Below are 57,304 nucleotides of genomic sequence, written 5' to 3' on the forward strand. Positions count from 1 at the left end.
ACTTGAATAGCTGGTATGGCGAATAGCGAAACGGGCGTGCAACTTGCGCCTGTGGCACGCCGCGCAAGTTGCACGTTTTGCTTCTCGCCGACCCGCCGCTCCATCGTTGTGGCCAAGCGCTGATCGACATGTTCGAGTTCATTCACGTTTGTTGTTGTGATCTCGTTCTTCCCTCTTCCAGTCGATCAATGAAAGTGCAACTCTTCTAGCCAGCAGTGACGTCGGCATCACGGACGGTGGTGGTGGGGAATGCGTCCAGACGTTCTCGTCGGTCCTAGTGAATGGCTGATCGAGCAGTTCGGTGACAAGGTCGCGGATGAACTGTGGACCCGCGTACCGGAGGCACTGAGCACGGCGATCGACCGTGAGGTTCATGCTCATCCGGCCATGACCCAGACCATGGAACGGGTACTGGCGAATCCTCGGTGGCCTCTTCCCTACGAGGAACTCGTCCTCTTCCTGGGTACCCTGCCCGGCGCGGAGATCATCAGCGTGCCGCGCTCGGTCTACCAGTTGGTCCTGATCAACGGTCACGTCGTGGTGCCCTGGTGCTACGGCCAGTCCGCCCGGCTCTCGATGCGCGACGCGGAGGTGGGCCGATCGTTCGGTCGTCTCGCCCGCGAGTTGCTGCGCCGGTTCGGGCCGCCCTGGCGCCGTTCGCCGGTCGAGGCCCCGTTGCCGCTGGACGCGGTCGACGAGCGGGAGGTCGCCAAGATCTGCGCGGCGATCGCCCGGATCGCGCCGCAACCGGAGGTCGTCATCGCCGGCTTCGCGGGCGCGCCCAATCTGGGTCTGCTCCGCGCCTGCCTCGGCGAGATCAAGTCCACCGACAACGGCACCCTGAGCTGGAGCCACCTCGACGACCTGCCGCTCCCGCCGCCGGTGATCCCGCGCCCGCGTCGCATGCAGTTCCCCTGACCCTCCCGGCCCGGCGGGTCACCGCACCCACGGTGCCGGCCAGGCGTGTCACCGCTCTTACGGAGCCGGCCCAGCGGTCACCGCTCTCGCTGTTCCGGCCCGGCGGTCAGCGGCTCTCCGCGTCCCGGCGCGGCGGGTGCCGGCCGGGACCGGCCCGATCGCCGTCGTCACCACGGACCTATCCCAGCGAAAGGCGGGCCAGCCGCCGGCCCGCCCAACGCGAACCGGACCGGCCGGAAGGCCGGTCCGGTTCTCCGTGTGGCGCCGTGCGGATCAGGTGGGCGGGACCAGGTAGGCGGTGGAGAACGGTTCGCGGCGGGCACGCATGTCGGCGTAGGTGGCGACCAGCAGCGGGGTGGTGAAGATTCCGATGACCAGGCCGGCGACGCTGGTGAAGAGGGTGGAGACGATCACCCCGGCAGCGCCGCCGACAGCGACTTCCACGGCACCGCCGATCAGGCCGAACACCAGGAGGCTGCCCAGACTGAGGGCGAGCATGGTGGCGATGCGGGAGACCGACGTGCCGAGGTCGGCGTGGAAGAGGGTGAAGCTGCGGCCGATTCCGGCGCCCCGTTCCAGGGTGGCGACGACCGGCAGGGTGATCAGTGCGGCGGCGACGTAGACGATCGGCAGCAGGCAGGCCAGGGCCGCGCCGAGGTAGACGAAGGCGGCGAGCGCTCCCCAGCCGATGACGGCCGGCGCACGGCGGACTCCGGCCCGGAAGGCGACCGCGATGCTGACGGGCCGGCCGGTGGCGGCGAGGACGACGAGCTGGATGCTGACGGCGACGGCGACCGCCGAGATCAGGCTCGCGACGATGCTGAGCGCGCCGAACTGGAGGACGGCGGGAAGGTATCCGCTGAGGTCCGGCATCCGGCCCGGGGAGGCCTCGATCGCGGCGGTCATCGCGTCGGATTCGTCGGCGAGGCGCAGGCCGGCGGGCAGGGTGAGGGCGGTCGTCGGGATCGCGGTGATCGCGTGGACGGTCAATACCTGTTTCCACGTCTGCCGGGCGAGGGTGATGCCGCGCTGCCACCAGCCCTCGTAGTTCGGACTGACCAGTGGATCGGCCGGTGTCGGGTAGTACGCCGGCGGGAGTGCCGGCGGCTGCCCGGGCCAGTAGTGCCCGTTACCGTCCATCTCCGCCCAACCTTGATTCACGTGCTTCCCCAGGACCGTCGTTGCAAGATCAGCGGCGACACCTTAGCGGTTCCGGAACCCCACGCGCCGCCCCGGAACATGGGGCGCACACAGGCCCTACACTCCGGAGATGGCCGACCAGCGGGAATCGCCCACCACGATCCGTGATCGGGCTGTGGCGGTCGCGGATTACCTGCTCGCGGTGCGGGCCCAGATGGAGCGGCCGGCCCGGACCGTGCCGTCGGACGCGCACTGGCTGAACTCTCTTCCCCGGCACCCCGACTGCCGGGTCGGCCCGGCGACCGACGATGCCTCCTGGCTGCGGGTGGGCCGTCCGGAACTGCCCGGTCCGGCGCCGGTGCCGGTGGCCCTGCGGCGGCGGCTGCGCGGTGAGGTGACGGCCGGTGAGGAGCCGCAGCTCGACGAGGCGGGTGCCGACTTCGAGACCTGGCGCGACGAGGTGTGGCGGCCGTGGTCGCTGGCCACGGCGGCGGCCGAGCAGACCCGTGAGCTGCACCGGCGGCTCTTCGACCGGATGCATCAGCTGGACATGGCGGCGGCCACCACCGAGCTGGTCTGGGGTCACGGCATCCTGGAGACGGTGATCGACGGCACGCGGATCCGCTACCCGCTGGTGGCGACGCCGGTCCTGATCGAGTATGACGCGGACCGCGCCCTGATCACGGTGTCCCCGGCCGGCCCGTCCCGCCTTCAGACCGAGGCGCTCGCCGGCCTGGACGACCGGCATCTGGCGCAACTGTCCGCGCTGACCGGCCCGGGTGGCGCGGTCGAGGTGGAGCTGTGGAACGACCCGGACCGCCGGGAGCTGTTCGAGCGTGCGCTGACCCGGCTGGGTTTCGACCGCACGGTGGTGGCGGCCGAGGACGAGAAGCCGTCGGCGGAGGCGTTCGTCCGGGATGTGGCCGTGCTGTTCGCCCGCCCGCGGCAGCGGCAGTTGCGCGGGTTCCTGGAGAACATGCGGAACCGCTTGACCAGCGGCAGTACCGGCGGAGGTGCGGGAGGCGGGGTCGGCGCGCTGGCCGCGGTGGTGGCGCACGAGCCGAGCCGCCTGCTGATGCCGGACGACACCCCGGAGACGTGGGAGCGGGTGGGGGAGCGGCTGCTCATGCCGCTGCCGACGAACGAGGCGCAGGAGTCGATCGCCCGCCGTCTGGCGCATCACCGCAACGTGGCCGTGCAGGGGCCGCCGGGCACCGGCAAGACCCACACGATCCGCAACCTGATCTGTCACCTGATGGCGAACGGCAAGCGGGTCCTGGTGGTGGCTCAGAAGGAGGAGCCGCTGCGGGTGCTGCGGGACGGGCTGCCGGAGGAGGTGCAGCCGCTGTGTCTTGCGGTGCTCGGCCGGACCACCGATCAGCTGGTGCAGCTGCAACTGGCGGCGCGTGAACTCTCCGACCGGGCGGCGACGCTCGACAAGGAGGCTGAGGAGCGCCGGGTGGACCGGCTGACCCGCAACCTGGAGGAGGCGGAGCGGGAGCTGGCCGCGGCGATGGCGGGACTGCGGCTGATCGCCGAGAGCGAGGCTCAGACGTACCAGATCGGTGGGGTTGCTCTTCTTCCCACCGAGGTCGGCGGGTGGCTGCGGGAGCGGGCCGCGGCGCACGGTGGCATCCCGGATCCGATCTCGGGTCCGCCGCCGTTGACCATCGAGGAGTTCGCCACGCTGCTGAAACTCGCCTCCCGGCTGTCGCCGGAGGACCGGGCGGCCGCGAAGCGGCCCCTTCCGGAGATCTCCGACCTTCCGGACACCGCGGAGGCGACCGCGGCGCGGGAGCGGATGGCCCGGACCGAGGCGAGTCTGTCACGGCTGGCGGACGAGGGCGTCGACATCGCGGCGGTACGGGCGGAGGGCCGTGCCGGCATGACCGATCTGCTGACCGAGGTCCGCGAGGCCGTGGCGTGGCTGCGGCGGCGTGAGGGCACCTGGACCGACCGGCTGGGCCGGCTGCTCGACGACCCGCACTGGCGCACCCTGTGGAACGACCAGGTGGTCGCCACCGAGAACCTGTTCGCCGAGCTGGCCACGCTGACCCGGGACGTGTCCGGGCATCGGATCACCATGTCGGAGCAGTTCCTGGCCGAGCCGAAACTGCTGCTCGCCCGGCTGTCCGAGATACATCAGCGGTTCGAGGGCGGTCGTGGACTGAACCGGATCCTCCAGGCCGGGCTGTACCGGCTGGCCGACGAGGTGCGGGTGGACGGCGAGCCGTTGCGTACGGCCGCCGACGTCGACCTGGCGCGGAAGGCGGTGCGCCGTGCCCAGGCCCGCCAACGGCTGGGCGAGGCCTGGTTCGAATGGGTGCAGCGGCTGGCCGTCCCGGAGCCGGCCACCGGCTGGGGTGATCCGGAGATCTGGGCGGGTGGCCTGCTCGCCGACGCGAAACAGTCCCTCGACTTCGACCTGAACCGGTGGCCGCCGCTGGCCCGGCGGATCGCGGTGCTGATGCCGCAGCGCGAGCTGGCGGTCGACGCGTCCCGCCTGGCCGGGGTGGCGGAGGTCCTGGAGGCCCTGGCCGAGGTGTTCGCCATGGAGCGGACGGTCGCCGGGGACCGGGCGGTCGCGGAGCGGGTGGCGGCGTGGCCGCACCTGGTCGAGGCGTGGCGGACGCTGGACGGCTGGGACGAGGCGATCGCCGAGATGCGCCGGCTGGTGTTGTTGCAGCCCGACGTGATGCGGTTCGACGCCGCGTACCGCCGGCTGGCGGTGGCCGCGCCGGAGTGGGCCGCGCAGATCGGCGGCGGCGAGCACCCGGTCGTCTCCGGCCAGGCCTGCCTGGAGGCCTGGGAGTGGCGGCGGGCGCAGACCTGGTTCGACGGGGTGGTCGGGGACGTCGACCCGGCGGTGCTGGCCCGCCGGGTGGAGCGGGCCCGGGACCGGATCCGGCGACTGACCGGCGAGCTGGTGGTGGCGTCGGCCTGGCTGGAGGTGTCCCGGGCGCTCGATGACCGGCGCCGCGCCGCGCTGGCCGACTGGACCACGGCGCTGCGCAAGATCGGCAAGGGCACCGGCCGGAGTGCGGCGACCTGGCAGGCGCATGCGCAGCGGGCGATGGAGTCCGCGGTCACCGCCGTGCCGGTCTGGGTCATGTCGGTGGACCGGGCGATCGAGCAGTTCGCCGGCGGGGCCCGGTTCGACGTGGTGATCGTGGACGAGGCGTCGCAGGCCGACCTGTTCGCGCTGCCGGTGCTGTCGCTCGCCGAGCGGGCCGTGGTGGTCGGCGACGACCAGCAGATCGGCCCGCAGCTGGGGTTCGTCGGATCGGTCGAGGGCCTGATCAAACGGCATCTGACCGGGGTGCCGTCGGCCGAGCACTTCGACCCGGAGTCGTCCCTCTACGACCACGCGGTCCGCCGTTCGCCGGAGCGGATCCTGCTGACCGAACACTTCCGGTCGGTACCGCAGATCATCGAGTTCTCGTCGCGTAACTACTACGACGGCAAGATCCGGCCGTTGCGGGCGGACCGGCCCGCGCTGCCGCCGATCCAGACCGTGTTCTGCGCGGACGGGGTGCGGCAGACGATCGCCGGATACGGGGACGTGAACCTGGAGGAGGCGACCGCGCTGGTCGAGCGGGTCACCAAGATCGTCGCCGATCCGCGGTACGACGGGCGGACGCTCGGCGTGATCAGCCTGTTGAGCAGTAGTGGACAGGCCAACTACCTGCTGGAGCAGTTGCACGAGGCGATCGGTGAGGACGAGATCCAGGCGCGACGGCTGCGGGTCGGTGACGCGTACACGTTCCAGGGTGACGAGCGCGACGTGGTGCTGGTGTCGATGGTGGTGTCCGAGAAGGATCCGCGGATCGCGGCGTTCACCAAGCGCGACTACCACCGGCGGATCAACGTGGCGGCGTCCCGGGCACGCGACCAGGTGTGGATCTTCCACTCGGTGCGGCCGGGTGCGCTTCTCGCCGACGACGCCCGGGGACGGCTCCTGTCGTACGCCATCGATCTGCCCTCGGAGGCCTCGGCGGCCGATCCGTCCGCGCACTGCGAGAGCGACTTCGAGCGTGAGGTTCTGAAGTTGCTGGTCAGCCGTGGTTTCCGGCCGATTCCGCAGTTCCGGATCGGCGGCTACCGGATCGATTTCGTGCTGAACGCGCCGGACGGGCGGCGGCTCGCGATCGAGTGCGACGGTGACACCTATCAGGGGCCGGAGCAGTGGGAGAGCGACATGCGCCGGCAGTCGGTGCTGGAGCGCGTGGGTAACTGTGTGTTCGTGCGGATCCGGGGCAGTGTCTTCGCCCGGGAGCCGGAGGTGGCGATGCGCCCGGTCTGGCAGCGCATCAGTGAGTTGGAGATCACTCCGGTGTAGCACTCACGCGGAGTGCATTGATGACTCCGTTGGGTGCATGTGGACGGTGGGAACCGGGTAGGGAAATGCGGAAGGTTCCACAGCAAATACTCGTAGTGACTGTCTGTCATGGAGTAAGCGAGGGTATTTCGACGTAAATGTAAGGGAACGAGGTCATCCATTCGGTTGTTTCGTTACTCTGGATGGGCGATAATTCCCTGCTCCTGGCCTTGCGTGCAGAGTCGTCAGAAGTTTGACGCTTGCGTCCACTGTTACTACGACCCGGTGACAGGTCGTAATAGGTAAGGGGTCCTGGGTGGCAGGGGAAGCGGCCGTGCGCAAGGGGGGAGGTGGCGGTATATGACGGTGCCCGAAGAACGGGAGCGCTGGACCGTCACGCCGTCGCACACCCTCCCGGAGCCACGCCAGCCGGCCGACGAGCGGGCGGTGGCCTGGTTCACGTACACCGCCGCCGGTGATCAGATCGTGTGGTCGCCGGCCTTCGCCGCGATGATCGGCCGGGCACCCACCGAGAAGGGCAAGACCCGGCAGATCCTGGCCCGCCACGTGCACCGCGACGACCACGCCAAGGCTCTCGGCGCCATCACCGAGGCCTGGACCAGCCAGACCACCGTGCACACCACAGTCCGGCTGATGCGCGCCGACGGCGGCTGGTTCGACATCGACTGCACCCTGGAGCCGATGGCCGGCCCGGACGGCGCGGTCCGCGGTATCCGCGGCATGGTCCGCGACGTCTCGGTCCGCGAGCGGGCCCGCCGCGAGTCGGCTCGCCTCACCCGGCGCGGCGAGACCGTGCAGGCCTCCCTGGTCGAGCCGGACCCGGCGACCGGCCTGCTGATCCGCGCCCGGTTCGCGGACGAGATCGACCGCGCGCTGCGCGGTGCCGGCGGTGCCCTTCTGGTGGTCCGGGTCCAGGCCGGTGACACCGCCGAGGGGGTACGCCCGGACCACAACGTCGAGCTGCTGCACCGCGCTGCCCGGCTGGTGGAGGAGAAGGCCCGCCCGGAGCACCTGATCGGCCGGGTCGGACCGAACGAGATCGGTGTCCTGTTCGCGCGGAGCACCTGGCGCTCCGCCCGCGAGCAGGCGCGCGACCTGATCGCCGCGCTCAGCGAGCAGTCCCACTGCTGGGGTGGCCTGGTCCGGTTCGAACGCGACGCCGAGGCGGGCAGCCACGGCCTGCTGATCGACGCCGAGCAGGCCTGGCGGCAGTCGCGGGAGGCGGACCGGTCGATCACCCTGGTCGCGCATCCGGTGCCGGTCCGTGATCGGCAGGGCTCCTACCGCAGCCGGGTCGCCGACGCGCTCGGCACCGACCGGTTCACCCTCTACTCGCAGCCGATCCTGGAGCTGCAGACGAACCGGGTGACCCGGCACGAGCTGCTGCTCCGGGTGCTCGACGAGGCCGACGGCCCGCAGTCGCCGATCCAGGTGCTGGACACCGCCGAGCGACTCGACGCGATCTTCGACATCGACCTGTGGGTGGTCGAGCGGGCCATGCGCCTCGCCGCCGAGCAGCCCGGCCTGTGCCTCCAGGTCAACCTCTCCGGCCGCTCGGTCGGCGATCCGCGGCTCACCAACGAGGTGGAGAAGCTGCTGGAGCGCTACCGGGTCGAACCGGCGCAGCTGACCTTCGAGATCACCGAGACGGCGCTGATCGGCAACCTCAGCGAGGCGCGACGGTTCGCCGACCGGGTCCGCGACCTCGGCTGCGGGCTGGCGCTCGACGACTTCGGCTCCGGGTACGCGTCGTTCCGCTACCTGCGGCTGTTCCCGATCGACCTCGTCAAGATCGACGGTGAGTACGTCGTGGACCTCGTCGACAATCCGCAGGACCAGGTGCTGGTACGCGCACTGGTGCAGGTCTGCCAGGCGTACGGGATCCACACCGTCGCCGAGTTCGTGCAGGACGAGGCGACCCTGCGGATGCTGCGCGAGCTGGGCGTCGACTACGTCCAGGGCTATCTGATCGGCCGGCCGTCGCCGGTCGAGCCGGGCGGGTTGCGCCAACCCTGACGTGGGTAACGTCGAAGGTCATGGAGCACTTCACGATTGCCACTGTCGCTGAGCAGAGCCCCGACTTCCGCCGCGTGCTCTGGACCGGAAAGCACACCCAACTCGTCATCATGACGATCCCGCCGGGCGGTGAGATCGGCGAGGAGGTCCACGAGGTGGACCAGATCCTGACCTTCGTCAGCGGTGTCGGCACCGCCGTGATCAGCGGTCAGACCCGCAAGGTCGCCCAGGGTGATCTGGTGGTCGTGCCCGCCGGTCGCAAGCACAACTTCCTCAACGAGGGGCCGAACCCGCTGGTCCTCTACACCGTCTACGGTCCGCCGGAGCACGCCGACGGTGCGGTGCACAAGACCAAGGAAGAGGCCGACGCGGCCGAGGAGGCGGGCAAGGACGAGCCGCCGACCGAGTGAATTAGTCACGACGCCGGAACCGGCCGAGGCCCCCCAGCCAGCCGGTTCCGGCGCCGTGTCGGGGTTAAAGTCCCCGGACAGCCTACCTGCCCAAGTTCACGGAAGTCGATCGAATCGATGGGCCATCCGTAACGCCTCGGCTGGATCCCGGCTGTCCGGCCACTACCGTAACGGCCGATCGCCACTAACCTGCCAGGATGGACGAGCCCCGCTGGTTGACCGAGGAGCAGCAGCACGCCTGGCGGCAGGTGGTGGAGGTGCTCGTCCGGGTCCCGGCCGCTTTGGAGGCGCAACTACAGCGCGACTCCGGTCTGACCCACATGGGCTATCTGGTGCTGATGACCCTCTCCGAGCGCCCGGACCGGCGCCTGGCGATGAGCAAGCTGGCCAAACGGGCCAGCGCCTCGCTCTCCCGGCTCTCCCACGTGGTGGCCCGCCTGGAGCAGAAGGGCTGGGTGCGCCGGGAACGGGACGCCGAGGACGGGCGGGTGCAGATCGCCGTCCTCACCGACGAGGGGCGGCGCAAGGTCGTCGAGTCGGCGCCCGGCCACGCCGAGGCGGTACAGCAGCTCATCTTCGACCGGCTGAGCCCGGCGCAGGTCCGGCAGTTGACCAGGGTCGCCGAGTCGCTGCTGGAGACCCCGCTGGAGGTCCGTTCCCGTCCCGTTTCCCGGTGAGATCTGCAAGGCTGTCCTGATCGGACCACCGACCGGTGAAAGGTGCGTGTACGGCATGAGCCAGCGGGTGCGGGGCGTGATCGCCCGGGAGAAGGGCAAACCGGTCGAGGTGACCACCATCGTGGTTCCCGACCCAGGACCGGGCGAGGCGGTCGTCAAGGTGCAGGCCTGCGGGGTCTGCCACACCGACCTGCACTATCGCGAGGGCGGGATCAACGACGAGTTCCCGTTCCTGCTCGGCCACGAGGCGGCCGGTGTGGTCGAGTCGGTCGGTGCCGGGGTGACCGACGTGGCACCCGGCGACTTCGTGGTGCTCAACTGGCGTGCCGTCTGCGGCAACTGCCGGGCCTGCAACAAGGGCAAGCCGTGGTATTGCTTCGCCACCCACAACGCGAAGCAGCGGATGACCCTGGAGGACGGCACCGAGCTGTCCCCGGCACTCGGCGTCGGCGCGTTCGTGGAGAAGACGCTGGTGCACGCCGGCCAGTGCACGAAGGTCGACCCGTCGGTCCGGCCCGCCGCGGTCGGCCTGCTCGGCTGCGGCGTGATGGCCGGCATCGGCGCGGCGATCAACACCGGCGGCGTGACCCGCGGCGACTCGGTCGCGGTGATCGGCTGCGGCGGTGTCGGCGACGGCGCGGTGGCGGGCGCGGCCCTGGCCGGCGCCACCACGATCATCGCGATCGACACCGACGACCGGAAACTGGAGTGGGCCCGCGGGTTCGGGGCGACCCACACGATCAACGCGCGCGAGGCCGACGTGGTCGAGGCGGTCAAGGCGCTCACCGGTGGCAACGGCGCCGACGTCGTGGTCGAGGCGGTCGGCCGCCCGGAGACGTACCGGCAGGCCTTCTACGCCCGCGACCTGGCCGGCACGGTGGTGCTGGTCGGCGTGCCCACCCCGGAGATGACCATCGAGCTGCCGCTGCTCGACGTCTTCGGCCGCGGTGGCGCGCTCAAATCCAGCTGGTACGGCGACTGCCTGCCCAGCCGCGACTTCCCCCTGCTCGTCGAGCTGTACAGGCAGGGCAGGCTCGACCTGGACGCGTTCGTCACCGAGGAGATCGCGCTGGACGAGGTCGAGCAGGCGTTCGGCAAGATGCACACCGGTGACGTGCTGCGCTCCGTGGTGATCTTCTGATCGCCCGGTAGTGGGCGCAGGCCGGCGTAAGACAGTCGGCCGGGTGGTCCCGACAGAGGGCGGCGGTCCGGGCGAGAGCCGGTGAACCGATGCCACCGCCGTCCTCCGGACCGACGTCCTCGACCCTCCTCAGGCTCGGATGCTTCGCCACAGGCGGCTCGCCCGGCCGGGCAGGTAGGGGGAGTCCAGGCGTTTCGCGACGACTCCCGGCAGGCCCTGCGCCTGAGCGGCCTCACACGCGAACTCGCCGCCGCCGGCGAAGAACGGGGGCGTCTGCCAGTGCGGGCCGGACAGCGCCAGGCCGTCCAGCAGCTCCCGCCGCTCGGCGTAACGGACCAGCTCCATCGTGGAGTGGCCCTCCAGCCACAGCAGGTCGTACACCAGGAACTGCACCGGCGTCCGCTCGGCCGCCCGTTTCGCCGCGGCGGCGTCCTTCGGCGCCTCGCGCCGGGCCAGCAGGCCCTGATCCGGACGGGTGCCGGCGAAGGCGACGATCTCACCGTCGAGCACGGCCTCGACCGGCGCGAGCGCCGGCCCGAGCGGCCTGACCTCCGGGAACCACCTGGTCACATCGGTTCCGGCGGCATCGGTGAGACGCAGTCTTCCCCCCGAGACGTACGCGAGGACGCGGCGCCCGCCCCACGCCATCTCGTATCCCCAGTCGGCGTCATCGGGCGGTAGCCCCGCCGACGGGGTCGCGAGCATCGGCGCCGTCGTCTCGGGCATCGGCTCCCAGCCCGGCTCGGGCGGATCCATCCGCCGGACCATCCAGTCGCGATCCTCGGTCCGGAAGAAGACGTAGCGCCCGTGGGTACGTTCCCCGTGGAAGGTGACGCCGATCTCGTCGTCGCGCCACTTGTCGGCCTCGTAGGTGCCCCGGTCGAAGATCGTCATACGGCCGCCGCCGTACTCGCCGGCCGGGATCTCGCCGGCGAACCGCAGATACTCCAGCGGGTGGTCCTCGGTGTGTTTGGCCAGGTGATTGCGGCCCTGATCGCGAGGGAGCCCGCGCGGCACGGCGAACGAGACGAGCACGCCGTCGCGTTCCAGCCGGACGTCCCAGTGCAGGCTGCGCGCGTGGTGCTGCTGGATGACGAACCGTTTCGTGTCCGTGGCCGGCGGACTGGCCGCCGGCACCGGCTCGGGGGTGCGCCGGGCGTCGCGCTTGCGCCGGTACTCGTCGAGGCGGTCGGTCATGTCTCGATTGTCTGCCCGGCCGCGGGGAGAAATACACCGGTGTAACTTGCCTCGGCACGCGACGTCAGCCGAAAGTGTCGTACCCCGGTGGTTTGCTGTCGGCATGAACCGCTCGCCGCGTTCCCTGCACCGTTTCTACGCCCGTCGCCGGGCCGTCGCCCTCGCCCGTGCGGGCCGTGCTTTCGCTGCTGTGACGGCCGAGGCGCCGGAGAATCCACAGGAGACCGTCCTCACCGCCTGCGCGCCCTGAGATTCGCCCAAATCGGACCCCGGCCTGATCGCGGGTGTTCCCCGCGACGGTTGCGGGGGGTAGTGTTCTGGCTCCCACGCGTATCCATCGACAAGAGAGCGTTGGTGTGATGAGCTTGCGCATCCTCGTGGTGGGCGCCGGTATCGCCGGCCTGGCGGCGGCCCGAGGGCTGCGCATCGCGGGCTTCCGGCCCGAGGTGGTGGAGGCGCTGCCCGCCACCGTGGTGCCCGGTGCCGGCATCTATCTTCCCGGTAACGCCTCCCGTGCGCTGCGGCTGCTCGGCCTCGACGTCCCGCTGCGCCCGCTCGGCGATCTGATCTTCCGGCAGGCCTTCCTCGACACCCGGGGCCGCGACCTCTTCGAGATGGACGCCGCCGGGCTGTGGGCGGGCGTCGGCGAGTCCCGCGCCCTGTCCCGCGCCGACCTCCAGCAGGTCCTGCTCACCGGGGTGGGCGGCGAGGTCCGCTTCGAGACCGAGGTGCGCGACGTGCAGATCGTCGACGGCGCCGCCAAGGTCGAGTTCGGCACCGGCGCGGTCACGGAGTATGACCTGGTCATCGGCGCGGACGGTCGGCGCTCGCTGATCCGCGACAAGGCCGGCCTCGGCGGCCCGGCCACCCCGACCGGCCAGATCGTCTACCGCTCGGTCGTCACCGGCGGCCCGCCGCTCACCGACTGGACCGCGGTGCTCGGCCGCCGCGCCGCCTTCGTCGCCATGCCGATGGGCGGCCGCCGGCTGTATTGCCATGCCGACGAGACCGCCCCCGACACGCCCAACCCGGAAGACCCGAAAGAGCGGCTGCGCGAGCTGTTCGGCTCGTGGGGCGGCCCGGTCCCGGCGATCCTCGACAAGATCGAGAAGGTGCAGGTCGCGCGGACCGACGAGGTCGTCCTGCGGTCCTGGTCGAACGGTCCGGTCGTGCTGGTCGGCGACGCGGCGCACGCCACCGCGCCGACACTCGCCCAGGGTGCGGCGATGTCCTTCGAGGACGGGTGGGTGCTCGGTCAGGAGCTGCGGACCGCGGCCGGTGACATCCCGGCGGCGCTGCGGGCCTATGAGGACCGCCGGCGACCCCGATGCACCGAGGTGCGCGAGCGGACCCGCGAGCGGGACCGGGCCCGCGACGTCCCGCCGTCCCTGCGCGACCCGATGCTGCGCCGCAGGGGCGCCCGCATCTTCGCCGATCATTACCGGGCCCTGGTGTCGCCGGTCTGACGTTTGGTCACCCCGCGACGGTCGGACCACCACGGGGGACTATTCTGCCACCGAGGTACGCCCGATCATCGGGGAAACCCGAGAGGGACGAACGAGACAACGGAGGCAATTCGTGACGACCGTTGCGCCGTCGCCGATCGCGAGCCGACCATACCCGGTGCGGCGGCAGGTCAAGGGTTCGGCGTTTGCTCGGATCCTGCGCACGACGGACGCGAAGCAGATCGGGATCATGTACATGATCACGGCCTTCGTGTTCTTCCTGCTGGGTGGCCTGATGGCGCTGCTGATGCGCGCCGAGCTGGCCCGGCCGGGCATGCAGCTGCTCTCACCCGAGCAGTACAACCAGCTGTTCACCATGCATGGCACGATCATGCTGCTGTTCTTCGCCACGCCGATCGTGTTCGCGTTCGGCAACTTCGTGGTGCCGATCCAGATCGGCGCGCCGGACGTGGCGTTCCCGCGGCTCAACTCGTTCGCCTACTGGCTCTACCTGTTCGGTGGTCTGATCACCATCGGCGGGTTCCTCACGCCGGGTGGTGCCGCCGACTTCGGCTGGTTCGCGTACACGCCGCTGAGCAACTCGCTGCACTCGCCGGGCGTCGGCGGGAACATGTGGGTGGTCGGCCTGGCCCTCTCCGGTCTCGGCACGATCCTCGGCTCGGTCAACCTGATCACCACGATCCTGACCCTGCGGGCCCCGGGCATGACCATGTTCCGGATGCCGATCATGACGTGGAACATGCTGGTCACCGCCCTGCTCGCGGTGATGGTCTTCCCGTTCCTGGCGGCGGCGCTCTTCGCTCTCGCCGCCGACCGTGTCCTCGGTGCCCACGTCTTCGACGTGGCGACCGGCGGCCCGATGCTCTGGCAGCACCTCTTCTGGTTCTTCGGCCACCCCGAGGTGTACATCATCGCCCTGCCGTTCTTCGGCATCATCACCGAGGTCATCCCGGTCTTCAGCCGCAAGCCGGTCTTCGGCTACAAGGGCCTGGTCGCCGCGACGCTGCTGATCGGCGCGCTGTCGATGTCGGTGTGGGCGCACCACATGTTCGCCACCGGCCAGGTGCTGCTGCCGTTCTTCAGCTTCCTGAGCTTCCTGATCGCGGTCCCGACCGGCATGAAGTTCTTCGTCTGGATCGGCACCATGTGGCGCGGCCAGATCAGTTTCGAGTCGCCGATGCTCTTCGCGATCGGCTTCCTGGTGACGTTCCTCTTCGGTGGTCTCTCCGGCGTCCTGCTGGCTTCCCCGCCGATCGACTTCCACGTCTCCGACTCGTACTTCGTGATCGCCCACTTCCACTACGTGCTCTTCGGCACGATCGTGTTCGCGGTGTTCGCCGGCATCTACTTCTGGTTCCCGAAGATGTTCGGCCGGATGCTCGACGAGAAGCTGGCGAAGATCCACTTCTGGCTCACGATGATCGGCTTCCACGGCACGTTCCTGGTGCAGCACTGGCTCGGCACCAAGGGCATGCCCCGCCGGTATGTCGACTACCTGCCGGCCGACAACTTCACCTTCCTGAACACGTTCTCCACGATCGGCTCGTTCATTCTCGGCCTGTCGACGCTGCCGTTCATCTACAACGTGTGGAAGTCGTACAAGGTCGGCAGGCTCGTCACCGTCGACGACCCCTGGGGCCACGGCAACTCCCTCGAGTGGGCCACCAGCAGCCCGCCCCCGCTCCGTAACTTCGACCGGATGCCGCGGATCCGCTCCGAGCGTCCCGCCTTCGACCTGAAGTTCCCGGAGCTGGCGGCCGGCCACTCGCTCGCCGGCCCACCCGAGGGTGGCGCCCGGCCGCTGACCGCGGAGTCCGACGGCGGCGCCACGTATCCCGAAGACGTGTCGACCGACCGCTGATCCACCGGAACGGCCCCGCTCCCTCATGGAGCGGGGCCGTTTTGTATGCGTCGCTCGTCACATGGTGTGCGTGACCAGCGGTTACGGTCAGCAACGGGTTGGCGTTGTGTCGTACCCCCACGGCAGGATGGGCGGTGGAGGTCAGGATCCAACATGTCGCTCACGCCTTACCGCGAAACACTCGCCCTGCCGAAGATCGTGTCGCTGCTGGTGGTCGCCACGCTCGCCCGCATTCCGATCGCGGCGGCGGCGGTGGTGCTCACCCTGCACGTCGTCGAAGGGCTTCACCTGTCCTACGGCGCGGCCGGGCTGGTCGGTGCGGCCATCACGATCGGCGGCTCCGTCGGCGCCCCGGTGATGGGCCGGCTCATCGACCGGTGGGGGTTGCGGCCGGTCCTCGTCCTGACCACCGTCGCCGAGGTCGTCTACTGGCTCGTGGCGCAGGCCCTGCCGTATTGGGTGCTGCTGCCCGTCGCCGCGGTCGGCGGTTTCCTGGCGCTGCCTGCGTTCTCGGTGGCCCGGCAGGCGATCGCCGCGCTCACCCCCGAGTCGCATCGACTGCCCGCCTTCGCACTCGACTCGATGACCACCGAGCTGTCGTTCATGGCCGGCCCGGCACTCGGCGTCCTGATCGTCACCACCGCCGGCTCCCGCTTCGCGATGTTCACCCTGGCGATCGGCATCCTCCTCGCCGGTATCGGCCTGTGGCTGCTCGACCCACCGGTCCGGGCCGCCCACGAGGCCCCCGTCTCCGGTGAGCGGGTGCCCCGGCGCAGCTGGCTCAAGCCCCGCTTCGTCGCGATCCTGGCCATCACGATGGCGGCCACCCTGGTCCTCTCCGGCACCGACGTCGCGGTCGTCGCCGTCCTCCGCGAGACCGGCCAGACCGAGTGGGCCGGCCTGGTCCTCTCCCTCTGGGCCCTCTTCTCCCTGCTCGGCGGTTTCGTCTACGGCATGATCAAGCGCGGCCTGCCGATGCTGCTGCTCTTCGCCCCGATGGCGGTCCTCACCATCCCCGTCGGCCTCGGCGGCGACCATTGGGCCCTGCTCGCCCTCCTGCTGATCCCCGCCGGCGCCCTGTGCGCCCCCACCATCACCGCCAGCACCGACGCCATCAGCCGCCTGATCCCGGCCGGCGCCCGCGGCGAGGCCATGGGCCTGCACAACTCGGCCCTCACCGTCGGCGTCGCCTGCGGCGCCCCACTGGCCGGCCTGGCCATCGACCATTGGGGCCCGGCTTGGGGATTCGTGGCCGTCGGGTCGGTCGGTGTCCTGGTCGCCCTGCTCGTCCTGCCCACCGAGATCCGCCACCGCCGCGACACCCGCCGGGTCCCTGGTCCTGACTCCACGCCGGTTCCCGCCGGTGGCCCAGCCGCCGCTTCCGCCGCCGCTTCCGATTCGGGTTCCGGCCCGGTCCCGGGTTCGACTGCCGGCCTGCCGGCGCCGTCGGTCGACATGGAAGCGCGGTAGGTCGTCACGGCGCGCCATTGGTTGACGCGGAGGCGCGGTCAGCGGCCACGGAGGCTCGGCCGTCACGGACGCGCCGTTGGCTGGCACGGAGGTGCCGTTGGCTGGCACGGAGGCGCGTTCAGCAGTCACGAAGTCGCGGTCAGCAGTCAGGGAGGCCCGGTCGGTCGCCGCGGAGGCGTCATAGGCCGAGTCGGGTTTCAATTCGAGGACGGCTCCTGGTTCGGGCTCCGATGCCTTCGGTGTCGGGAGTGTTGATGCGACCGTTGCTTCTGGCACGCGGCCGACAGTTTCCGGCTATGGCGCCGCATCGCCTGTTGTTGATCCGACGGTGGCCTCCGGAAGGTCGGACCGGAACGCTGACGCATAGCCATCGGAGTCGGTGCGTATTGCGACGGTATTGACCGATGAGCCTTCTTTCTGACGGTTTCTGGCTGTCATCGAGCACGAGTTGGTTGGTCCCGGCTTTCGTGGCCCGTGCTGCGGGCGATGGGGCAGGAGTTGGTTGGACCAGGGTTTCCTTCTAGTGCTGCGAGTGCTGGGGCAACAGCTGGGTTGCCTCCGCTCTCCTGACTGGTGGTGTCGCTGATGCTGGTGGGCGTGCCCGGGGCTGCGGTGGTGCCGGTGCCGGGTGCCTGTAGGGCCGGGTGTCCGTGGTGCAGGGTGTCCGTGGTGCCGGTGGACCGGCGGTACCGCATTTTGCCGTGCCGACTTGTTTTGCTGTGCTGACCTGATTTGTTGTGCTCGCCGGTTTTGCTGCACGTCGATGGCGATGAGGGCACGGCGCCGTGCCTGTCGGTTCGGTCGGCTGTGCCTATCGGTTCGCTGTTCCTGCCGGTTTCGGCCGCCTTTGACACGGCCGAGCCCGCCGGTTTCGGCAGGGATGATCGAATGTCGCAGCTCGGAGACGCTGGGCGGCGCTGGTGACGGTGTTCAGCGCACACAATCGCGGAACGTGGGCTCGGCCATACGTCATGGCCCGCACCAGCGCACACGATCCGCGGACCGTGTGCGTTCAACCCGGCTATTGCGATGGCAGCAGCCCACACAAGCGTGGTGTGTGCGCCCGTCGTCGCTCGCAGACCACTGGGGGCCCGGGGCGGTGCAGCGGTACCGAAACCGGGGGATCCTCTGCGCGGCGGTACCGGAGTCGGGTGGATTTCTTTCGGACGTGGTGCAGCGGTGCTGGAGCCGGGTGGATCTTCCTGCGGGCGGTGGTGCAGCGGTGCTAAAGCTGGGCGGATTTTATGCGGGCGGTGGTGCAGCGGTGCTGGAGCCGGGTGGAAGCGGGCGGTGGGGCGGCGGTACCGGCGCCGGCGGATTCTCGGTGGTGGTAGCCGCCGCATGTGTGCTGCTCGCCGTTGATCCCGGCCTGACGCCAAGTAGAAACGACGCCCTGACTCCGGAAGCGCTCCAGAGACGTCCGGGCATGGGATCTGCGGCCCGTACCCAGATCTTCGGGCTTCCACGATGACCGGAATCGACAAGATCGTAGGAGAGCGATGTAGGCCCTGACTTGGGAACCTTTCGGGCAGGGTCGTCAGGGTTGGTCCGATGCGGTGGATGTGTAGCCGAGTTCGGCCTGGTTCGACATGTGGCCGCTCTCAGGGTTGGTCGCCGGGCGGGGGAGACGCTGGTGTGATCCGGCTCGGGTCCGGGGCGGCCAGGCGGAGAAGGACCGGGCCCTCGCCGGGGCCGTACTTGGCGGTATACAGGGCCGTGACCCGCTCCAGGGTTTCCCGAGTGGCCGGGACCAGGGTCCAGTGGGTGGCGCCGTCGTCGGGGGTGGTGACCCGGTGGTCGGGGTGGAAGGCGTGCGGCAGGGCGGACGGATTGACGTTGACCCAGTGTTCGCCGTCGTGGACGACGTAGCGGAGTTCGTACTCGGAGGTGTCGTCGTGGACGGTGACGCGCAGCCGCATCCGGTAGTGGTCGGTGAGGGTTCGCAGGCCGACCCCGTTCCAACGGTTCTCGAAAGCTTCGAGGGCGAGTTCGCCCAGGTCACCGCGGACACGGACCTCACGCTGGGAACTCTCGCTGACCCTCCGGTCGCGGAAGATGCCGTACGTCAGCCAGTCGTCGACCCGGTAGAACGCGTGCGCGGGCCCCGTCGCGCTGATCCGCACCTGGAAGCCGGGGCGGTGCCGGGCGGGGAGTTCGGCGACGAAGTGGTCGAGTCGTTCGATGTTCTGCCGGATCGCCGTGATGGCGTCGGTGGGCGCGACCTGGCGGGCGCGTTCGGCGGCGTCGCGGGACGACGGGTCGGTCAGCATGATCCGGAAGCGGACGCCGCGGTCGAGGGCTCCCCGGACCGTTTCGGTGAAGCGTGCCCGGTGGGGGCCCTCCAGTAGCCCGGTCCAGTGTTTCCACAGGTCGACGCGGTCGTCGGCGGTTTCGATGCGCCCGATGACGGCCCGGTAGTCGAGCCGGTTGCGCCGCCGGACGGCGTTGCGGCTGAGGTAGAGGACGAGCGGTTGGAGGACCAGCACGGCGAGGGTGAGGTCGATCAGATTGGCGCCGATGCCGATCCGCAGCTCGTCAGCGAATCCGGTGGTGTGCCGCACCGGGTAGAGCAGCGCGAACGCGGCTACGAGCAGCAGCGCGCCGATCGCCGCGTACAGATAGGACAGCCGGTATCTACTGTCGGACAAGCGGCCCCGTCGCGCCATCGGCCCATGCTATCGACATCCACTGATGAAAGAGGGGGCCGCCGCCGGAAGCCGGAAGCCGGAAGCCGGAAGCCGGAAGCCGGGACCGGAAGCCGAGACCGGAAGCCGAGACCGGAAGCCGGAAGCCGAGACCGGAAGCCGAAGCCGAAGCCGCAACCGGAAGTCGGTGTCCGGGCCCGGTGAAGAGAGGGCGGCCGCCGGAAGCGGGCGTCCGGCTCAGCCTTGATCCAGGTGGAGGCGACCGGCAGAGGCGCTGAGCGGGGAGACGCCGGCCGCGTCGACCCGAGGCTGCGCGAGCACGACCTGTCTCGGACGCAGCCGGAGGGTCAGGCCGGCCGATGGGTGAGAGGTGTGTCCGGCGAGCCGCTGAGGCACCAGTCCCGGATCGAGGGCCACGGGCCGTACCCCGCGGCCATGTCGAGGTGGGCGGCGCCGTCCAGGATCGTGGTCGGGATGCCGAGTGGGACGCCGTAGTCGGCGGCGGCACCCGCCGGACAGTACGGGTCGTTGTCGGAGCACACGAGACGGGTGTGCCGGGCCGCGGCCCCGAGCTGTTCACCGGTGACGGGCGGCGGATGGAAGCCGGCGATCTCCGGGATGCCGGCGGCGACGTCCGGGCCGGGCGGGGCGACGAGCAGCACCCGGTCGACCGGCGCCGTCACCTGGCCGGTGGCGGCCGCGTGCAGCCAGAGCAGGCAGCCGAGGCTGTGGCAGACGACGGTCCGCTCGCCGGCGGGCAGCGCGCCCAGGTGGGTCCGCAACGCGGCCAGCCAGTCGGCGAGGACCGGCTGGTCGGGCTCGGGGAGCTGGGGATAGACGACATGGTGGCCGGCTGCGGCGAGTTCACCGGCGAGCCAGTGGTGCCAGTGGCCGGGTGGGCGCCTGTTCTGCCAGCCGTGCAGCAGCAGGAAGCTCATGGCGCGTCGAACTCCAGATACATCACGTGGAGACCGACCCGGCCGTGGACCGGGTGCTGGAAGGAGCGCGGAACGGTGCCGATCACCTCGAAGCCCTCGCGACGGTACAGCTCGACGGCGCTCGTGTTGGTCTCCACGACGGCGTTGAACTGCATGCCCGCATAACCCTGGCGGCGGGCCCAGTCGACGGCGAACCGGCACAGGGCCGTGCCCACGCCGCGGCCGCGTGCGGTGGCCGCCACCATGAAGCTGGCGGTGGAGACGTGCGCGCCCGGGCCGGGACGGTTGGTGCCCATCTTGGCGGTGCCCGCGACCTGCCCGTCCACGACGGCGACGACGGTCAGGCCGGGTGGCTGCTCGACCCACACGGCACGGGCCACCGGCTCGGGCATCGCCGGATCGAAGGGGAACGTCTCCTCGGCCGTGATCACGTCCTAAACGATGGCCCACACGGCGGGCCAGTCGGGCTCGGCGAACGGGCGGATCTCAGGCGTCAACGACGGGACTTCCGGTCGTCTCGATCGCGGCGGCGCGGAGCTGCTCGACGGCGGCGTCCGTGGTGGCACGGGCCACCCCGGCGGTCAGTTCGAGCAGCACGGTGGTGGCGAATCCCTCTTTCGCGGCATCGAGCGCAGTGGCTCGTACGCAATGGTCTGTGGCGATGCCGACCACCTCGACCTCGGTGACCCCGTTGGCCCGCAGCCACCCGGCGAGGGTTTCGCCGTTGTCCGTCGCGCCCTCGAAGCCGGAGTAGGCCGCCTGGTGTGCGCCCTTGTGGAAGATCGCCTCGATCCGCCCGGTGGTCAGCTCCGGGTGGAAGTCGGAGCCGGTGGAACCGGCGACGCAGTGGGTCGGCCAGGTGTCGACGAAGTCGGGGTGCTCGCTGAAGTGCGCGCCCGGGTCGATGTGGTAGTCCTTGGTGGCGACCACGTGGTCCCAGCGGTCGCCGGCCTTGTCGAGGACCAGCGAGATGCCCTTGGCCACGGCCGCGCCGCCGGCCACCGGCAGCGAGCCGCCCTCGCAGAAGTCGTTCTGCACGTCCACGATGATCAGTGCGCGTGACATGGATGCCCCCTAGGCGGTGGGAACGATGACGACCGGAATGGCGGGGTCGCCGGCGGAGAGCTTGAGGCCCTCCCACGGAATGGAGATCAGGTTCTGTCGGAGGTGATCGCGCGACTCGGCAAGCGTCGGCGTCTCGAGGATCTCGCCCCCGGCGACGTAGGTGCGCTGGAGCAGCCGGTCGTTGGGCTGGTGATCGGGCACGCACTGGGAGTAGATGATCTCCTCGGTGGCGGTGCCGGTGGGTTTGTGACGACGGATCGCGGTCTTGCGGCCGCCGACGGTCGCCTTGTTCTCCGAGCGCTTGACCACCGGGCGGCCCTCGACCTCGACGAGCTTGTAGACGAGGCTGGCGGTGGGGGCGCCGGAGCCGGTCACCACGGCGGTGCCGGCGCCGTAGATGTCGACCGGCTCGGCGGCGAGGGTGGCGATCGAATACTCGTCCATGTCGCCGGAGACGATGATCTTCGTCTCGGTCGCGCCGAGCGAATCGAGCAGCTCACGGGACTGTTGGGCGAGAACGGACAGGTCGCCCGAGTCGATGCGGACGGCCCGCAGGTCCGGCCCGGCGACCGCGATCGCGTTGCGGATGCCCTGGCTGATGTCGTACGTGTCGACGAGCAGCGTGGTGCTCTTGCCGAGCGCCGCCACCTGGGACGCGAACGCGGCCGGCTCGTCGTCGTGCAGCAGCGTGAACGCGTGCGCCGAGGTGCCGGTGGTGGGGATGCCGTAGGCGCGGCCCGCCGCGAGGTTCGACGTGGAGGCGAACCCGGCCAGATAGGCGGCCCGGGCGGCGGCGACCGCGGCGTGCTCGTGGGTGCGCCGGGAGCCCATCTCGATGATCGGCCGCCCACGGGCCGCGGTGACCATCCGGGCCGCGGCGGCCGCGATCGCGCAGTCGTGGTTGAGCACCGACAGGATCAGCGTCTCCAGCACCACACACTCGGCGAATCTGCCGGAGACGGTCAGGATCGGCGACCCGGGGAAGAACAGCTCGCCCTCGCTGTAGCCCTCGATCTCGCCGCTGAACCGGTAGTCGGCGAGCCACTGCGCGGCCGACTCGTCGACCACCCCGGCCGAGCGCAGGAACTCGATCTCACCCGGCTCGAACCGGAAGTCGCGGATCAGCTCGATCAGCCGCCCGGTGCCGGCGACCACGCCGTAGCGGCGCCCGGTGGGCAGCCGCCGGGCGAAGACCTCGAAGACGCAGCGCCGGTCGGCGGTGCCGTCGCGCAACGCGGCGCTGACCATGGTCAGCTCGTACTGATCGGTCATCAGGGCCGGCGCGATCGTCTCCACGGTCCCACCCTATTGCGCCCGCCGCCCCGCTGTCCTCCGTGGGGCTCGACGCGGCCGCTGACCAGCGGTTGGATGCCTGATTCACCGGTTCGCCGAATCCGGTGGCACCATGGTGGGCATGGCGTTGCCTCAGGTTGCTCCCGTCGAGACGCCGGAGATCCAGGAAGTACCGGCCGAGGACCGGCCGTGGGTGACCATCGTCTGGGACGACCCGGTCAACCTCATGTCGTATGTGACCTGGGTCTTCCAGAAGCTCTTCGGCTACAGCAAGGAAAAGGCCGAGAGGCTGATGATGGACGTGCACACGAAGGGGAAGGCGGTGGTCTCCATCGGCGCACGCGAGCGCATGGAGATGGACGCCAATCAACTGCACGGATACGGTCTCTGGGCCACGGTCGACCGGGGTTGACCGTTGGCGGGCCGGAGAAACAAATCGGCGATCGGGTGGGGTAAAGCACATGTTCCGACGCAGCGGTAGCCACTGTGTTGCCACGTTCGCGCACGATGAGGTGCGGGTCCTGCGCAAGGTGGCCGCTGAGGTGGTCGGTCTGCTGACCGACGGGATGGACCACACCGATCCGGTGGTCTCCCGCCTCTTCCCGGACATCTACCCCGATCGCCCGGAGGACTCGCAGGAGTTCCGTCTCTACACCGAGGGCGATCTGAAGACCAGCAAGATCGACCAGGCGGGCGCTATCCTCGCCGCCCTTCCGGACGAGGGCGAGGGGGAGGTACGGCTGGACGGCGAGGCCGCCGAGGCCTGGCTCCGTGCGATCAACGACGCCCGCCTCGCCATGGGCACCAGGCTGGAGATCAACTCCGACACCGATCTGGGTGACGAGCTGGACCGCGCGGTGCTCGACGATCCGGGGTCGAGCCGGGTCTTCCAGCTGTCGGTGTACGCGTATCTCGGCTACCTACAGGAGTCCCTGCTGAACGCGCTACCCGACATTCAATGATTGCGGGTGTGTGCACCGCCACCGGCCAGGTGGCGAAATGCCACGGTAATGTGAATGCCGTGCTGACCATCGACCGCGCGATCGTCGACGCGATCCTCGCCCACGCCCGCCGGGACCACCCGGACGAGGCCTGTGGCGTCGTCGCGGGCCCGATCGACAGTGACGTGCCCACCCGGCACATCCCGATGGACAACGCCGCGCGCTCGATGACGTTCTACGAGTTCGACTCGATGGAGCACCTGCGGGTCTGGCGCGAGATGGACGACCTCGACGAGGAGCCGGTGGTCATCTACCACTCGCACACCGCGACCGAGGCCTACCCGTCCCGCACCGACGTCTCGTTCGCCGGCGAGCCCAACGCGCACTACCTCCTGGTCTCGACCCGCGAGCCGGACTCCGAGGAGATTCGGTCGTTCCGTATCGTGGACGGCGTGGTGACCGAAGAAGAGGTCAACATCGTGGATGCGACGGTGAAGGCGTGATTTCCGCAGCAGTGCAGTCGTTCATGTTCGGGCAGAGCCCGGCGTCGGTCTTCTACGAGTGTCGCTGCCGCTAACGCGACCCGACCGGACCGACCCTCTCTCTCTTCCTTTCACGACGACTCCTCTAGGAGAAATTCAGCCATGGCCATCGAAGTTCGCATTCCCACCATCCTGCGTAGCTACACCGGCGGCGCCAAGATCGTCGAGGGCGCCGGTGACACTCTCACCGAGCTGATCGACGACCTGGACACCAGGCACAGCGGCCTCAAGGGCCGGCTGATCACCCCCGAGGGTGGCCTGCACCGGTTCGTCAACATCTACGTCAACGACGAGGACGTCCGTTTCCTCGGCGCGCTCGACGCCAAGGTCAAGGACGGCGACTCGATCACCATCCTCCCGGCCGTCGCCGGCGGCGCGCTCGGTTTCGCCGCGGCCGCCGCGCTGCTCGGCGGTCTGTAAGTTCGATGGCTCGTTACGAGAGCCTGCTGGACGCGTGCGGGGGCACGCCGCTGGTCGGCCTGCCCCGCCTCTCTCCGGCGGTGCCCGAGGGGGCGCCGCCGGTGCGGCTCTGGGCCAAGCTGGAGGACCGCAACCCGACCGGCAGCATCAAGGACCGTGCCGCGCTCTTCATGGTGCGCGAGGCCGAGGAGTCCGGGCACCTGCGCCCCGGTGACACCATCCTGGAGCCGACCAGCGGCAACACCGGTATCGCGCTGGCCATGGTGGCCAAGCTGAGGGGCTACCGGCTGGTCTGTGTGATGCCGGAGAACGTGTCCGCCGAACGCACCCAGATCCTCCGGATGTACGGCGCGGAGATCATCTTCTCGCCGGCGGCAGGCGGCTCGAACCAGGCCGTCGCCACCGCCAAGCAGATCGCCGCCGAGCACCCCGACTGGAAGATGCTCTTTCAGTACGGGAACCCGGCGAACGCCCGGGCGCATTACGAGACCACCGGCCCCGAACTGCTGCACGACCTGCCCACGATCACGCATTTCGTGGCCGGGCTGGGCACCACCGGCACGCTGATGGGCACCGGGCGGTTCCTTCGGGAGAAGGTCGACGGCATCCAGATCATCGCCGCCGAGCCGCGGTACGGCGAGCTGGTCTACGGGCTGCGCAACATCGACGAGGGTTACGTGCCGGAGCTGTACGACGCCTCGGTGCTGACCCGGCGGTTCTCGGTCGGCACGCGGGACGCGGTGTTGCGTACCCGTCAATTGATCGAGGTCGAAGGCATCTTCGCCGGTTTCTCCACCGGGGCGGTGCTGCACGCCGCCCTGGCCGTGGCGCACGAGGCGGTCCGCGCCGGCAACCGGGCGGACGTGGCCTTCGTGGTGCCCGACGCCGGCTGGAAATACCTGTCCACCGGCGCCTACGGCGGCACGCTCAACGAGGCCGAAGAGGCCCTCGAGGGTCAGCTCTGGGCCTAGCGGCTAGTAGGACACGGCGAGGTAGAGGTTCGCGGCCATCGGCGGCGCCGCGGCCAGCAGCAACATCCAGGGCAGAGCGCGCTGGTGGATGGCGAGGAACGCGGCCACCACCAGCGCCACGCTCAGCAGGGTGAGTGCGGCGAGCGCCGGTAGGTACCACACCGGTGCTCCGCTGACGACGGCCAGCACCGCGTAGAGGCCGACCGCGACACCGCACAGGCCGAGTCCCGCGCTGTAGACGGCGACCGCGAACATCCGTGCGGAGCCCGGTGGCGGGTCGTCCGGTGCCGGGAACCGGAAGATCACCGGCTCCTCGGGCGCGGACGGGCGGGGGGCGTCCACGGGCATCACGACCCGGGTGGTGGGGACCTGCTCGAGCGCGGTCACGTCGCCTCCATCCGATGATCTTCAAGGCACTCACCCTGAGCAACGCGAATGGATCACCGGACGTGACGGTGCAAACGTGATGAGCCTGGTCATCGTGGCTGCGATGTGCGTTGTCGATTTAGCGACAAATCGATCAGTTGTTAACGTCGAGCGCTGGTCGCGGCGTACGCTTCGCTCCGTGATTGACTGGTCTGACAAGTCCGGCTCGGCCAGGTTGAGGTCGGGCAGCGGCCGGTCGGGTGGGGCAACCCGTTGTGAGCCAGAGGGATCCGGATGCGACTAACCGTTCTCGGTTGTGCCGGCAGTTTCCCCGGCCCCGAGTCGGCGTGTTCGGCCTACCTCGTGGAAGCCGAAGGGTTCCGGCTCCTGATCGACTTCGGTTCCGGGTCGCTCTCCGCTCTCCAGCGGTACTCGGACATGCGTCGTGTCGACGCCATTCTCCTCACCCATCTGCACTGCGACCACATGCTCGACGCGTGCACCTACGTCGTGGTGCGCCGTTACGATCCGGCCGGCCCGCTGCCGGCGGTTCCGGTCTACGCCCCGCTGGGCGCGGCCGAGCGGATCGCCGCGGCCTACAGCACCGAGGGCGAGCCGGTCGACGACGTCTACACCTTCTACGGCCTGCAGCCCGGCACGTTCCCGATCGGCCCGCTGCAGGTCACCGTCGACCGCGTCAATCATCCCGTCGAGACGTACGGCGTGCGCATCGAGCACCAGGGCCGGGTGCTGGCGTACTCGTCGGACACCGCGCCCTGTGAGGCCCTGCTGCGCCTGGCCGCCGGCGCCGACCTGTTCCTCTGTGAGGCGAGTTACCAGGACGGTCTGGTCAACCCGCCTGACCTGCACCTGACCGGTGGCGAAGCGGGCGAGGCGGCGACGAAGGCCGACGTCGGCAGGCTCCTGTTGACTCATCTCGTTCCAGCTTGGGCCAGTGAGGCATCTATTGTGGAGGCGGCTACCGCCGCCTATGCGGGACCGGTCGAAGTGGTCCGCCCCGGCGCCAGATACGATCTCTGAGCCGGAGCGGGGGGTCAGGGACCGGCTGTCGTGACCTTGGAGTTGTTGCATGCGCATCGTTCGCCTGGCCAACTTCGTCACGGTTCATACCGGTGGCCTGCGGACCGCGCTGCGGCAGCTCGGCCGCGGCTATCAGAACGCCGGTCACGAGGCCGTCCTCGTCATTCCCGGCCGTCGCCACTCCGACAAGATGACCCGTCAGGGCCGCGTCATCACGCTGCCCAGCGCCCCGCTGCCGCGCACCGGTGGATACCGTGTGCTCGCCGGCCGCCGTGAGCTGGTCAAACTGCTGGACAGTCTGGAGCCGGACCGGATCGAGGTCTCCGACCGCACCACGCTGCGCTGGACCGGTAGCTGGGCCAGGCAGCGCGGGGTCCGGTCCATGATGGTCTCCCACGAGAGCCTGGCCGGCCTCCTCGGCGTCTGGGGAATGCCGAAACGCGACGCCCTCGCCGACCGGTTCAACCGGCGCACCGCCGAGGCGTTCGACACGATCGTATGCACGACCGCGTTCGCCGCCGAGGAGTTCCGCCGGATCGGGGTGCCCAACCTGGTCGAGGTGCCGCTCGGCGTCGACCTCGACCTCTTCCACCCCGGCCGGATGGACGTCTCGGTCCGGGCCCGTTATGCCCGGCCCGACGAGTTGCTGATGGTCTACTGCAGCCGGCTCTCCGCGGCCAAGCGGCCCGAGCTGGCCGTCGACACAGTGGCCTCGCTGCGCAACGGCAAGGTCCCGGCGGTCCTGGTGATGGCCGGTGACGGCACCCGGCGGACCGCGCTCGCCTATCGTGCCGCCCGGCTTCCGGTCCGGTTCGCCGGGCACATCTCTGAGCGCTCCGATGTCGCCGCGCTGCTGGCCAGCGCCGATGTGGTCCTGTCGCCGGGCCCGGTCGAGACGTTCGGGCTGGCCGCCCTGGAGGCGCTGGCGTGCGGGACGCCCGTGGTGGTGAATGAGCAGAGTGCTCTGCCCGAGGTGGTGGGCGACGCGGGCGTGGCCGTGCCCGGCACCGCCGACGCCTTCGCGGACGCGGTCAGCCGGATCATGGAGCGGCCGCGGGTGGAGCGCAGGGCCGCCGCACGGGCCCAGGCCGAGCAGTACGGGTGGCCGAAATCGGTCGACGGCTTCCTCCAGGCCCATGAGGCGAATCCGGCACCGGCGGCCGGTCTCATCAGGCCGGCGGTGCCGTCCGGGGCGTACCTCAACGGATTGCCCTCACCTCGGCGGGTCGGTTCCCCGGGCCGTGAATCCGGGGCGGACGAAGCGGGCGCCGCACGCTACGCATAAGGTACGTAGCATGGCGCGACCCGACGGCCGTACGGCCGACCAGCTGCGACCGGTGACGCTGACCCGGCGCTGGAGCATCCACCCCGAAGGTTCGGTGCTGGTGGAGTTCGGTAACACCCGGGTGCTGTGCACCGCGAGCGTCACCGAGGGGGTGCCCCGCTGGCGTAAGGGTTCCGGGCTCGGCTGGGTCACCGCGGAGTATGCGATGCTGCCCCGCGCCACGAACACCCGTGGCGACCGGGAGAGCGTCAAGGGCAAGGTCGGTGGCCGGACCCAGGAGATCTCCCGGCTGATCGGCCGGAGCCTGCGCGCCTGCATCGACCTCAAGGCGCTCGGCGAGAATTCGATCGTCCTCGACTGTGACGTGCTCCAGGCCGACGGCGGTACCCGTACGGCCGCGATCACCGGCGCGTACGTGGCGCTGCACGACGCGGTCACCTGGCTGGCCGACCGCAAGTCGCTCGCCGGCAAGGTGGAGAAAGTGCTGCACACCTCGATCCAGGCGATCAGCGTCGGCATGCTCGACGGTGAGGCCCGCCTCGACCTGAACTACGACGAGGACGTCACGGCCGAGGTCGACATGAATGTGGTCTGCACCGGCGCGGGTGACTTCGTCGAGGTGCAGGGGACGGGGGAGAACGGCGTGTTCCGTAGGGCGCAGTTGGACGCGATGCTCGATCTCGGTGTGCTCGGTTGCGCCGAGCTGGCCACTCTGCAGCAGAAGGCGCTCGCCGCGTGAGCGCAAGACTTCTGCTTGCCACCGGTAACAAAAAGAAGCTCGTCGAACTGCAGCGCATCCTCGATGTCGCGCTCGGTATGGCCCGGATCGAGCTGGTCGGTCTCGGTGACTTCCCCGGCTACCCCGACGTGCCGGAGACCGGCCTCACCTTCGGTGAGAACGCGCTGATCAAGGCCCGTGAGGGCGCCAAGCGCACCGGCCTGCCCACGGTCGCCGACGACTCCGGCATCGCGGTGAACGCACTGAACGGCATGCCCGGCGTGTTCAGCGCCCGCTGGTCCGGCACGACCGGCGACGGCAAGGACGACGCCAACCTCGATCTGCTGCTGGCACAGATCTCCGACGTGGCCGACGAGCACCGCGGCGGGGCGTTCGTCTGCGCCGCGGCCCTGGTCCTGCCGAACGGACGCGAGCACCTGGTGGAGGGCCGCCAGACCGGCCGGCTGTTGCGCAGCCGGCGCGGCGAGGGCGGTTTCGGTTACGACCCGATCTTCGTCGGGGACGGCCAGGACCGTACGAATGCTGAGCTCAGCCCCACCGAGAAGGACGCCATCAGCCACCGTGGCAAGGCGTTCCGCGAGCTGGCGAAGGTGATCGCCAAGGAGTTGCCCCGCTAGTCCCGCACCATCGTCAGGAGACGGTCCAAGACGTGTTCCTCACGTCCCAGGCCGTCGTGGGCGTACTCGTTGGTCACCCACGGCCGGAGGTTCCCGATCCGCGCCGCGGTGGCCAGCGACATGTCCCGGTCGACGTACATGTCGTCGAAGTAGACCGCGGCCGCCACCGGCACCTCGTTGGCGGCCAGCCGGTCGATGTCGTACAGCGGCGTCCAGTCGGCCTTCTCGGCCAGCCGGGACGCCGCGCCGGCGAGCGGGACCAGGGCCGGGTCCTCCCCGAACAGCCACGGGTAGATCATCTCCCCGGTGAACCGGACCGGTCCGCCGGCTGCCAGATCGAAGGCCGGGAACTCGGCACGCACCCGGTGCGCCGCCCACCCGGTGGCCGCCCCCTGACCGTAGATCGCCTCGTGCAGCACCGCGAACAACGGCTGCTCGGCGAAGGAGATCGCGGCGTCCACCCGGCGCAGGAACAGTTCCGACAGATCTCCGCCGACGAACGCCTCTTCGAGCAGGTGGTGCAGCAGGTCGAAGCGGGCGTTCGAACCCAGGTGGATGCCGAGCGTCTGGAACCGGCGCGGGGTGAGCCGGTCCCCGGCGGGCAGCCGGGCATCCTGTTCCCCCAGCGCGTCGACGACCCGCCGGGCGATCGCCTCGTCCTCCGGATACCGTGCGAAATACCGCTCGTTGTGCGCCAGCACCCGCGGATAGGCGGCCCGGTAGACGTCCTCCGCCGTCGCGGTCAGCCCCGGCAGGCCACCCGTGATGATCACCTCGCGGAGCCCGTGCGGCGCGAAGCTGAGGTACGTGACCGCGCAGAACCCGCCGAAACTCTGCCCCAGCACACTCCACGGCCGATCCCCGGCCAGATGGGCACGCAACAGCTCGGCGTCGGCCACGATGCTGTCCGCCCGGAAATGCGCCAGATGACCGGCCACATCCTCGACCCCGGCCAGCGTCTGCCGGGTCAGCGGGGTGCTGCGCCCGGTGCCCCGCTGGTCGAGCAGCACCACCCGGTAGTCACGTGCCGCCCGGCGCAGCCACACCGGCAGCTCCCGCGGCGACCGGTGCCCCGGACCACCCTGCAGATAGAGCAGGAACGGCCGGCTTTCCGCCGCGGACCCGGCCTCCCGCACCTCCCGCGCGAAGATCTCGATGCGCGGTCCGTCCGGCTCCGCATGATTCAGTGGTACGGCCAGAGTGTGCCCGGCGAAGACGAGCCCGGAGTGACGATGAATCATCCTCCGAGCCTGCCGTATCGACGGCGACCATCGGCACCCCGGTTCTGACCAGCCCGCAACTCGAAAGCCGGCCCGTCGCGAACCGAAAGAGAATCTCGCCGCGGATCGAAAGTCCAGCGCTCGCGAAACGTAACCGAAACCCGGTAGCGTGAGGGCCGTGAACCCCACTGACCTGCTCCCCAGACACGCCGAGCAGCTCATCGCGGCCGCCCTGGAGGACACCCGCGTGGTGCTGGTCAGCGGCGCCCGCCAGTGCGGCAAGAGCACCCTCGTCCGCCTGACCGCCGGCGATCGTGCCGCCGAACGCCGCGACCTCGACCGTGAGCAGGACCGGGCGGCGGCGCGGGCCGACCCGACCGGCTTCGTGGCCTTCGACGACCTGATGGTGATCGACGAGATCCAGCGCGTCCCCGACCTGCTGCTGGCGATCAAGGTGTCGGTCGACGAGGACCCCCGGCCCGGCCGCTTCCTGCTGACCGGATCGTCGAGCCTGTTCGGCCTGCGGGCCGCACCGGACGCGCTGCCCGGCCGGATGGAGACGGTCGAGTTGTGGCCGTTCTCGCAGGGCGAGATCGACGGCACCCCGGACGGTTTCATCGACACGGTCTTCCGGCTCGGCCCGGACCTGCGCCACGAGTCCACGGTGACCCGCGCCGACTACGCGAGCCGCATCGTGCGCGGCGGCCTCCCGGAGGCGGTCGCCCGGACCGACGCGCGCCGCCGCGGCCGGTTCCTGGACGGATACGTGCAGGCACTGATCGACCGGGACGTGCGTGAGCTGGCCCGCATCGAGCAGGCACCCCAGCTGCGGACACTGATCCGGCTGCTGGCCGCCCGGTCGGCGTCCCTGATCGTGCCCGGCGCCCTGGAGTCCGACCTGGGGCTGAGCCGCCCCACCATCGCCCGCTACATGCAGCTGCTCGAAGAGGTCTATCTGATCAAGCGGATCCCCGGCTGGTCGCGGAACCTGGGCAGCCGGGTCACCCGCGCACCGAAACTGGTCTTCGTCGACTCCGGCATCGCCGCCCAGCAACTGGCCGTCGACGCGCACGCGCTGTTGCGCCCGGGGCAGCCGTTCGGGCCGCTGCTGGAGGGCTTCGTCGTGGCCGAGCTGGCCCGGCAGGCCACCTGGTCGGACGAGATGGTCGACCTCTACCACTACCGCGACCAGAACAAGATCGAGGTGGACGTCATCCTCGAGAACCGGCAGCGCCAGGTCGTCGCCATCGAGGTCAAGGCCGCGTCCACGGTCCGCTCCGACGATTTCGCGGGCCTGCGCCGGATCGCCGACCGGCTCGGCGACGACCTGATCGCCGGCATCGTGCTCTACACCGGGACCAGCACGCTGCCGTTCGGTGACCGGATGCGCGCCGTCCCGATCAGTGCCCTCTGGGAGTCGGCTTGACCTTGCCCTTGGGGGAGGGCCCAGCATTTCGGTACCGGTCACGGTGGCCGGCATCCGATACCCGGTCACGGTGATCAGATCTGGTCGCGGTGGCCGGGACGGGGATTCGGGGTGAGGGGGACGTGTGCCTGAGCTGCTGACGATCGGTGTGTTCGCCCGGGCGGCCCGGCTGTCGCCGAAGGCGCTGCGGCTCTACGACGATCTCGGTCTGCTGCGGCCCGCCCAGGTCGACGACGACTCGGGCTACCGGCTCTACGCACCGGAGCAGCTCGACCAGGCCCGCCTGATCGCCTGGCTGCGCCGGCTCGGCATGCCGCTGGAGCGCATCCGGCAGATCGGTGAGCTGCCCACCCCGGAGCAGGCGGCGCAGATCGGCGCCTACTGGGAGCAGGTGCTCGCCGAGACCGCCGAGCGCGGCCGGCTCGCCACCTTCCTCGTCGACTATCTCTCCGGGAGGGGCAGCGCGATGGGCACACTGGGGATCCGCTACGCGGCACGTTCCGAGACCGGCCCGGTCCGTGACAGCAACGAGGACACCGCCTATGCGGGGCCGCGGCTGATGGCGGTAGCCGACGGGATGCGCGGCCCCGGCGGTGACCGGGCGAGCGCGGCGGCGGTCGACGCGCTGAAAACATTGGAGACCGCCACGGTCGCGGCCGACGACCTGCTCGGCTCACTCGCCGAGGCGGTGCGGGCGGCGGCCCGCTCGGTCGGCGAGATCGACGGCGACACGGCCACCACGCTGACCGCCCTCTACTGGTCCGGGTCACGACTGGCGCTCGTACACATCGGCGACACCCGCGCCTACCGGCTGCGTGACGGCGAGCTCAGCCTGATCACCGTCGACCACACGTATGTGCGGTCGCTCGTCGAACAGGGCCGGCTCACCGAGGCCGAGGCAGCCGTCCACCCACAGCGGTCACTGCTGGTCAAAGCCCTTACCGGTACGGGTGACGAAACCCCCGACCTGTCCCTGCACGAGGCCGCCGCCGGTGATCGCTATCTGCTCTGCTCCGACGGCCTCGCCACGACGGTGCCCGAGCCGGAGCTGCGGGCGGTGCTGGCCGGTCCGGGCGACCCACGGCAGATCCTCGACGACCTGTTCACCCGTGCCTACGCGGCCGGCGCCCATGACAACGTCGCCGCCGTCGTCGCCGACGTGGTGCCGGCGTGAGAGCGGCCCTCGCCGACCGCCGCCCGCTGCACGTTCCCGCCTTCCGCCGCTGGTGGGTGGCGTCCCTGGTCACCGCGGTCGGCGGCTCGTTCAGCGTGGTCGCCGTCCCCGCCCAGCTCTACGCGATGACCGGCACATCCGCGGCGCTCGGCGGCTCGGCGATCCTGTCCTTCGCCGGCCTGGTGATCGGCGCACTGACCGCGGGCACCCTGGCCGACCGCTGGGACCGCCGGGTGGTCCTGCTGGCCGCACAGTCCGGCCTCGCGGCCACCTATGCGGGCCTGTGGGTGCAGGCCTCTCTGGACGGCCCGCTGCCGATCCTGCTGGCGCTGGTGACCTGCCAGGGTCTGACCTTCGGCGCGATCTCCACCACCGCGGGCGCGGTCCTCCCACGCCTGCTGCCGGCCGAGCTGCTGGCCGCCGCGAACAGCTTGAACTCCCTGGTCCGCTACGGCGGCTGGATCCTGGGCCCACTCCTGGGCGGCCTGCTGATCCCGGTAGCGGGCCTGAACACCCTCTACCTCTGCGACGCCGCCGCCCTGCTGGCCGTCCTCTGGGCGGTGCTCCGCCTACCCCCTATGCCACCGACCGCACAGACGCCCCGGCCCGCGGCATCGACGCCCCGGCCTGCGGCATCGAGTGCATCTGGGGACGGTTCGGTGGAGCAGTCTCGGCCCGTCGCAGCAGCGGGCGGAAGTTTGGTGCAGTCCCGGCCCGCCGCAGCGGCGGGCGGGTCCCAGGACGGTTCGGTGGCGCAGTCCTGGCCCGCCGCAGCAGCGGTCGAATGTCGGGACGGTTCGGTGGCGCAGTCTCCGGTATCCGCGGCGGCGGGCGCATCGCGGGACGGTTCGGTGGTGCGGTCTCGACCATCCACGGCGGCGGGCGGGTCTCGTGACGGTTCGGTGGCGGGCGTAGACCGATCGGCGCGGGCCGGCCGTGGCCTCCGCGGTGGCCTTCGCCATCTGCGGACGAGTCGTCTGCTGATGGCAGTTCTGGCGGTGGACCTGGCCGCGATGGTTCTCGGTATGCCGGTGGTGCTCTTTCCGGAGTTGGCCCGGCACACCTATGGCGATCCGGTCGGCGGCGGTCCGGTGCTGGGCCTTTTCTACGCCGCCTACCCAGCGGGAGTGATCATGGCCGGGCTGTTCTCCGGCAGGTTCACCCGGGTGCGCCGTCCCGGCCGGACGATGGCCTTCGCCGCGATGGCCTGGGGCGCGACGGTGATTCTGCTGGGCCTGACGACTCACCTGTGGGTGGCGCTGGCAGCCCTGGTGCTCGGTGGCGCGGTCAATTTCGTGCTGAGTACGCATCGCAACGCGATCACGCAGGCGCACACCGACGATGCTCTCCTCGGCCGGGTCCAGGGTCTGCTCACGGTGGTGCTGACGGGCGGCCCACAGCTGGCGAACCTGTTGCACGGTGCTGCCGGAGCGGTGATCGGCCCACGTCCGGCAATCATCGCCGGCGGCCTGCTCACGATCGTCGCGGTGGCGGCCACAGTCCGTGCCGCCCCCGAACTGAGCACTGTGGAGCAGACCCACCAGTCGACCGCGTAGCGACGGCGTGAGGGCACATCCGACGGCTAGCCAAATAACGGCGGAGTGCAGTAACCAATCAGAAGGGCCACCCCTTGGGCAGCGTGTAGCGCACCAGACAGCCGGCCACTTAACGGAAGCGGCGGCGGAACACCCGAGCGGGGTCCAGCCGACGGGCGACGGCCTGGTTCGGGAGACGCGTCGGGGTCGAGCGGCGGCTTGATCCGCGACGAACCGGGCGGGGCGACGGTTGGGTCGGGCGACGTCGAACCGAACGGCGGCTTGGTCCGGCGACAGCGCTGGCCCAGGCCCGGCGTCGTGCCTCGCCCGGCGTCGTGCCTTGCCCCGTGCTGGGCCCCGCCCAGTGCCGGGCCCCGCCTGGCTGGCACCGGGCCGGGGGTGGCCCGGCGGCAACGCCGGCCGCGCCAACGACCGGCGGAGAGCCACAGGTCAGCGAAGGGTGCCGATCTCCGCCTCGATCTCCGCCCGCAGCGACGGTCCGGCCACGACGGAACGGGCCTGTTCCAGGACCGGCGCCAGGAAGATGTCCGGCCCGGGTGCGCCGGCGAACGGGGTGACCGCGGCCAGCGCGGCCACCCCCGCGGCCGACGGTGTCAGCGGGGCCCGCAGTTGGAGACCGCGGACGGCCGAGAGCAGTTCGACAGCGAGGAGGCTGGTGAGGTTGTCCAGGACGGTACGCAGCTTCTTGGCCGCGGCCCAGCCCATCGACACGTGGTCCTCCTGCATGCCGCTGGTCGGCAGTGAGTCCACCGAGGCCGGTGAGGCGAGGCGCCGGTTCTCGGCGACGATCCCGGCAGCAGTGTACTGGGCGATCATCAGCCCCGAGTTGACGCCGGCGTCCGGCGACAGGAAGGGCGGCAGTTCGCGGGAGCGGGTGACGTCGAGGAGCCGGTCGACCCGGCGTTCGGCGATGGCACCGACCTCGGCGGCGGCGATGGCCAGGAAATCGGCGGCGAAACCGAGTGGCGCCCCGTGGAAGTTGCCGGTCGACTCGACCCGACCGTCCGGCAGCACGACCGGGTTGTCCACCACCGACACGAGTTCACGCTCGCTGGTCGTGTTGACGAAGTCGAGAGTGTCCCGGGCGGCGCCGGCCACCTGGGGGGCGCAGCGCATGGAGTATGCGTCCTGGACCGCGTGCGCCAGGTCGTCGCGGTGCGAATCCATGATCGCTGAGCCCTGGAGCAGCCGGTGGATGTTGGCGGCCGAGGCGGCCTGGCCGGGGTGCGGCCGGATGTCGTGCAGTTCGGGCAGGAACGGGCGGTCCGATCCGAGCATCGCCTCGATGGCCAGGGCCGCGGTCACGTCGGCCATGGTGAACAGGTGGCGGGCGTCGGCGATCGCCAGCAGCAGCATGCCGAGCATGCCGTCGGTGCCGTTGATCAGCGCCAGCCCCTCCTTGGCGGCCAGGTCGAGAGCGCTGAGGCCGGCGGCGCGCAGCGCTTCGGCGCCGGCGATGCGGGAGCCGTCCTTGGCGAGCACCCAGCCTTCGCCGAGCAGCACGAGCGCGCAGTGGGCCAGCGGTGCCAGGTCACCGGACGCGCCGAGCGACCCGTGTTCCGGCACCCACGGTGTGATGTCGTGGTTGAGCAGGTCGACGAGGCCCTGGGCGAGGACCGGCCGGACCCCGGAGCGGCCGAGCGCCAGCGACCGGACCCGCAGCAGCATCATCGCCCGGACCACTTCGCGGGGCATGGGTGCACCGATGCCGGCGGCGTGCGACCGGATCAGTGCGTGCTGCAGTTCGGCTCGGCGGGCCGGTTCGATGGAGGTGCTGGCCAGGGCACCGAACCCGGTGGAGACGCCGTAGACGGGACGCCCGGACGCCTCGATGCCGTCGACGATCGCCCGGCTCCGGGCCATCGCCTCGACGGCTTCGGGGGAGATCTCGACGCGGACGTCGCCGCGGGTCGTGCCGAGGTCGGCGGCGGAGGAGACGGAGGCACCCGAGCGGGCGACGGCGATGACGTCGGCCGCGGAGACGCCGGTGGATTGGACGGTGACGATCATTGGAGCACTCCGTTGTGCAGTACGGAACGGATGAGGGGGACACCGGGCCGGTAGGCCAGGTGCAGGTGGGACGGCGCGTCGAGGACGATCAGGTCGGCGCGGGCGCCGACGGTGATCCGGCCGACGTCGCCGCGGCGCAGCGCGTGCGCGCCGCCGGCGGTCGCCGCCCACACCGCCTCGGCCGGGGTCATCCGCATCTCGCGGACGGCGAGGGCGATGCAGAACGGCATCGAGGAGGTGTACGACGACCCGGGGTTGCAGTCGGTCGCCAGTGCGACGGTGACCCCGGCGTCGAGGAGCCGCCGCGCGTCCGGGTACGGCGAGCGGGTGGAGAACTCGGCACCCGGCAGCAACGTGGCGACCGTGGTGGAGTGCCCGCCCTCGGCGCACATGCAGTCCATCGCGGTCGAGGCGAGCGCGTCCACGTCGGCGTCGTCGAGGTGGGTGCAGTGGTCGACGCTGGCCGCGCCCATCTCGACGGCGAGCCGCACCCCGGGGCCGGGGCCGAGCTGGTTGCCGTGCACCCGCAGGCCGAGTCCGGCGGCCTGCCCGGCGGCGAGGATCGTGCGGGACTGGTCCTCGTCGAAGGCGCCGCGTTCGCAGAAGACGTCGATCCACCGGGCGTACGGGCGGGCGGCGGCCAGCATCGGGCCGGTGACCAGGCCGACGTACTTCCACGGGTCGCCGGCGTGTTCGGCGGGCACCACATGCGCGCCGAGGAACGTGGTCTCGCTGGTCAGTTCGGCGGCGATCCGCAGCGAGCGGGCCTCGTCGTCGACGTTCAGGCCGTACCCGCTCTTGATCTCGACGGTGGTGGTGCCCTGCCGCCGCATCTCGGTGACCAGCCGGGTGACGTTACGGCGCAGGTCGGCGTCCGAGGCCGCGCGGGTCGCGCCGACGGTGGTGCGGATGCCGCCGCCGGTGTACGGCTCGCCGGCCATCCGGGCCGCGAACTCCGCCGCCCGGTCCCCGGCGAAGGCGAGGTGGGCGTGGCTGTCGACGAAACCGGGCAGCACCGCGGCACCGTCGACGTCGAGGACGGAGTCGGCGGCGGGTGCCCGGCCGGCCGGGCCGACCCAGGCGATCCGGTCGTTCTCGGTCACGACCGCCATGTCCCGGGCCAGCCCCAGACGGCGGTCACTGTTGGTGACCAGTTCTCCGATGTTGGTGACGAGCACGCTCACGACGCCTCCTCCGGTTGCGGTGACCCGAAGCCCGACGCCCCGGAGACGGGCGGGTGGGCGAGGGCGAGCGCCAGTTCGCGGGGCACGTCGACCAGCGTGTGGACCCCGTCGGCGACGATCCGCCGGCCGCCGGAGATCACGTGGGTGACGTCGGCGGCGGTGGCGGCGAGGATCGCCTGCGACGGGCGGGCGCCGATGGTCCGTACGCTGGAAAGGGAGATCGCCACCAGGTCGGCCCGCATGCCGGGCGCGATGGCCCCCGCATCGTCCCAGCCGAGGGCCGCATGACCGGCCGCCGCCGTGACCAGCGACGCGGCCGTGAAATGGCCGCGGCTTTCGCTGGCCAGCCGTTCGTTCATCTCCAGTCCGCGGATCTCCTCGAACGGGTCGATCACCGCATGACTGTCGCTGCCGAGGCTGAGCGGCACGTGCGCGTCGGCGAGCCGCCGGGCCGGGCCGATGCCGTCGGCCAGGTCCCGTTCGGTGGTGGGGCAGAAACAGACGCCGGTGCCACTGTCGCCGAGCAGGGTGATGTCACCGTCGGTGAGGTGGGTGGCGTGTACGGCGGTCGTGCCCGGCCCCAGGACACCGTGCCGTTCGAGCAGCTCGGTCGGGGTGCAGCCGTGCACGGCCCGGCACTGTTCGTTCTCGGCCCGCTGCTCGGAGAGGTGCACGTGCAGCGGCCCGCGACCGGACAGCTCGGCCAACTGGTCGGCGGGCACCGCCCGTACCGAATGGATCGCTGCCCCGATGAGCGAATGCGACCCCCCACGGAGCCCGGCCACGCGGGAGGCCCACGCCGCGGCGTCGCCGTCACCGAACCGTTTCTGGACACCCTCCAGGGGCGTGCCGTCCACCCCGCCGGTGAGGTAGAGCGTGTCGAGCAGGGTGATCCGGATCCCGGCCTCGTCGGCGGCCTGGATCAGCGCGGCGCCCATCGCGTTCGGGTCGGCGTAACGGACCCCGCCCGGCGCGTGGTGCAGATAGTGGAACTCGCCGACGCAGGTGATCCCGGCCAGCGCCATCTCGGCGTAGACCGCCCGCGCCAGCGTCAGGTAGCCGTCCGGGTCGAGGGTCGCGGCGACCGCGTACATCTGTTCCCGCCACGTCCAGAAGCTGCCCCGGCCGCTGTGCGTACGGCCGCGCAGCGCCCGGTGGAAGGCGTGCGAGTGTGCGTTCGCGAGGCCGGGCAGCACCAGGCCGGGCAGCGGCTCGCCCTCGGCCGGCGACCCGGGCGTGACCGCGGTGAACCGGCCGTCCTCGATCTCGATCCGCACGTCCTCGGCCACCCCGTCACCGATCCACGCGTGCCGCGCATGGAACACCGTCCTCATGACGGGCCGTTCGCGGGCGTGGTCCGCGTCAGGTCCGCCAGCACCCGCGCCAGAGCCTCGACGCCGGCTTCACAGTCGGCGTCGGAGGCGTGTTCGGCGGGGGAGTGCGACACCCCGGTCGGGTTGCGGACGAACAGCATCGCGGTCGGCACCTGCGCGGACAGCACCCCGGCGTCGTGCCCGGCCCCGGTGGGCAGGATCGGCGCCCCGTCGAGCAGTGCGCTCAGACGGGACGCGAGCGCCGTGTCGAAGGACACCTCCGCGGTCACCGACTCGGGGGTGACCACGAGCTGGGTGCCGTCCCGGCCGGCCCGCTCGGTCGCCGTCTTCACCACCGTGTCGACGAGATGGTCGAGGGTGGCGGTGTCGGCGGCCCGGGCGTCGAGCCACCCGCGGACCAGTGACGGGATGGCGTTTGTGGCGTTCGGTTCGGCTTGGACCCGCCCGACGGTGGCGTGCGCCCCGGACAGCCGGGCCTCCTTGTTCGCGGTCAGCACCGTGAACGCGAAGGTCAGCATCGGGTCGCGCCGGTCGGTCATCCGGGTGGTGCCGGCATGATCACCGACGCCCGTGAAGTCCATCCGCCAGCGGCCGTGCGGCCAGATCGCACTGGCCACCCCGACCGGCGCCGACAGGGCGACACCCTGCTCGATGTGCAACTCGACAACGGCGGCGATCTGCCCGATCCGCGCATCCCGCCCGGCCGGCACCGCACCGAGCGCCTCAGCGAAGGAGATACCGTCGCGATCCGTCAGAGCCGCGGCCCGCGACGGATCCATGACCCCGGTCAACAGCCGGGACCCCAGGCACGGTACGCCGAAACGCGCACCCTCCTCCTCGACGAACGCCGCGATGCCGATCGGCCGGTCCGCCGGCACCCGGTCGACGGCGAGGAACGCGCTCACGATCCCCAGCGGCCCGTCGTACCCGCCCCCGTGCGGCACCGAGTCGAAATGCGAGCCGGTCAGCACGGTCCCCGGCGCCCACGGCTCACCCCGCCACGCGAACAGGTTGCCGTTCCCGTCCTCGGTGACCGTCATGTCCCGCCGCGCCGCCTGCCCCCGGAACCAGTCGCGCAGCGCCAGCTCCGGTTCGGTCAGCGCGAACCGCAGATAACCACCGCCGTCCGCCCGCCCGATCGGCGCGATCTCGGCCCACAGCCCGGCGAACCCGCTCATCGCGCCATCGGGATCTGCACGCCGCCGGCCGAGTGCGACTCGTACCCGGCGTCCACGTGCCGCAGCACACCCATCGCCGGATCGTTGGTCAGGACCCGCTCGATCTTCTGCCCGGCCAGCGCGGTGCCGTCGGCCACACACACCTGCCCGGCGTGGATGCTGCGCCCGATCCCCACCCCGCCACCATGGTGAATCGACACCCAGCTGGCCCCGGAAGCGGTGTTGACCAGCGCGTTCAGCAGCGGCCAGTCGGCGATCGCGTCGGAGCCGTCGAGCATCGCCTCGGTCTCCCGGTACGGCGACGCCACCGACCCGGCATCCAGATGGTCACGCCCGATCACGATCGGCGCGCTCACCTCACCCCGCGCCACCATGTCGTTGAAACGCACCCCGGCCCTGTCCCGCTCGCCGTAACCGAGCCAGCAGATCCGCGACGGCAACCCCTGGAACGCGACCCGTTCCCCGGCCATCCGGATCCACCGGGCCAGCGGGTCGTTGTCCGGGAACAGCTCCAGCACGGCCCGGTCGGTGGCGGCGATGTCGGCCGGGTCACCGGAGAGCGCCGCCCACCGGAACGGGCCCCTGCCCTCGGCGAACAACGGCCGGATGTACGCCGGCACGAACCCGGGGAAGTCGAAGGCCCGCTCGTACCCGGCAAGTTTCGCCTCACCGCGGATCGAGTTGCCGTAGTCGAACACCTCCGCACCGGCGTCCTGGAACCCGACCATCGCCTCGACCTGCCGGGCCATGCTCACCCGGGACCGGTCGGTGAACTCCTCCGGCTTGGTCCGCGCGTACTCGGCCATGTCGTCCAGTTCGACGCCGGCCGGCAGATAACTGAGCGGGTCGTGCGCGCTGGTCTGATCGGTGACGATGTCGATGGCGACACCCCGCGCCAGCAGCTCCGGAAAAACCTCGGCGGCGTTGCCCACCACACCGACGGACAGTGCCCGGCGCTCCGCCTTGGCCGTCAGCGCGACCGACACCGCCTCGTCGAGCGAATCGGCGACCACATCCAGATAGCGGGTGTCGACACGGCGCCGCAACCGGGTGCGGTCCACGTCCACGATCAGGCAGACGCCACCGTTCATGGTCACCGCCAGCGGCTGCGCACCGCCCATGCCACCGCAGCCACCGGTCAGCGTCAACGTTCCGGCCAGGTCACCGCCGTACTTCTTGGCGGCCACCGCGGCGAACGTCTCATAGGTGCCCTGGAGGATGCCCTGCGTACCGATGTAGATCCACGAGCCGGCGGTCATCTGGCCGTACATGGTCAGGCCCAGCTGCTCCAGCCGGCGGAACTCCGGCCACGTCGCCCAGTCACCGACCAGATTCGAGTTCGCGATCAGCACCCGCGGCGCCCACTCGTGGGTGCGCAGCACACCGACCGGCTTGCCGGACTGCACGAGCAGCGTCTCGTCACCCTTCAGCTCGTCCAGCTCACGCACGATCGCGTGGAACGACGGCCAGTCCCGGGCGGCCTTACCCGTCCCGCCGTAGACCACCAGGTCCTGCGGCCTCTCGGCCACCTCCGGGTCGAGGTTGTTCATCAGCATCCGCTTGGCGGCCTCCTGCGGCCAACCCTGGGCGGTGTACGCCGTACCGCGCGGCGCCCGGATCTCGGACATCGTCGTCTCCTCTTTCACGCCGGGAAAAGTGCCTCAGGCCAGGAAGATGTGCCGGCGGGCCGCGGTGGCCTCGAACTCCTCGAGCCGCCGCTGCACCGGTTCCGGAGCCGCGTCGCACATCGCCTGCAACAGCACCATGGCCATCGCCATCGGGCCGGTGTGCAGGTCGAAGACGAGCTGCGTACCCACCGCGGCGGGCAGCACCACGTCGGCGTGCTCGGCCACCGGGCTGACCGCCGAATCGGTGATCGCGACCACCGACAGCCCGGCCGCCCGTGCCTCGCGGACGGCCTCCACCGACTCGCGCGGATAGCGGGGGAGCACGATGGCCAGCATCGCACCGGCGCCGTCCGCGCGGGCCTGATCGAGCCGGTCCAGCAGGCTCGTCCCACCGCCGTCGAGCACCCGCACCCCACCGAAGACCTTGGCGGCGAAATACCCGAAGTACGCCGCCAGCGGTGCCGCGGCCCGCAGGCCCAGGACCGGCAGGGGACGGCTTCCGATCAGCAGCGCCGCCGCCTTGCGTACATCCTCGGGGTCGTGCAGTTGCTCCTCGAGCCGCCGCAGGTGCTCGGTCTCCGCATGCACCGCCCGCTGCATCGCGTTGCGCGCCGCCGGCTCGGCCGGCGCGTCGTCGGTGAGCGCGCGCAGCTCCCGCCGCAACGCCGGATAGCCGGAGTAGCCCAGCGCCATCGCGAACCGGGTCACCGACGGCTGGCTCACCCCGGCCAGCTCGGCCACCTCGGCCGCGGACAGGTAGGCCGCCTTCGCCGCATGCTCCACCAGGCTGTGCGCGATGCGCCGCTGGGTGGGGGTGAGGCGCGCGCCCTGGAAGAGATCGAGCACCCGCCCGGCTGCTTTGACCGCTCCGTCATTCACCCCAGCAGCTTATGCATAATATCTTTCAGAAAACCAGACTTCACGTCTGTTCAACACCCGGCCGCACACCCCGCATCGGCCGACAACGGCCAAGTCACGACGGAACGTCACTGTGGCAGGCTGACCACATGCGGATCACCTCGCTCCACACGTACCCGGTCAAAGGCTGTCACCGCCTTGACCACGACGAAGCCGCCGTCGAGCCGTGGGGCCTGGCCACCGACCGCCGCTGGATGATCGTCGACGCCGACGGTGTCGGCATCACCCAGCGTGAAACCACCGCCCTCACCGGGCTCACCGCCCGCCCCCACCCCGGCGGCCTCCGCCTCAGCGCACCCGGCATGCCCGACATCGACCTGCCCGAACCCGCCGGCGGACCCGAGATCCACGTCCGGATCTTCCGGAGCAAGACACCCGTCCCCGCCCGCATCGCCGACACCACCTGGGTGACCGCCTTCCTCGACCGCGACGCCCGCCTCGTCTGGCAGGCCGACCCCACCACCCGCACCATCGCCGACCACGCCGGGCCCGACGACAGCGTCAGCCTCGCCGACGGCTACCCCGTCCTGCTCGCCAACACCGCCTCCCTCGACGCCGTCAACGACTGGCTCACCGAAACCGGCGACGACCCCGTCCCCATCCACCGATTCCGCCCCAACCTCGTCGTCACCGGCGCACCCGCCTGGGCCGAGGACGACTGGCTCGGCCACCGGCTCCGGATCGGCGACCTCACCTTCCGCGTCGCCAAACCCTGCGGCCGCTGCCGCGTCACCACCATCGACCAGGAAACCGGCGAAACCGGACGACAACCCCTGCACGTCCTCGGCCGCCACCGCCGCTTCGGCGACGGCCTCCACTTCGCCGTCAACCTCATCCCCGACCTCACCGCCGGACAGACCGGCCGCCTCCGCGTGGGTGACCAGGTCACCGTGCAGAGTGACGGCGCCTTAGGAGTGTCTTAGAAGATTTGCCCCCACCCCCATCGGGCGACCAGGATGCCGAATCGTGAGTGCTCATCGATCCCGGTTCAGTTCCCGATGGCTCGCCGCCGGCGGCGCAGCCGTCCTCGCCGGCATCCTCGGCGTCGCCATGCTCCTGCACGACAGCGGAGCCGCCTGCGCCGCCCCACCGGGCACCACCCAGAAAAGCGGCAAGGCCACCTTCTACGACCTCGCCGGCACCTCCGGCAACTGCTCCCTCGAGGTCCCCGCCGACGACCTCTACGTCGCCCTCGGCCCCTCGGAATACTCCGAAGGCGCCTCCTGCGGCGCCTACCTCGACGTCACCGGCCCCAAGGGCAAGGTGCGCGTCAAGGTCTTCGACTCCTGCCCCGAATGCCCCGCCGGCCACATCGACCTGAGCCGCACCGCGTTCAAGAAGATCGGCACCGAGATCGACGGCATCATCCCGATCAAGTACAAGCTGGTGACGAACCCCTCCACCCCCGCGCCGATCAGCGTGCGGATCAAGGAGGGCGCCTCCCAGTACTGGTTCGCGGCCCGCCTCGACAACTACGGCAACCTGCTCTCGAAGGTCCAGGTGGCCGGCGGCGGCGGTTTCAAGACCGCCTACCGCACCGACTACAACTACTGGCTCATCGACGCCGGAGCAGGCCCCGGACCCTTCAAGATCAAAATCACCGACGTGTACGGCAACACGGCCACCGTGACCGGCATCAAGATGTCACCCGGCACCGTCCAGAAGACCGGCACCCGCATGACCGGCGGCTCCTCCACGGTCACCGCCGCCGAGAAGGCCGCCACCCCCAGCGCGAAGGCCACCACGTCCGCCCCCGCCAAGACCGCGAAGTCGGCAGCCCCGTCGGCGTCGGCGACCACCGTCGCCCCGCTCCTGGAAGCCACCACGGCTCCCGGCACCACGGCCCCCGCCACCGACCAGCCCTTGGTCGACCTGGCCGCCGCCGAGCCGGCCGCCGCCACCTGCTGACGCAGCGGATACACCGACGGGTCGCCCGCCTGGCGTATAGCCGAGTGGGCGACCCGTCGCTCTCGTAGGGCCGACGGGACTCGAACCCGCACTGTCACGGACCTAAACCGTGTGCCTGCTGCCAAATTGGGCTACGGCCCCCCGACGGCATTAATGTACACATCCGGTCGGCAATCTTGTGGAGGCGGGAGACGTCGTCCCAGGGGAATCCCGATCGGGGTGACCGCGTCGTCGTCGTAGATGACCTCCTCGTCGTCTTGGCCCGGTATCCGCTTCGTGCCCGCATAGGTGGCCGTCTGGCTATGGCAGTTGGGGCAGAGGAAGCGCAGGTTGCGTGGACGGTTGTCCAGGAAGTCCCCGTTGATGTGGTCGACGTGCAATGTGAGGGGACGTCCGTTCCATTGGGTGCCGCACCCGCATTTCTCACAGTGTTCGGGCAGGCCGATGCGGAGCAGCGCAATGCGTAACCGCTTCCCGGGGATGCGGCGCGACCCCTCCGGGAGTCGTACGAGGCGTTGATGGGGCGGCATGTTCCACACGCCGCGGTCGCCGCGGTTGTGGGCCTTGCCGGTGAAGTGTGAGGTGTCGATGCCGAGACGCTTCATCTTTCGGCTGATGTGCGCGTGTGAACCGCCGGATTGACGGATGCCGAGCGCGCGCAGGACGCCGGCGACGCTGACGGATCGCGCGGCTGCGGCGGTCAGGACTTCGGTGGTGTACTTGGCCCTAGGTGACATGAGTCAACTATACCTACGACAGTAGGCGCTAGCCAAGTGGGCGGGAGCTCGCACGGTTCCGGCGAGGGGTGGCCGGAAACGCGCACGGCGGCCGCCTTGCGGGTTAGTACCGCATGACGGCCGCCGTGAGTCCGGGTTCCGCTTGCCGGGGAAGAGGTTCGTCCTCACCATCGGCCGGGGTTGCCCGGAGTTAGGGCTTTTCCGCTGACTTTTCGGTCAGTGGGACGGTTGATCAGTCGAGACCCAGGTCGCGGCGCAGTTTGGCGACGTGGCCGGTGGCCTTGACGTTGTAGAAGGCGTGTTCGATCGCGCCGTTGTCGTCGATGACGAAGGTGGAGCGGATGACGCCGGTGACGGTCTTGCCGTACAGCTGCTTCTCGCCGAAGGCGCCGTAGGCGATGAGGACGCTTTTGTCCTCGTCGCTGACGAGCGGGAACGTGATCGCGTCGTTCTCGCGGAACTTGGCGAGTTTGGCGGGCTTGTCGGGCGAGATGCCGACGACCTCGTATCCGGCGGCCTGGAGTGAGGCCAGGGAGTCGCGGAAGTCGCAGGCCTGCTTGGTGCAGCCGGGCGTCATGGCGGCCGGGTAGGCGTACAGCACGACCTTGCGCCCGCGCAGGTCCTTGAGGGAGAGGCTGTCGCCGGTGTCGGTGGGGAGGGTGAAGTCGGGCGCGGCGTCGCCGGCGCTGAGACGCACGTTGTCTGTCATGGGACCGACGATAGTGCGGGTCATCCGGGGATTCGTTGTGTGCTCCACAGTTCGCGGGCGGCGGCGAGGTCGCGGGGCCATTCCTCGCCGCGGCGGGTGAGGGTGCGTTCGGTGATCTCGTAGTCGCCGACGAGGCGGTGGAATTCGTCGAGTACGTCCGCTTCGCGGAACGGTTTGCAGGAGAAGATGTCGACGAAGATCTCGCGGAGGTGCGGGTAGGTGTGGATCGCGGCGTGCGATTCGGCGAGGATGACGACGGCTGATTTCCCGGCTTTCTCGGGCGGGCCGTTCTCGGTGGCGACGAGTGGTCCGGCGAGGACCGTCATGCCGATACGGTCGACGAGGTCGCGCATGAACCGGGTGAGGGCCGCGTCGTCGTCGAGGAGTCGGGTCTCGGTTATGCGGGAGAGCCGGAGGGTGAGTTCGTCACCGTAATGGTCGAGCATCGTTCCTCCTCAAGCATTTGCCATAACCGTACGTTAGCAATTGTTCACGCCCCGTGTCCGCAATGGTTCATGCCAATAATCGAGTGCTGTGGATTCCGTTTCGCAGGCCATTCAGAAACCGGTTTTCGGATGATCCGAATGCCGTTCGGGAACGGAAACGGCGGCGTTCCGCAGCGTGTTCTGCACATCGAGTGCCAGCCTTCGCGAGAATTTCACGCCGTCCGGGATGGCACCGGCGAGCCGACCGGAAGTACGCTGCGCGGCACAGGCGTCGAGAGTGGAGATCAGCGCAATGAGCGAGGCGACGGACGGCACGACCCCGGCGGGCACCACCACGGTTTCCAGCGAGGTCGTCGAGAAGATCACGGTCGCGGCGGCGAAGGCCGTGCCGGGTGTGGCGGAGCTGGGCGGTGACGTGGCCCGCTTCTTCAACAGCGTGCTCGACAAGGTCGGCCTGGACCAGGTCGGCGACGGGAGCCGCGGCGTGACCGCGAAGGTGACCGGCAGCGACGTGACGGTGACCGTGGTGCTGGTCCTGGAGGCCGGCCGGGTGGTTGCCGAGGTCACCGCGGCGGTCCAGCAGGCGGTGACCTCCGCTCTCCAGGGCTACGGCCTCAACGTCCTGGCCGTCAACGTCAACGTCGACGACATCGCCGGCGTCTGACCGGACGCTAGGCCGCCACCGGCTCGGGGGTGGCGGCGCGGAGGCGCAGGACGCCGGTGAGGGCCAGACCGGCGCCCACGCCGATGGCGCAGGCCACCGCGATCCGGGGGATCCAGGTGGGGCCGGCGGACGGGACGACGGCGGCGAAGAAGACGTCGGCGCTGCCGAACCCGGCGAACGCGGCCAGGATGAAACCGGACAGTGTCAGGTAGAACGGCGGGTGCCGCCAGGCGGCCGCGCAGGCCAGCAGTCCGGCGAGGATCGGCACGGGCGCCCAGCCGGCACCGTCCAGGGCGCTCGTCACGACGTACCCCCCGGTGGTCAGGCCACCGAGGAGCGCGAGCGGGCCCGCGGACCGGGGCCACCGCCGGGCGAGAAGAGTGACGGCGAGGCCCAGCAGGGCCGAGCCGAGCCACCAGGCCCAGGCCGCCGGGGGTGGTTCGTAGTCGAGCGTGCCCTGGATGTCGAAGGTGCGCACCTGGTCGCGCAGCGGTACCGCCCATTCGCGCAGGCGGTGTGTCTCGCCGGGCGCGGCGGTGACCTGGGGCGGGGGAGCCGGTTCGGTCCAGCGGGTGCGCTGGTCGTGCCAGCGGACGGTGGTGTCGCCGGAGACGCGGCGCCAGGTGGGCGCGGAGGTCGGGTCGGCGGTGGCCGGGACCGGGGTCTCGCCGCCGAGGGTCTGGTTGATGTAGGTGGCCGGCGAGTTGACGTTCTCGAAGGTGCCGTCCGGGCGTACCTCGAGGTACGGCTCGCCGGAGTAGCCGAGGATCTCGATGGTGCGGCCGCTGTCGTTGCCGAGTTCGAGTCGTGCCCCGCCTTCGACGACGCGGACGGTGAGGCCGTCGAGGGGGTTGCTGAGCCCGGTGACGGTGGTCCGGTAGTCGCTGACCGAGGTGGTGTCGCCGGCGTGGGCGGACGCCGGGCCGGCCGGCACGAGGATCGCGCCGGCCACCGCCAGGATGCCGCTGAGGAGCCGTCTCACCCGGCTGCCGTGGTGACGGCCTCGGTGAGCAGTTCGGTGGTGGGGTTCTCGAGCTGCTGTCCGGCGACGAGGATCGTCGGGGTGCCGGTGAAGTCCCGTTTCGAGAACGTCTCGGTCGCCTGGGTCGCCCACGCCTTGTAGGTTCCCTCGTTCACGGCGGTGACGAAAGTGTCGCTGGTCAGGCCGACCGAGGCGGCCAGCTCGATGATCCTGGCGTCGCTCAGGCCGGTGGAGTTCTCCTCCGGCCGGTTGGCGTAGAGGACGTCGTGCAGTTCGGTGAACTTCCCCTCCTGGGCGGCGGCCGCGGAGGCGGCGGCGGCGCGTGTGGAGTATTCGGTGCCGTTGGAGTACTGGTCGAGGATCGCCACCGGGTGGAACCGGATGGTGATCTTGCCGGAGTCGGCGAGCTGCTTGAGGGTGGGTCCGCTGGCGGCCTCGAAGGTGCCGCAGGCCGGGCACATGAAGTCCTCGTAGACGTCGACGACGACCGGACCGGTGCCGACGGCGAACGCGGTGCCCTCGTCGACCGCGGTGCTCGGGATGACGAGCTTGCCCTCGTCCTGCCCGCTCAGTGCGGTGTAGCCGATCAGGCCGGCCACGAAGAGCACCAGGACCACACCGACGGAGGTCCAGAGGGTGACGGTGCGGCGCCGTTCGGCCGCCTTCTGTTCGGCGACGATCTGCCGTGCCTTGGCGGCACGGTTCTTACCGCTGCTCATCGTTCCCCCAGGAGGATGCCGTCGAGTGAGTACCTGGTGCGGGGGCGCCACACCAGGAGTCCGGAGAGTGCCAGGAACGCCAGGTCGCGCAGGATGTCGATGCCGTACGCCGTGTCCTCGCCCCGGCCCAGTTCGCCGCCGGTGCTGAAGCATCCGCAGTCGATGCGCAGGCCGCGCGCCCACGCCGAGGCGATGCCGGCGATGAAGATCACCATGAGCAGCGCCGAGATGGCGGCGGTGAGCCGGGTCGACAGGCCGATCAGCAGGAGCAGGCCGAGCGCGATCTCGAGGAACGGCTGGACCGCGCCGACCACCTCGGCGGTGTCGTAGGGCATCACCTGGTAGGCGTTGACGGCCCGGGCGGAGGCGGCCAGGTCGCCGACCTTGAGGGCACCGGCGACCAGCCAGACCGCGGCGAGACCGAGCCGGGCCGCCGTGGCGATCCACGGCCAGGCGACCGTCATGCGGCTCTGCGGTGAGGTTTCCATGGGCACCTCGGGTAGTCGGAGTCCGTTCCACTGGAGTTCCCGACCATGGTGATCCGCAGGTACTTCACAGGACCAGAGGAGAAAGTCCTAACTTGCCCTGGCTTGTGCCACCGCGTCCATGAGTTCGTCGCGGGCGCGTGCCACTCGGGAGCGGATGGTGCCGACCGGAACGGACTCGACCTCGGCAGCCTCCGCATAGGACAAACCGAGCACCTGGGTCAGGAGAAACGCCGTCCGCCGGTCCTCACTGAGACGGCTGAGCAGATCGTTGCTGCTGAGCCGGTGCGCCGGATCGGGTGCCGGCGACTCGACGGCGGCCTGCGCCGCGAGCCGGGTGTCGAGCCGCCGCCGGCGCACCACCGAGCGCAGGTGGTCGGCGCAGGCACGGCGGGCGATGCCGAGCAGCCAGGTCCGCACGCTGGAGCGGCCGGCGAAGGTGTCCAGAGCCCGGAAGGCCCGCAGGAACGTCTCCTGGGTCAGGTCGTCGGCGGCACCCGGGTCGACGAGCGCGGCGGTGAACCGCCAGACCTCCGCCTGGGTGGCGCGCACGAACGCGGCCTGCGCCGCCCGGTCCCCGTCGCGGGCGGCCAGGGCCAGCGCGGTGGTCTCGTCCGTTTCTGCGTCACCTGCCGTCACGAGGCGTCATGGTACGCGCTCCGGCAGCGCGGGTGGCGATCTGGAACCATGCAGGGATGCCAGTCATGACCATGGACCGACGCCGGGTGACAACTGCGCTGGTCGGGCTGCTGATCGGACTCTTCGGGTCGATGCTCGCCGCCGCTCCGGCGAGCGCGCACGCCGCCCTGGTGGGCAGCGACCCGGCCGCGAACTCCGTCGTCCCCGACGCGCCGAATCGCGTGACGCTCAAGTTCAGCGAGTCGGTCCAGTTGATCGCCGGCAAGATCCGGGTGCTCGCGCCCGACGGTTCCCGCGCCGATCAGGGCGACCCGGAGGTCAACGGCACCGAGGTGACGATCCCGCTGCGCTCCGGTGGTGCCCGCGGGACGTATCTGATCACCTACCGGGTCACCTCGGCCGACAGCCACCCGGTGGCGGGCACGATCACCTATTCGGTGGGCGCGGCCTCGACACCCCCGGGCGACGGCGCGGAGACGGACGTCACGGTCGACCCGCTGGTCAAGGCCCTGATCCCGGTCGGCAAATATCTGGGGTACGCCGGACTCGTGCTCCTGGTCGGCCCGGTCCTGGTGCTGGCCCTGCTGTGGCCGCACCGGCTGGACCGGCGGGCACCCGGCCGGCTGGTCTGGACCGGCATCGGCCTGGTCACCGGCAGCACGCTGCTCGGCGTGTGGCTGCAGGCGCCGTACACCTTGGGAACCGGCCTGTTCGACGTCACGGTGAGTGACATCCGAGACGTGCTCGGCACCACCTTCGGGGCGGTCATGCTGGTCCGTCTGGGGGTGGTGGTGGCCGCCGCGTTCCTGCTGCGCCCGCTGCTCGACGGCCCCGGTGGCGGCGAGTCGCGACTCGACCTGGCGCTGCTCGGCGTACTCGGCGTGGCTGCCCTCGCGACCTGGCCTCTGACCGGTCATCCGTCCGCTTCGCCGGTGGCCGGGGTGTCGGTGGTGATCGATGCCCTGCACCTGGGCGCGATGGCCGTCTGGGTGGGTGGCCTGGTGATGCTCCTCGGCTTCCTGCTGCCCCGGGCGACCGGCCGGGAGTTGGGCGCCATCCTGCCGATCTGGTCACGCTGGGCGATGACCGCGGTCGGTGTGCTGGTCCTCGCCGGCGTCGTGCAGGCGCTGATCGAGGTGTCCGACGTCGACGGGCTGATCAACAGCACGTACGGGCGGATGATCCTCGCGAAGATCGGCCTGGCGGCGCTGGTGATCGGTGTCGCGGCCTTCTCCCGCAAGCTGGTGAGCCGGCGGGCCGAGGACGACTCACCCGGCCCGCTGCGCCGGATCGTCGCGGCCGAACTGGCGATCATCGCGGTCATCCTCGGTGTGACGTCGTTCCTCGTGCAGGAGCCGCCGCCGCGGACCGCGCAGGCCTCCGAGACCGGGCCGACCAGCACCACCCTCGCCGAGACGCTCACCACGAAGAACATGTCGCTCCAGGTCAGCATCTTCCCGGCGGCGGTCGGCAACAACTCGATCCACCTGTACGCGTACACGCTCGACAGCAAGCCGCTGCCGGTCGTGGAGTGGAAGGCGACCGCCTCGCTGCCGGCCAAGGGGATCGAGGCGATCGAGATCCCGCTGCTGCGGATCACCGACTCCCACGCCATCGGCGACATCGGGCTGCCGCAGCCGGGTGACTGGACGTTCAAGTTCACCGCCCGGACCAGCGAGATCGACCAGGACACCCTGACGATGACCGCCAAGATCTCCTGACCTCGCACGCGCCACGAGGCCCGGCCCCCGCGGGGGTTCGGGCCTCGTTTCACATCTATCGGGGAACGCGTGCTGATTTGACCACTTTGGGGTTATTTGCGTCTGTATGGTGCGCGAGGTAGGGCCCGGGAAGGGGGAGAGAAGATGCGGGTGTTCCGCACGATCCTCGGCATGCTGTTACTGACCATCGGACTGCCCACACTGCTGGGCGGTGGTGGGTTGTGGGCGGTCATGCAGCATCGTGATCCCGGCGGCGCGTTCACCGGAGAGCTGCAACGGCTCACCGTCCCCGGATACGCCGTCGTCATCCCCGACATCGACCGCCTCCTGCGCGACGACGCCCCGTTCGCCCGCATCGGCGACACCCGGATACGGCTCTCCGCGGCCACCGTCGACGGACGGGCCTTCCTCGGCCTCGCCCCGTCCGACGAGGTGGCCCGCTACCTGACCGGCGTCCCGCACACCCAGATCGACGCCATCGACATCGGCACCGGACTCCTACCGGTCACCACCTCCCGCGTCGGCGGCCGGCGCGCCCCCACCGGAGGACCCGTCCAGCAGCCGTTCTGGACCGCCGGCGGAGCCGGTCAGATCAGCCTCAACCCCGCTGAACTCACCGACCGCCCGTACAGCCTGGTCCTGATGAACCCCGACGGCGCCGCCGTCCTCCGGCTCGCCGTCGTCGCCGAGGTCCGTCCCGGCTGGCTCAACTCCAGCACCTGGGGCCTGCTCACCCTCGGCACCCTGCTGGTGATGGCCGGCGTGATCGTCCTGGTCTGGCCGGGCCGCCGCCGCGAGGTCGTCTACGTCGTCGAACCCAGCCAGGTCCCCGAACTGATGCACGCCATCGGCGCCCCCCTGCCCCTGCCCGGCGGCGTCGCCTACTTCGCCGGCACCCGCAGCGGCGGCGCCCACCGCCCCCGAACCCTCGCCGACATGCGCCCCCGCCCGCCGGCACTCCCGCAGTTCGCCTGGCCCCCGAACGCCCCGGCGACCCGCCCTGCCGCACTCCCCGCAGGCGAGCCGGTCACCCTCTCCACCGCAACCCTCGACCCCACCCCCGGCGGTACGCCCACCGACGACCTCTTCGACGACGACGAGGACCTGCCCGGCCCCGGATATCCCGCGGGACGCGCGCCCGCCGGCCCGTTCACCGGCCCGGCCGTCCCGCCGGCGGGCCCGGCGACCGGCTCACGTCCCATGCCCGCCGGCACGACTCTGACGGCCCCGCCCGCCTCGCCCGCGCCCGGCTCTCCCCTGACCGGCTCGGCTGCGCCCGGGTCACCCACGACCGGTTCGGCTGTGTCCGGGTCTCCCACGGCGCCCGGATCTCTCACGGCCGGTTCGGCTGTGACTGGTTCTCCCGGGGCTGCGGCCGGTTCGGCTATCGCCGGCTCACCCGCTGCCGGGCCGGCCACGACCGGTTCGGCTATCGCCGGCTCACCCGCTGCGGGGTCGGCCGAGACCGGTTCGGCGGGAGCGGCCACGTCGGGAGTCGGTTCGGCGGGAGCGGCCACGTCCGGAGTTGGTTCGGCGGGAGTGGCCACGTCGGGAGTCGGTTCGGCGGGAGCGGCCACGACCGTAGCCGGTTCGGTCGGTGCCCGCACGCCGGCTCCCGGGAAGCCGCTGAGCATGCTCGGCGAACCCTCCGCCCTCGCCGGCCTCCAGGTCGGCCAGGTACCGAACCGCCGCGGCGGCCGTCGCCCGCAGCCTCCGGCCGAGGTGCCGCAGTTCCAGGCCACCGCGGTCGGCGCCTGGGTGGCCGCGACCGCCCCCGAACGCGCCCGCCAGACCGAGGCCCGCGCGGCCGCCCGACTGGCCGAGGCCGCCCGCCGCAATGCCGGCAAGTTCGCGCCCACCCAACCCGGCAGCCGCAACATGCCGACGAACGTCCACATCCCGATCGCGCCTCCCCGCCGCGACAACGGCGACGTTCCCGCACAGACCGCGGCCCCGGCGACCAGGAACACTCCCACCGAGGCCACGAAGACCTCCGCCGCCGGCACCCCGTCATCGACGGAAGACAACACCAAGCCCACAGGCAAGGCCACCGGCACGGAGGTACGCCCGACCGCCCCGTCCCGTCCCGCCACCGACTCGAAGGACGTCCCGCCCGCCGGAACAGGCGAGTCCGTGACCGTCCAGTCCACCGGTGCCGCCGAGTCCCTGCCGACCACCGGAACAAGTGGCTCCTTGACCGCCGGCTCACCCCGCGGTGCCGTCACATCCGAGACCGTCCCGCCCGCCCGAATCGGCGAGGCCCCCGCCGCTCCGGCTCCCAGCACCGCCGGGGAGGAGCCCGCCCGAATCGGCAAGGCCCCGACCGTTCCGGCTTCCAGCACTGCCGGGGAGGAGCCCGCCCGAATCGGCGAGGCTCCGGCCGCTCCGGCTTCCAGCACCGCCGTGGATGAGCCCGTTCGCGGCGAGGCCCCGACTACTCCGGCTCCCAACGCCGAGCAGGAGCGTGTTCGAATCGGCGGTCTGAGCGTTCCGGTTCCCGGCACCGACAAGAAGGCATCTGCCCGCGTCGGCATGACCATTTCAGATCACTCCGCGGGTGAGGAAGCGACGGCCACGCAGTCCTGGACGGAGCCGAACGCAACCGGCCCGGCAGACGACCCGGATCCCCGCGGCACCCGCATCGCCCTGCACACCGGCCCGGCGGCTACCGACTGGACTGCCACCGGCATCAGCCGGCTCGGCACGGCCCCCGCACCCCGTCCGATGCCGCACCCCGCCCCGAAGCCGGCTCCCGCCCCGAAGCCCGCCCAGAGCCGCCCGTCGGCCATGGCGAAGGGCGGCATTCAAGCTCCGCAGCAGAAGAAATCCGAGGCCGCAGGAACCCCGCGGGCCTCGAGTGACCGCCAGGCCGAGGCTGCCGGGGCGGTGTCCGCCGGTTCGCCGCCGGAATGGCCGCTGTGGGCGTCGCGAGCCGGCTCCCGCCCGGCTGAGGAAGCGGCGACCGGACCGGGATCCGTTCCAGCGGAACAGGCCCTCGCCGGGGAAGGAGCGACGCCGGTTTCGGGTCGACCAATCGCCGATGCACCGCCGAAGCCTGGCCAGACATCAGCGGCGCAGCAGCAGCCCCCGACCGAAAAGGACAGCGCTTCATCGGAGCGGGCTTCCAACGCCGCCGACGCGGAAGCGCACACGCCCGCCACCAAGCGACCCAGCGCTCCCCTCCCGGCCCGCCCGGTGCCGTCCACCAAGGAGGGCGACCAGGCGCTGAAGACCGAGGCCGATAAGCGTGCCGCGAAGCCGGGGATCGAAGAGCGTCCCGTAAACGCCGCAACTGGCGGGCATCTGGTGAACGCCGAGGCCGGCGGGCGTGTGGTGAACGCCGAGGCGGGCGGGCGTGCGGTGAACCCCGAGGCCGGCGGGCATGCGGTGCACGCCGTGGAGGTGGAGAGCCCGGCCGCTCTGCCGACGAAGCCGTCCCCGGTTCCTACCCGCGGCACTGCGACTTCCGCTCAAACGATCCCGGCCGAGAACGCCGGTGTGCCGGCGGAGGTGAAGGCGCGTTCAAAGGTCACCGAACTGCCCGCAGCGCCGTTGGCCGGAGCTGCGACCGCAGCCTCCGACCGCATGCCGAAGCCGGTCGCGGAGGTGCGAATGAACACGGCGGGTGAGAACCCCGGTGGCCCGGCCGAGATGCCTGCCGAGACCATTTCGCCGGTGGCGGGAGCCGGTTCAGGCGGACCCGAGGCGATGACGAACGGAGTCACCTCGACGCCGACGGTCGATGCGGCCAGGGAATCCGCGGTCGCGGCAGGGAAGGGCACCGCGGCCGAAAAGGAGACCACCGCTTCAAATGGGCCTGCAGCCGAAAAGGAAACCGTTGCTGGGAAGGAGACCGCTGCCGGGAAGGAGACCGCTGCCGGGAAGGAGACCGCTGCCGGGGAGCAGACCACTGCCGAGCGGCAAGGCTCTACCAAGGTCAAGGGCACTGCCGCAGCCGGCGCCGGGAAGGCCGACGGGACGAACCGGCCGCGGAAAGCCACCGGTGGCAGGAGCAGCGGCGACGACCTGCTGGCCCGAGCTCAGGAGCGCGCCGACGGCAAGATGGTTCCGGCTCGGCCGGCTCCGGCGGCGCGGCGAGCCCCGGCGGCTTGGATCAAGGCCGCGGAGTCGGTGGCCGCACGTGCCGGGAGAGCCGGTGGCGGAACTGCTCCGCGCGTACCGGAAGAAGGCGCGACCACCGGAAACCCGGCAGAGACGGCCGACGGCCCGGCGAACCGGCCGCTCAGCTACCGGGAGGAGGCCGCCGAACTGCTGGCCGCGGCGGGAGGCGGCGAGCGTCGCCGTCGGCGGACGGTCGCCGGCCGGAACCGTCCGAAAGGCGAACCCCCGACCGTTCCGACCACGGACTCGCAAGCCGACGGGAAGGCTGGCCCGCAGGACGAGAAGGTCAGCCCGGAGGCCGGCGGGAAGGCTGGCCCGCAGGACGAGAAGGCCAGCCCGGAGGCCGGGGGGAAGGCTGGCCCGCAGGACGAGAAGGCCAGCCCGGAAGTCGGCGGGAAGGCTGGCCCACACGATGAGAAGGCCAGCCCGGAAGCCGCTGGGAAGGCCGGTCCACAGGACTAGGAGGCCAGCCCAAAGGCTGGCGGGAAGGCCCGCCCACAAGGCGAGACAGGCGTCGCGCAAGCCGCCGAGCCGACCACCCCGTAGGGCCGGGCAAACCGCCGCCCGCGAGACCGAGCGGCTACCGGCGGGGCGCGGGGAGACGGCAAGAGTCACGAACAGTAAGGCGAGCGGGCCGTCCCGAGAGGGGCGGCCCGCTTGCCTTTGCGGTCAGGAAGTGGCCGCAAAGGCATTTACCGTCAGGCTATGACAGTCCTCTCCACGCGCGTCCTGAACCGGACCTACCTACGGCGCCAGCTGCTCGCCGAGCGGATTCCGCGCCCCGCCGCCGCGATCGTCGAGCATCTGGTGGCGGTGCAGGGCCAGGAGCCGGACGCGCCGTATCTGGGGTTGTGGGCGAGGTCGTCGGATTTCGCGATGGCGGACCTGACCGGGCTGTTGCAGGACCGGACGGTGGTGCGCAGCGCGCTGCTCCGCGGCACCCAGCATCTGTGTTCCGGCGCGGACTACGGGTGGCTGCGGCCGACGCTGCAACCGGCCCTGGAGCGGATGGCGGGGCGGGCGGGACGGCTGGGCGGCTGTGATCC

General features: G+C 70.8%; 50 protein-coding genes, 1 tRNA gene and 1 pseudogene (1 of these 52 only partly in view). 28 read left to right on the plus strand and 24 right to left on the minus strand.

The features are described from left to right. Positions 1–249 precede the first annotated feature (249 nt). Positions 250–918, plus strand: a complete 669-nt coding sequence (locus BC793_RS22705) for a hypothetical protein (protein WP_109595403.1) — start codon at positions 250–252, stop codon at positions 916–918. 273 nt (positions 919–1,191) lie between these two features. Here BC793_RS22705 and BC793_RS22710 read toward each other — a convergent pair whose 3' ends face one another. Continuing rightward, positions 1,192–2,058 carry a hypothetical protein gene (locus tag BC793_RS22710; RefSeq protein ID WP_109595405.1) on the minus strand — a complete coding sequence of 289 codons (867 nt, stop codon included), beginning with the start codon at positions 2,056–2,058 and terminating at the stop codon, positions 1,192–1,194. Positions 2,059–2,188: 130 nt separating this feature from the next. On the opposite strand from BC793_RS22710, the gene BC793_RS22715 reads away from it, so the two are divergent. The 5 genes from BC793_RS22715 (at position 2,189) to BC793_RS22735 (ending at position 10,641) form a co-directional block, all read left to right on the plus strand. Then, positions 2,189–6,397, plus strand: a complete 4,209-nt coding sequence (locus BC793_RS22715; protein ID WP_109595407.1) for an AAA domain-containing protein — start codon at positions 2,189–2,191, stop codon at positions 6,395–6,397. Between the two features lie 339 nt (positions 6,398–6,736). Then, entirely contained in the window at positions 6,737–8,413 is a 1,677-nt protein-coding gene (locus tag BC793_RS22720; RefSeq protein WP_109595409.1) for an EAL domain-containing protein, read from the plus strand. 20 nt (positions 8,414–8,433) lie between these two features. Further along, entirely contained in the window at positions 8,434–8,823 is a 390-nt protein-coding gene (locus BC793_RS22725) for a cupin domain-containing protein (protein WP_109595411.1), read from the plus strand. A 197-nt stretch (positions 8,824–9,020) separates the two neighbouring features. Continuing rightward, positions 9,021–9,500, plus strand: coding sequence for a MarR family winged helix-turn-helix transcriptional regulator (locus tag BC793_RS22730; RefSeq protein WP_109595413.1), 480 nt, complete (start codon positions 9,021–9,023; stop codon positions 9,498–9,500). Positions 9,501–9,555: 55 nt separating this feature from the next. Beyond that, positions 9,556–10,641, plus strand: coding sequence for an S-(hydroxymethyl)mycothiol dehydrogenase (locus BC793_RS22735; protein ID WP_109595415.1), 1,086 nt, complete (start codon positions 9,556–9,558; stop codon positions 10,639–10,641). A gap of 129 nt (positions 10,642–10,770) precedes the next feature. Here BC793_RS22735 and BC793_RS22740 read toward each other — a convergent pair whose 3' ends face one another. After that, on the minus strand, positions 10,771–11,838 hold the full coding sequence (locus BC793_RS22740) for a DNA polymerase ligase N-terminal domain-containing protein (protein ID WP_109595417.1): 1,068 nt from the start codon (positions 11,836–11,838) through the stop codon (positions 10,771–10,773). A gap of 103 nt (positions 11,839–11,941) precedes the next feature. Between BC793_RS22740 and BC793_RS49690 the strand changes: the two genes are divergently transcribed. From BC793_RS49690 to BC793_RS22755, 4 genes are all read left to right on the plus strand, one after another. Further along, the gene (locus tag BC793_RS49690) at positions 11,942–12,088 is read left to right on the plus strand and encodes a hypothetical protein (RefSeq protein WP_158319331.1); all 147 of its coding nucleotides are present in this window, start codon (positions 11,942–11,944) and stop codon (positions 12,086–12,088) included. Between the two features lie 109 nt (positions 12,089–12,197). Then, a complete protein-coding gene (locus BC793_RS22745; protein WP_109595419.1) occupies positions 12,198–13,304 on the plus strand; it encodes an FAD-dependent monooxygenase in 1,107 nt (368 codons plus the stop codon). Between the two features lie 112 nt (positions 13,305–13,416). Beyond that, complete coding sequence (ctaD, locus tag BC793_RS22750) at positions 13,417–15,165, plus strand: aa3-type cytochrome oxidase subunit I (RefSeq protein ID WP_109595421.1); 1,749 nt, start codon at positions 13,417–13,419, stop codon at positions 15,163–15,165. A 153-nt stretch (positions 15,166–15,318) separates the two neighbouring features. After that, positions 15,319–16,635, plus strand: coding sequence for an MFS transporter (locus tag BC793_RS22755; RefSeq protein ID WP_109595423.1), 1,317 nt, complete (start codon positions 15,319–15,321; stop codon positions 16,633–16,635). 1,601 nt (positions 16,636–18,236) lie between these two features. Here the strand turns inward: BC793_RS22755 and BC793_RS22760 are convergent. The 5 genes from BC793_RS22760 to BC793_RS22780 form a co-directional block, all read right to left on the minus strand. Further along, on the minus strand, positions 18,237–19,301 hold the full coding sequence (locus BC793_RS22760; RefSeq protein WP_146246391.1) for a hypothetical protein: 1,065 nt from the start codon (positions 19,299–19,301) through the stop codon (positions 18,237–18,239). Positions 19,302–19,627: 326 nt separating this feature from the next. Beyond that, on the minus strand, positions 19,628–20,218 hold the full coding sequence (locus BC793_RS22765) for an RBBP9/YdeN family alpha/beta hydrolase (protein ID WP_109595427.1): 591 nt from the start codon (positions 20,216–20,218) through the stop codon (positions 19,628–19,630). Next, positions 20,215–20,649: a GNAT family N-acetyltransferase gene (locus BC793_RS22770; protein WP_239170277.1), complete on the minus strand. Its 435-nt coding sequence runs from the start codon at positions 20,647–20,649 to the stop codon at positions 20,215–20,217. The genes BC793_RS22765 and BC793_RS22770 overlap by 4 nt, the downstream gene beginning before the upstream one ends. 55 nt (positions 20,650–20,704) lie before the next feature. Further along, on the minus strand, positions 20,705–21,283 hold the full coding sequence (locus BC793_RS22775) for a nicotinamidase (RefSeq protein WP_109595429.1): 579 nt from the start codon (positions 21,281–21,283) through the stop codon (positions 20,705–20,707). 9 nt (positions 21,284–21,292) lie between these two features. Further along, positions 21,293–22,579, minus strand: a complete 1,287-nt coding sequence (locus BC793_RS22780) for a nicotinate phosphoribosyltransferase (protein WP_109595431.1) — start codon at positions 22,577–22,579, stop codon at positions 21,293–21,295. 118 nt (positions 22,580–22,697) lie between these two features. Between BC793_RS22780 and clpS the strand changes: the two genes are divergently transcribed. From clpS to BC793_RS22805, 5 genes and pseudogenes are all read left to right on the plus strand, one after another. After that, positions 22,698–22,988 carry an ATP-dependent Clp protease adapter ClpS gene (gene clpS / locus BC793_RS22785; protein ID WP_106315234.1) on the plus strand — a complete coding sequence of 97 codons (291 nt, stop codon included), beginning with the start codon at positions 22,698–22,700 and terminating at the stop codon, positions 22,986–22,988. Positions 22,989–23,037: 49 nt separating this feature from the next. Continuing rightward, entirely contained in the window at positions 23,038–23,538 is a 501-nt protein-coding gene (locus BC793_RS22790; protein ID WP_109595433.1) for a DUF2017 domain-containing protein, read from the plus strand. Positions 23,539–23,597: 59 nt separating this feature from the next. After that, positions 23,598–24,094: pseudogene (locus BC793_RS22795) on the plus strand (M67 family metallopeptidase). Between the two features lie 67 nt (positions 24,095–24,161). Further along, a complete protein-coding gene (locus tag BC793_RS22800; protein ID WP_109595435.1) occupies positions 24,162–24,479 on the plus strand; it encodes a MoaD/ThiS family protein in 318 nt (105 codons plus the stop codon). A 5-nt stretch (positions 24,480–24,484) separates the two neighbouring features. After that, on the plus strand, positions 24,485–25,450 hold the full coding sequence (locus tag BC793_RS22805) for a PLP-dependent cysteine synthase family protein (RefSeq protein ID WP_109595438.1): 966 nt from the start codon (positions 24,485–24,487) through the stop codon (positions 25,448–25,450). A 3-nt stretch (positions 25,451–25,453) separates the two neighbouring features. Here BC793_RS22805 and BC793_RS22810 read toward each other — a convergent pair whose 3' ends face one another. Continuing rightward, positions 25,454–25,837 (minus strand): hypothetical protein, encoded by a 384-nt coding sequence (locus tag BC793_RS22810; protein ID WP_109595440.1) that lies wholly within the window; start codon positions 25,835–25,837, stop codon positions 25,454–25,456. A gap of 273 nt (positions 25,838–26,110) precedes the next feature. Here BC793_RS22810 and BC793_RS22815 point away from each other — a divergent pair, with 273 nt between their 5' ends. Genes BC793_RS22815 through rdgB form a run of 4 tightly spaced genes read left to right on the plus strand, consistent with a single transcriptional unit; the run spans position 26,111 to position 29,498 of the window. After that, positions 26,111–26,857 carry an MBL fold metallo-hydrolase gene (locus BC793_RS22815; protein ID WP_109595442.1) on the plus strand — a complete coding sequence of 249 codons (747 nt, stop codon included), beginning with the start codon at positions 26,111–26,113 and terminating at the stop codon, positions 26,855–26,857. Between the two features lie 49 nt (positions 26,858–26,906). Then, on the plus strand, positions 26,907–28,142 hold the full coding sequence (locus BC793_RS22820; protein WP_109595444.1) for a glycosyltransferase: 1,236 nt from the start codon (positions 26,907–26,909) through the stop codon (positions 28,140–28,142). A gap of 10 nt (positions 28,143–28,152) precedes the next feature. Then, entirely contained in the window at positions 28,153–28,881 is a 729-nt protein-coding gene (rph, locus tag BC793_RS22825) for a ribonuclease PH (protein ID WP_109595446.1), read from the plus strand. Next, positions 28,878–29,498, plus strand: coding sequence for an RdgB/HAM1 family non-canonical purine NTP pyrophosphatase (gene rdgB, locus BC793_RS22830; RefSeq protein ID WP_109595448.1), 621 nt, complete (start codon positions 28,878–28,880; stop codon positions 29,496–29,498). Before rph ends, rdgB begins: the two co-directional genes overlap by 4 nt. On the opposite strand, the gene BC793_RS22835 is transcribed toward rdgB, so the two are convergent. Then, positions 29,495–30,739: an alpha/beta fold hydrolase gene (locus tag BC793_RS22835; RefSeq protein WP_109595450.1), complete on the minus strand. Its 1,245-nt coding sequence runs from the start codon at positions 30,737–30,739 to the stop codon at positions 29,495–29,497. The genes rdgB and BC793_RS22835 overlap by 4 nt on opposite strands. Positions 30,740–30,896: 157 nt before the next feature. Here BC793_RS22835 and BC793_RS22840 point away from each other — a divergent pair, with 157 nt between their 5' ends. From BC793_RS22840 to BC793_RS22850, 3 genes are all read left to right on the plus strand, one after another. Beyond that, positions 30,897–32,144, plus strand: coding sequence for an ATP-binding protein (locus BC793_RS22840; RefSeq protein WP_203896347.1), 1,248 nt, complete (start codon positions 30,897–30,899; stop codon positions 32,142–32,144). Positions 32,145–32,268: 124 nt separating this feature from the next. Beyond that, a complete protein-coding gene (locus BC793_RS22845) occupies positions 32,269–33,318 on the plus strand; it encodes a MerR family transcriptional regulator (RefSeq protein WP_203896346.1) in 1,050 nt (349 codons plus the stop codon). Further along, the gene (locus BC793_RS22850) at positions 33,315–34,874 is read left to right on the plus strand and encodes an MFS transporter (protein ID WP_109595452.1); all 1,560 of its coding nucleotides are present in this window, start codon (positions 33,315–33,317) and stop codon (positions 34,872–34,874) included. The genes BC793_RS22845 and BC793_RS22850 overlap by 4 nt, the downstream gene beginning before the upstream one ends. A gap of 429 nt (positions 34,875–35,303) precedes the next feature. Here the strand turns inward: BC793_RS22850 and hutH are convergent, their stop codons facing one another. Genes hutH through BC793_RS22880 form a run of 6 tightly spaced genes read right to left on the minus strand, consistent with a single transcriptional unit; the run spans position 35,304 to position 43,087 of the window. Then, entirely contained in the window at positions 35,304–36,884 is a 1,581-nt protein-coding gene (hutH, locus tag BC793_RS22855) for a histidine ammonia-lyase (protein ID WP_109595454.1), read from the minus strand. Continuing rightward, positions 36,881–38,068: an imidazolonepropionase gene (gene hutI / locus BC793_RS22860; protein ID WP_109595456.1), complete on the minus strand. Its 1,188-nt coding sequence runs from the start codon at positions 38,066–38,068 to the stop codon at positions 36,881–36,883. The genes hutH and hutI overlap by 4 nt, the downstream gene beginning before the upstream one ends. After that, entirely contained in the window at positions 38,065–39,402 is a 1,338-nt protein-coding gene (locus BC793_RS22865; RefSeq protein ID WP_109595458.1) for a formimidoylglutamate deiminase, read from the minus strand. Before BC793_RS22865 ends, hutI begins: the two co-directional genes overlap by 4 nt. After that, on the minus strand, positions 39,399–40,580 hold the full coding sequence (locus tag BC793_RS22870) for an allantoate amidohydrolase (RefSeq protein WP_109595460.1): 1,182 nt from the start codon (positions 40,578–40,580) through the stop codon (positions 39,399–39,401). The genes BC793_RS22865 and BC793_RS22870 overlap by 4 nt, the downstream gene beginning before the upstream one ends. Next, complete coding sequence (hutU, locus tag BC793_RS22875) at positions 40,577–42,208, minus strand: urocanate hydratase (RefSeq protein WP_109595462.1); 1,632 nt, start codon at positions 42,206–42,208, stop codon at positions 40,577–40,579. The genes BC793_RS22870 and hutU overlap by 4 nt, the downstream gene beginning before the upstream one ends. 33 nt (positions 42,209–42,241) lie before the next feature. Beyond that, positions 42,242–43,087, minus strand: a complete 846-nt coding sequence (locus BC793_RS22880; RefSeq protein ID WP_109595465.1) for a MurR/RpiR family transcriptional regulator — start codon at positions 43,085–43,087, stop codon at positions 42,242–42,244. A gap of 128 nt (positions 43,088–43,215) precedes the next feature. Here BC793_RS22880 and BC793_RS22885 point away from each other — a divergent pair, with 128 nt between their 5' ends. Together BC793_RS22885 and BC793_RS22890 are read left to right on the plus strand one after the other, a co-directional pair. After that, complete coding sequence (locus BC793_RS22885) at positions 43,216–44,049, plus strand: MOSC domain-containing protein (RefSeq protein WP_109595467.1); 834 nt, start codon at positions 43,216–43,218, stop codon at positions 44,047–44,049. Between the two features lie 43 nt (positions 44,050–44,092). Continuing rightward, positions 44,093–45,034 (plus strand): expansin EXLX1 family cellulose-binding protein, encoded by a 942-nt coding sequence (locus tag BC793_RS22890; protein ID WP_239170276.1) that lies wholly within the window; start codon positions 44,093–44,095, stop codon positions 45,032–45,034. A gap of 65 nt (positions 45,035–45,099) precedes the next feature. On the opposite strand, the gene BC793_RS22895 is transcribed toward BC793_RS22890, so the two are convergent. The 5 genes from BC793_RS22895 to BC793_RS48930 all read right to left on the minus strand — a co-directional run bounded on the left by BC793_RS22895 (position 45,100) and on the right by BC793_RS48930 (position 47,241). Next, positions 45,100–45,175, minus strand: a tRNA-Leu gene (locus BC793_RS22895). Further along, positions 45,166–45,771, minus strand: coding sequence for an HNH endonuclease signature motif containing protein (locus tag BC793_RS22900; RefSeq protein ID WP_109595468.1), 606 nt, complete (start codon positions 45,769–45,771; stop codon positions 45,166–45,168). Before BC793_RS22900 ends, BC793_RS22895 begins: the two co-directional genes overlap by 10 nt. A 232-nt stretch (positions 45,772–46,003) precedes the next feature. Then, positions 46,004–46,480 carry a thioredoxin-dependent thiol peroxidase gene (gene bcp / locus BC793_RS22905; RefSeq protein ID WP_109595470.1) on the minus strand — a complete coding sequence of 159 codons (477 nt, stop codon included), beginning with the start codon at positions 46,478–46,480 and terminating at the stop codon, positions 46,004–46,006. 20 nt (positions 46,481–46,500) lie between these two features. After that, entirely contained in the window at positions 46,501–46,926 is a 426-nt protein-coding gene (locus tag BC793_RS22910) for an S-adenosylmethionine decarboxylase family protein (protein ID WP_109595472.1), read from the minus strand. 111 nt (positions 46,927–47,037) lie between these two features. Beyond that, on the minus strand, positions 47,038–47,241 hold the full coding sequence (locus tag BC793_RS48930; protein WP_146246392.1) for a hypothetical protein: 204 nt from the start codon (positions 47,239–47,241) through the stop codon (positions 47,038–47,040). Between BC793_RS48930 and BC793_RS22915 the strand changes: the two genes are divergently transcribed. Beyond that, on the plus strand, positions 47,219–47,590 hold the full coding sequence (locus tag BC793_RS22915) for an Asp23/Gls24 family envelope stress response protein (protein WP_109595474.1): 372 nt from the start codon (positions 47,219–47,221) through the stop codon (positions 47,588–47,590). The two genes, BC793_RS48930 and BC793_RS22915, sit on opposite strands and share 23 nt — an antisense overlap. A gap of 7 nt (positions 47,591–47,597) precedes the next feature. Here the strand turns inward: BC793_RS22915 and BC793_RS22920 are convergent, their stop codons facing one another. The 4 genes from BC793_RS22920 to BC793_RS22935 all read right to left on the minus strand — a co-directional run bounded on the left by BC793_RS22920 (position 47,598) and on the right by BC793_RS22935 (position 50,415). Next, a complete protein-coding gene (locus BC793_RS22920) occupies positions 47,598–48,572 on the minus strand; it encodes a hypothetical protein (RefSeq protein ID WP_109595476.1) in 975 nt (324 codons plus the stop codon). Next, positions 48,569–49,291: a DsbA family protein gene (locus tag BC793_RS22925; RefSeq protein WP_109595478.1), complete on the minus strand. Its 723-nt coding sequence runs from the start codon at positions 49,289–49,291 to the stop codon at positions 48,569–48,571. Before BC793_RS22925 ends, BC793_RS22920 begins: the two co-directional genes overlap by 4 nt. Continuing rightward, complete coding sequence (locus BC793_RS22930; RefSeq protein WP_239170275.1) at positions 49,288–49,779, minus strand: MauE/DoxX family redox-associated membrane protein; 492 nt, start codon at positions 49,777–49,779, stop codon at positions 49,288–49,290. Before BC793_RS22930 ends, BC793_RS22925 begins: the two co-directional genes overlap by 4 nt. An 87-nt stretch (positions 49,780–49,866) precedes the next feature. Continuing rightward, on the minus strand, positions 49,867–50,415 hold the full coding sequence (locus BC793_RS22935) for a sigma-70 family RNA polymerase sigma factor (protein ID WP_109595480.1): 549 nt from the start codon (positions 50,413–50,415) through the stop codon (positions 49,867–49,869). 65 nt (positions 50,416–50,480) lie between these two features. On the opposite strand from BC793_RS22935, the gene BC793_RS22940 reads away from it, so the two are divergent. From BC793_RS22940 to BC793_RS22950, 3 genes are all read left to right on the plus strand, one after another. After that, a complete protein-coding gene (locus tag BC793_RS22940; protein WP_373871250.1) occupies positions 50,481–52,136 on the plus strand; it encodes a copper resistance CopC/CopD family protein in 1,656 nt (551 codons plus the stop codon). Between the two features lie 144 nt (positions 52,137–52,280). Beyond that, complete coding sequence (locus BC793_RS52360) at positions 52,281–56,720, plus strand: hypothetical protein (RefSeq protein ID WP_109595484.1); 4,440 nt, start codon at positions 52,281–52,283, stop codon at positions 56,718–56,720. A gap of 243 nt (positions 56,721–56,963) precedes the next feature. Continuing rightward, positions 56,964–57,304: the 5' end (the start) of a winged helix DNA-binding domain-containing protein gene (locus tag BC793_RS22950; protein WP_109595486.1), read on the plus strand. It continues 730 nt past the right edge of the window; only the first 341 of its 1,071 coding nucleotides appear in the window; it begins with the start codon at positions 56,964–56,966; its stop codon lies off the right edge, out of view.

This window comes from Actinoplanes xinjiangensis, from assembly GCF_003148685.1.
Classification (GTDB): domain Bacteria; phylum Actinomycetota; class Actinomycetes; order Mycobacteriales; family Micromonosporaceae; genus Actinoplanes; species Actinoplanes xinjiangensis.

Coding starts and splice junctions, on each gene's coding strand:
- BC793_RS22705 (WP_109595403.1), top strand. CDS start 250: ATGCGTCCAGACGTTCTCGTCGGTCCTAGTGAATGGCTGATCGAGCAG.
- BC793_RS22710 (WP_109595405.1), bottom strand. CDS start 2,058: ATGGACGGTAACGGGCACTACTGGCCCGGGCAGCCGCCGGCACTCCCG.
- BC793_RS22715 (WP_109595407.1), top strand. CDS start 2,189: ATGGCCGACCAGCGGGAATCGCCCACCACGATCCGTGATCGGGCTGTG.
- BC793_RS22720 (WP_109595409.1), top strand. CDS start 6,737: ATGACGGTGCCCGAAGAACGGGAGCGCTGGACCGTCACGCCGTCGCAC.
- BC793_RS22725 (WP_109595411.1), top strand. CDS start 8,434: ATGGAGCACTTCACGATTGCCACTGTCGCTGAGCAGAGCCCCGACTTC.
- BC793_RS22730 (WP_109595413.1), top strand. CDS start 9,021: ATGGACGAGCCCCGCTGGTTGACCGAGGAGCAGCAGCACGCCTGGCGG.
- BC793_RS22735 (WP_109595415.1), top strand. CDS start 9,556: ATGAGCCAGCGGGTGCGGGGCGTGATCGCCCGGGAGAAGGGCAAACCG.
- BC793_RS22740 (WP_109595417.1), bottom strand. CDS start 11,838: ATGACCGACCGCCTCGACGAGTACCGGCGCAAGCGCGACGCCCGGCGC.
- BC793_RS49690 (WP_158319331.1), top strand. CDS start 11,942: ATGAACCGCTCGCCGCGTTCCCTGCACCGTTTCTACGCCCGTCGCCGG.
- BC793_RS22745 (WP_109595419.1), top strand. CDS start 12,198: ATGAGCTTGCGCATCCTCGTGGTGGGCGCCGGTATCGCCGGCCTGGCG.
- BC793_RS22755 (WP_109595423.1), top strand. CDS start 15,319: ATGTCGCTCACGCCTTACCGCGAAACACTCGCCCTGCCGAAGATCGTG.
- BC793_RS22760 (WP_146246391.1), bottom strand. CDS start 19,301: ATGGCGCGACGGGGCCGCTTGTCCGACAGTAGATACCGGCTGTCCTAT.
- BC793_RS22765 (WP_109595427.1), bottom strand. CDS start 20,218: ATGAGCTTCCTGCTGCTGCACGGCTGGCAGAACAGGCGCCCACCCGGC.
- BC793_RS22775 (WP_109595429.1), bottom strand. CDS start 21,283: ATGTCACGCGCACTGATCATCGTGGACGTGCAGAACGACTTCTGCGAG.
- clpS (WP_106315234.1), top strand. CDS start 22,698: ATGGCGTTGCCTCAGGTTGCTCCCGTCGAGACGCCGGAGATCCAGGAA.
- BC793_RS22790 (WP_109595433.1), top strand. CDS start 23,038: ATGTTCCGACGCAGCGGTAGCCACTGTGTTGCCACGTTCGCGCACGAT.
- BC793_RS22800 (WP_109595435.1), top strand. CDS start 24,162: ATGGCCATCGAAGTTCGCATTCCCACCATCCTGCGTAGCTACACCGGC.
- BC793_RS22805 (WP_109595438.1), top strand. CDS start 24,485: ATGGCTCGTTACGAGAGCCTGCTGGACGCGTGCGGGGGCACGCCGCTG.
- BC793_RS22815 (WP_109595442.1), top strand. CDS start 26,111: ATGCGACTAACCGTTCTCGGTTGTGCCGGCAGTTTCCCCGGCCCCGAG.
- BC793_RS22820 (WP_109595444.1), top strand. CDS start 26,907: ATGCGCATCGTTCGCCTGGCCAACTTCGTCACGGTTCATACCGGTGGC.
- rph (WP_109595446.1), top strand. CDS start 28,153: ATGGCGCGACCCGACGGCCGTACGGCCGACCAGCTGCGACCGGTGACG.
- BC793_RS22835 (WP_109595450.1), bottom strand. CDS start 30,739: ATGATTCATCGTCACTCCGGGCTCGTCTTCGCCGGGCACACTCTGGCC.
- hutH (WP_109595454.1), bottom strand. CDS start 36,884: ATGATCGTCACCGTCCAATCCACCGGCGTCTCCGCGGCCGACGTCATC.
- BC793_RS22865 (WP_109595458.1), bottom strand. CDS start 39,402: ATGAGGACGGTGTTCCATGCGCGGCACGCGTGGATCGGTGACGGGGTG.
- BC793_RS22870 (WP_109595460.1), bottom strand. CDS start 40,580: ATGAGCGGGTTCGCCGGGCTGTGGGCCGAGATCGCGCCGATCGGGCGG.
- hutU (WP_109595462.1), bottom strand. CDS start 42,208: ATGTCCGAGATCCGGGCGCCGCGCGGTACGGCGTACACCGCCCAGGGT.
- BC793_RS22885 (WP_109595467.1), top strand. CDS start 43,216: ATGCGGATCACCTCGCTCCACACGTACCCGGTCAAAGGCTGTCACCGC.
- BC793_RS22900 (WP_109595468.1), bottom strand. CDS start 45,771: ATGTCACCTAGGGCCAAGTACACCACCGAAGTCCTGACCGCCGCAGCC.
- bcp (WP_109595470.1), bottom strand. CDS start 46,480: ATGACAGACAACGTGCGTCTCAGCGCCGGCGACGCCGCGCCCGACTTC.
- BC793_RS22910 (WP_109595472.1), bottom strand. CDS start 46,926: ATGCTCGACCATTACGGTGACGAACTCACCCTCCGGCTCTCCCGCATA.
- BC793_RS22915 (WP_109595474.1), top strand. CDS start 47,219: ATGAGCGAGGCGACGGACGGCACGACCCCGGCGGGCACCACCACGGTT.
- BC793_RS22925 (WP_109595478.1), bottom strand. CDS start 49,291: ATGAGCAGCGGTAAGAACCGTGCCGCCAAGGCACGGCAGATCGTCGCC.
- BC793_RS22930 (WP_239170275.1), bottom strand. CDS start 49,779: ATGGAAACCTCACCGCAGAGCCGCATGACGGTCGCCTGGCCGTGGATC.
- BC793_RS22940 (WP_373871250.1), top strand. CDS start 50,481: ATGACCATGGACCGACGCCGGGTGACAACTGCGCTGGTCGGGCTGCTG.
- BC793_RS52360 (WP_109595484.1), top strand. CDS start 52,281: ATGCGGGTGTTCCGCACGATCCTCGGCATGCTGTTACTGACCATCGGA.